This window comes from Sporosarcina limicola (assembly GCF_014873855.1).
Classification (GTDB): Bacteria; Bacillota; Bacilli; order Bacillales_A; family Planococcaceae; genus Sporosarcina; species Sporosarcina limicola.
The window spans coordinates 1-57,671 of record NZ_JADBEL010000009.1; the positions used below are offsets into that span (position 1 = coordinate 1).

Sequence of the window (57,671 nt, forward strand, 5' to 3'; positions counted from 1 at the left end):
GCTTCTTTTATCCAATGCAACTTGATAATAAAACATGCGTAAACCTTTATGAGTCATGGGGTGAGGCTTGTTTTTCATGTCCGAAAGTTGAGTTACTTTGCATAAGCCACCTTGCGGTGCCCCCTCCGTTGTTTCGATATAGATATCTTTATCAAGAATACCTGAGCGAAGAAATTTCCAGACCAGTTTCAGAATAATCTTATCTGCTATGAACTCCTCCAAGTACGCATGTACTCTTTGATGATGTATCGTATCGAAATAACTCTTTAGGTCACAATCCACTGCAACTCGATATCCTTCTTGGTAGTATTGCTCTGCCAACTTTATAGCTTGATGAGCGCTTCTACCTTTTCGGAAGCCGAAACTGTTCTCCGAGAATTCCGGGTCAATGATTGGTTCAATGACCTGTAGAATAGCTTGCTGCACTACTCTGTCCAGCACTGTCGGGATTCCCAAGTTTCTTTTAGAGCCATCAGATTTCGGTATGGCAACCCGTTTGACTGGCTGAGGCTGGTAGGTACCATCCTTTAGCTTCCTTTTGAGTGGTTCGAAGTATTTTTCCATGTGTCCTTTTAATTGGTAGACGGTAATGCCATCAATGCCAGGAGCAACCTTTGTTACTTCTCACTTTTCTGTATGCACTCCAAAGGTTGTCGTCTGCAATAACTTTATCGATTAAGTTGATACCATCTTGTTCTTTCATATCCATGTCGACATCCCTACGCACTCCTATATACCCTTCGGTTTCCAACCTAGCTCTCCATAGGCAGCCATCTTTCGGTCTATACTGCGATGTTTTCTGCGTTTCGGCGAAGATGTCTAAACCTCCCTGTTTTCCAAGATTTAAGATTGTTCAGTCCTTCATTTCCGTAAGGAAACTACTATGACGTCTGCTGACTTCTCACGATAAATCTTTTCCAACCGAGTTTCACTCGTCCGTGAGACCTCCCCGGGTAAGGGCTATAACCTTCCTCCCATGTAACTGCTGTATTTACTGTATGGAACTTGTGCAGTATTGGATTTCGTTATGTTTAGCAAACTCATCCATTCCAATTCAGCCTTATATACAGTTTCTGTCCGTCAGTTCGGGATTTTGCCGCCGGCTTCCTTCAGATTCCACCTCGCGATGGACACTCTTGCCTTAAGCTAACAGTTCCTACTGCCAAGCCTGTAGTGGACTTTCACCACCAAGTTATGCCCATGCCGGGCACACTATAAGAGAGCCTATTCCTACTCTGAAGGAGTTGGAATAGGCTCTTTTTGTTATTCTTTTCGCGTTAATTCTTTAAATTCACTTTCTGAAGACGCAATGCATTCAATACAACGGACACCGAACTGAACGCCATCGCTGCACCCGCAACCCATGGGGCTAATAAACCAATTGCCGCAATAGGAATTCCGATTGTGTTGTAGAAGAATGCGAAGAATAGGTTTTGCTTAATATTGCGCATCGTTTTGCGACTCATAATAATCGCATCAGCTACACTATTTAGGTTCCCACGCATCAGCGTAATATCTGCTGCCTCAATCGCAATATCTGAACCTGTTCCGACAGCCATTCCGATATTCGCCATCGCAAGTGCTGGCGCATCATTGATACCGTCCCCAACCATTGCCACTTTCTTACCTTGGTCTTGCAATTTTTTAATCTCTTCACTTTTTTGTTCAGGCAACACTTCTGCAATGACAGTAGATAGCCCAACTTGACGAGCAATTGCTTCCGCAGTTCGTTGGTTATCGCCTGTCAGCATAATGACTTCCAGACCCAATGCCTGCATTCTTGCAATGGCTTCTTTCGACGTTTCCTTCACTGTATCGGCGACTGCCACGACACCTGCAAGATTATGATCTACAGCAATCAACATCGCTGTTTTCCCTTCACTTTCAAGCTTTTCCATAGCAGCATTCGAGTCTAAAATAGCAATCTTATAGTCGTTCATCAATTTTCTTGTACCGACTAGCACTTCCCTACCACTAACAATAGCCCGGATACCATAGCCCGGTAGCGCTTCAAAATCAGTCACTTCAAGTAATGTTAACGCTTTTTCTTTGGCGCCCAAAACAATGGCTTGTGCCAAAGGATGTTCGGATTGATTTTCAGCTGTTGCAACTAATTGCAGCACTTCATCTTCTGTAAAGCCTGCTGTCACTGTAATATCTGTCAACGCGGGTTGACCTTTTGTCACTGTTCCTGTTTTATCCAACACGACAGTGTCAATTGACCGGGTATTTTCCAAATGTTCTCCGCCTTTAAATAGTAAGCCCATTTCAGCTGCCCTACCTGACCCCGCCATAATCGATGTCGGCGTTGCAAGCCCTAGCGCACACGGACAAGCAATTACTAGAATCGAGATTGTCGGAATCAATGCCGAACGGAAATCGCCTGGTGTTACAATGAAAAACCAAATTAGGAACGTTGTAACCGCAATAACGACAACAACCGGTACAAAGATACCTGAAATTCTGTCTGCTAAACGTTGGATTTCAGCTTTCGATCCTTGTGCTTCCTCCACCACTTTTACAATTTGTGCTAATGCTGTATCTTTCCCAACTTTTGTCGCTTTGATTTGCAATGAACCGTTCTTATTGATTGTCGCACCAATGACTTTATCACCCGCAACTTTATCCACTGGAATACTTTCACCTGTAATCATCGATTCGTCGATGGCCGAACGTCCTTCAATAATTTCGCCATCCACCGGAATCTTTTCACCAGGCTTCACAATAATCGTATCACCTGCAATAACTTGCTCAATCGGCAGTTCCAATTCAACGCCGGCTCTTAACACTCTTGCTGTTTTAGCTTGTAAACCTAATAACTTTTGAATCGCTTGACTCGTTTTTCCCTTTGCTCGAACTTCAAATAATTTCCCAAGTACAATCAATGTAATAATAACAGCGGATGCTTCAAAATATAACTCAGGACTTCCAACGCCGCCTGCATTCATCCATTCAATCGACAAATAGAGGCTGTAGAAGTATGCCGCGCTCGTACCCAGTGCAACTAATACATCCATGTTGGCACTTTTAGTGCGTAATGAGTTAAAAGCACCTCTATAAAACTGTGCGCCAACGATGAATTGAACAGGTGTCGCAAACGCTAACTGCACCCACGGGTTCATCAGAATATGTGGCATATAAATGAATGATAGGAATTCAAAATGTGCAACCATCGTCCAGATCAATGGAATCGTCAAAATTAGTGAGAAGATGAATTTTCTTTTCTGCTTTTTAATTTCTTGTTCTTTATGATCCATCTTGTCTTTGCTATCTTGTTTGGGGATTAATTCATAACCCATTTTCTTAACAACCGTAATCATATCTATTGTTTCGACTTGTTTGCCATCATATTCAACGGCGATTGTTTCAAGTGCAAAGTTGACGCTGGCACTCGAAACGCCGTCCATTTTAGAAATACGTTTTTCGATTTTTGTCGCACATGCCGCACAAGTCATACCTGAAATATCAAAATTGACTTTGTCTTGAATAACGCAATACCCAAGTTTTTCAATTCTTTCTGTAAACTCTTTCACATTTGTTTGCGCTGGGTCGTAGGTAATTGTTGAACGTTCCAATGCAAAGTTGACGTTTGCTTTCTCGACACCTTCGATTTTTGATAGTCCTTTTTCAATACGGTTTGCACAAGCTGAACAAGTCATGCCGTTAATTTGCAAGGTTTTTTCTGTTGTTGCCATCTGTCTCTCCCCCTATACTTAGTGGGGGTATATTATTTTAAAAAAGAAAGATTATACCTAATAGGTATAATCACATTCATCGCTTTATACCCCCACATGGTGTAAGCGAAAATGAAGTTCTATCTTAATCAAGCAAGATCATAGCCTTGATCTTCAATCGTTTCTTTAATTTGAGCCAATGTAGCTGCATTGTCGAATTCCACTAAAACTTCATTGTTGCCAAGATCTACTTTAACAGTAGAAACGCCTGTAAGTTCACCGACATTCGTTTCAATTGAATTCACACAGTGATTACATGACATGCCTTCTACTTTTAGGATTTCTTTCAAATTAAACGCCTCCTGTTTTGTTATTATCACCAACTTAGCATACCCCCTATCGGTATGTCAATTGAAAAAGTGATTTCTATATTTTTTATTTTGTCATTGTTTTCATGACACTCATTAACTCTTTAATCGCAGCTTCACCATCTTGCCCTTTAATTGCGTTCACTACACAATGATGTGTGTGATCCTCTAGTAAAGCTAAAGAAACTTTATTTATCGCAGATTGGATTGCGCTAATTTGATGTAAAATATTTACACAATAACGGTCATTCTCAACCATTTGATGAACGCCTCTTACTTGCCCTTCAACACGTTTTAATCGATTAAGAAGCTGCTGCTTATTTGGTTGCACTGTTGTCTTTGTAGTTTCCGACATATTTGTCACTCCTTAAATTCAATAAATACCCTATACCCCTATATTAACACTTTGATTTAAGAAGTACAATTCATACGTTTTGCAAATTTTCTTGCCGACGACAACCACTTATCACTAGATTTCCAACAAATTTTTAATCTCACCGAAATTTTGTTCAAAACCAATGAGGACTTTCGGTTTATTCACTATGGAGTTCAGCGAATGAGAAAAAGCAAGGTGCAAAAAACCGCCACCAATTCCTCTTCACGTCGAATTGGCGGCGGTTTATCTTTTTTATCTAATCAACTTTAAAACAGTTGCATTGCCAATAAACGATAAACATCCAAGCGTTTATTCTGCGAGTGAGGAATACTGAAAGTCGGAAATTCTTTTTATTGCATCTACTACTTCTTTGATCATACCGCCTGTAAAAAACGATGCAAACGCGCTGTTACCGCTTGAACCAAACAACCAGGCTTCTGGTAAAACGTTTATGCCTGAAACGGTGTTCAGAACTTGTCCACGAATTTCCCGTAAGTAGCCTTGCTGCAATACTATTTGTTCAATATGTTCCGCTAACTATCATTTCACTTTTATAGCATCTCCTAGTAAAATTCGCTCAAAAAAGTCGAGCTGACCATTTAAAGAGATTGGATCACTGAAATAAAATGTTGGCTCATGAATAAAATGTACACGCTTCTGTTGGACTACAGGTAAAGATTCATACATCGGTTGATCTAAGATGGATTTTTTCTTTTTCTCCATTCCAGCTACAAATACGTAATCTCCTATAAAATCTGGTAATAACTCTTCTGAGAATGCATGGTAATTCACATCTACTTTACTTAACGCATCCTTTAATGTTTGTGGATAATCCAATCCAAGGGCTGCATACAACACTTCTGTTCCTCGTCCGTGGTTTGGACCGTAAACATATAATTGCTTATCATATTCACCAATTACGCTAATTTTTTGTGTCATATCAAACTTCTCAGCAAACTTTTGCTTGCTCGTGGCAACTCGCTCCTCCCATTGAGCCATTTGCTTCTTCGCTTCGCCTTCTTTTCCAACAACCTCTCCAATTTTCAAGAACGTTTCAAGACGGGTATCCTTCCCAAGCTCGAATACAACTGTAGGCGCAATTTCCTTCAGCTTATCAAGATTTTCATGATTCGAATTTGCGATGATTAAATCGGGATTTAGCGCTAAGATTTTCTCCATACTTCCGTCTGAAATAACTTCAACATCCTTCAATTGATCCCCCAAGAACTCACTGTCCTTTGCCATTTCATACACCGCAATTGGTGTAATTCCAAGGCTCAATAGATGTCCCGGATAGTGCCAGCTCGCCATAACAACCCGTTGAGGATTTGCCGGAACAACTACATCCCCAAAATCCGAAGCGTACGTTCTTGTCCCTTCTTCGGACTCAATCTCTTTATCATTTTCTGCTTTGTCCTTCTCTGCATTATCTGAATTACTGCAAGCACCTATTATTAATACGGCGGAAAATAGTAAACAAGCCATCACTTTCTTCAATTGTAAGCCCACCTTTTTCTTTTTTATAAGTAATTCAAGAACGTTTTTAAAAACTTAGTACTTAAACTAATTCGTTTTCTCAATCACTTAAAATTCCCATTATATTTTCCCTTAGCGATGTGGAAGTTTTACTATTCCAAACATAGAATTTAACTTTTGTTTAATAGTCACTCCTCCTCTAATTGATAATGAGAACCATTATCAATTATAACTACTTTCGTTTATGTTGTCAAAATTTATATGAATAACGCGCACGCAACCTTAGTAAATAGGCTAACTAAGCTTCTGAGACCATCTAATTTAAGTTTTGCACCTTGATAAATCAATAAAAAAAGCCTCTTTGAAAGATGCCCTATTTCACTCAAAAGACAGTGGTGTTTGGCGTAACCGTTCCGGAACAATTCATTCATCATAAAATAAAGCGTTATAAACGATTGTATAGTACTACGTTAACTGTTATCGCAGTTTTACTTGGCGCAGTTAACGTCTTGTTGCCAATGTTGTTTACGATGAGCGAAGATTTGTTTGTACTGATTTCACTCGTAATTTTACATGTTTTAATAAGTAGTAGCTTTATGCTTTACTTTACTTTTCATTTAAAGATGCGTGCTTTACGCAACAAGGAGGACTGGTACGATAAACTTCGTCAAGTCCATGTAATGGATTTATCGCTTCGGAAACAAGACAATAGTTTACCTTCTATTTTCTTGGGCATTCCAATCATCATTACGCTCGCACTAATTACTTATACTTATATGAATTACGACACGATTCCTGATGTATTTCCCACACATTGGGGAATAACCGGTGAACCTGATGCGTGGTCTGAAAAAAGTATTTTATCCGTTATTATGCTGCCAATCGTTTTACTTGGCATTCAAGTCATGATGCTGTGTATGTCTGTAGCAATGAAGGGTTCTAGAATGAAGTTAAATGTAAATAAGAAAGCCCAATCCGCTAAACGTGTACTAGATATGCGCAAGTATTCTAGTTGGTACTTCGCACTTATTTCGTATTCAGTAACAATCTTATTTGTCTTTCTACATCATATGACCATGCTACGGCAAGACATGGATATCACCTACTTTTGGATTATGCTTGTCTGTTCTATAGGCGTTACACTTGGTGGAGCAATTTTATTCATGATGAAAACAAGAAACATACAAGAAAATTTTACCGAACAAGTTCAATCTAATGTAACTGATATTGATGAAGATCAATACTGGAAAGCAGGCATCTTTTATTTCAATGAAAATGATCCTTCTATTCTCGTTGAAAAACGTTCTGGCGTTGGGTGGACATTGAACTTCGGAAATAAATGGAGTTATCTTATTGTCTTTATTCCGCTTGCGCCCATTATTTTTATATTCTTCATTTGAGTAAAAGAAGATATAAAAATGAGAAACGATGTGGATGAAGAAAAGAAAGCTTCAATGAATGGAAAGGTATAGATGAAAAAGACAATGATAGTTGTCAGTTTACTAGCAAGTACTTTTTTAGTATTCGCGGGTTGTAGTAAGAAAAAAGAAGAAAATCCAGAAGCCAAGGTGGAACAATCAGATTCACTAGAAAGTATTGAAGGCGTTTGGGAGGGATCCATTCAGATTCCAAATCAGCCCCTGCTGATTATCCTTACATTTGAAGAAAAGAGCGGAAGAATCAACATTCCAGTCCAAGGATTAAACGATTTTCCGCTAACTAGCGTGACATTAAATGATCTAGACCTCTATTTTGATATGAATATACAGGGGCAGCAGATAACCTTTGACGGTGAAATTGAACAAGAAAAAATAACAGGAACCTTTACACAATCGGGACAATCCTTTCCTTTCGAATTGGTTAAAGGCAAGGAAGATGTAGCAGAAAAAGGAGACCTTATGCAGGTTAAGGCGAAAGATGGTACGATGTACGGCCAATTGGAAATGCCTCAAGGAGAAGGTCCCTTTCCGCTTATGATTATCATTGCAGGATCCGGCCCGACAGATCAGGACGGAAACTCACTTGGATTACCTGGTAAAAACAATAGTTTGAAAATGATCGCTGCAAATCTAGCCACAGAAGGTGTGGCCAGTATCCGATACGACAAGCGAGGCATCGGAAAAAATATGCCCTTAGGTGGTAAAGAAGAGGATTTATACTTTGACCACTATATTGAAGATGCCGCTGCATGGGTTCAACTTGCCAAAAAGGATGAGCGATTTTCGAAGATTGGGATCATTGGTCATAGTGAGGGTTCATTAATTGGTATGATCGCTGCAAAAAAATCAGATGCCGATGTCTTCGTTTCCATTGCAGGCGCCGGTAGACCGATTGACCAAGTGCTACTTGAACAGCTTGAAGCACAACTACCCGTTAACTTACTCGATGAATCGAAAACGATTCTCGGTAAATTAAAACAAGGTGAAGCAGTACAAACAATAAGTCCAGAGTTACAGAGTATATTTCGCCCATCTGTTCAACCCTATCTAATTTCTTGGTTGCACTATGACCCAGTGGAACAACTGCAAAAGCTTGATTTACCGGTTCTGATTGTACAGGGTAGCCGAGATGTTCAAGTGCCAGCCAGTGACGCAAAATTAGTGCATCGTGCGAAAAAAGATACTGAACTTCTTATTATTGAGAATATGAATCACATTTTAAAAGATGCACCTGAAGACCGGGAAGGAAATATAGCTACCTATACAAATCCAGACCTTCCATTAGCGAAAGGTTTAATGGACGGAATTATCAGTTTCTTTAACGGAAATATTTAATTGTCATTCAAAGGTGCCAATTTGCTTCTTCCCATTCCAAGTGAGCTTCCCACTCACGTATAACTTTTGCTATCTTTTCTGTTTCCAACTGCTGTCTTGTTTTGAAAGTTATTATCTTTGCCATAGCTACCACCCCGTTGCTTGGTACATTCTATTTTAGTGGTTTCAAATATAATAATCAAAAAAATGCCTCAGAAGTCGAAATTGACTTCTGAGGCATTACTGCTTAATTCAACTTTTATGCTTTGACTTCTCGCGTTGTTCAAATCGTTAAAGCTCACTCATCAACACAAAGCTGGATCATAGCCTCTGCAAATGACTATCTAACTGCTAGTCTGATATCCCCTTAGCCACACCAACGACAGTCTCTTATATTAGTACACAATATGTACAAGTTTATTTTTCACTTCATCATAGAATACTTCGTTTGTAAAAATTTTATTGACCAGATGAAGAGATAGTATACCATTTAAGTATTCACGATAGATGATTTTTCGATTTGCCATATGAGTATCACGGTAGGCAGAAATCAAGCGGTGTATATGATCTTCATCAATTTTAGAAGCGAGTATCGTTTCCGTGCTTGATATCCACGCTTTAATAAAGGGCTTACCGCTATTGTGTACTTTAAGTTCCTCTTTTAGATAACAATCCAAATACAATCCGAACAAGTCATTATCAGCACCTATAAAGTTACACAATGTCTTCGGAAAAACCTCATGAATGACAAATGCTGTCCATATTAGTGAATATTCCTTGTAGTTTTGTCCATCATTAAAATTTTCATGTATATGATCAATAATATCTTGTTCTGTTTTCGTCATTTCCACGTCACTAAGGACGGTAACAAGTTCTACGCGTGACCTAAAAGCCATTTTAACCATTTTTCGCATATTTGGAACAATACCTTGGCTATATTTATAGCCAATAAGGTTGAATAAACATGCTTCATCAACGTAAATAACCGTTTTGAATTGCGAAAGATAATCAACGTATCTCTGCGAAAGCCCTGTTTCAGATTTATTAGCGGCTAACATCTCTTTGTAAACCGCTTCTATTATAATGACTACGTCAGCTCCGATAAAATCACGAACCATTAATTCTCCCGTTTTGAAATAGGTCTGTTCGTTATGAGAGATTAAGACCGTATCATACAAGTATACTTTTTCCGAGTTCATAATAATCTTTTTTATTTCGTCGAATTCAGTGAAGAAAAAGTCTTCAGGCATGGACATTAGTCCCTCCTTGCTTTCGTCAGCTTATCGACTAGTAGATTGTATAACTCACGATTTTTCTCATTTGTACTTTCAGGCATGAACTGGTTCTTAATGTATTTACTAAATACCTTGTCAAATTTCGGAATATTCTTAACCATTGAACGTTGTACAGATGAAGCATCTAAGCCGTTTTCGCTAAATTCAGCTTCTAAATCAAATCGTCGGTTGAAGTACTCTGTGAATTTTTCCGTTTCTTGAATAATATTCAATTCTAACATACGAATCAAAATGGCTTTATAAGGTGCTTTAAACTGATTCATTGCTTTGAATATTTTCATATGAAATCCGGAGTCATCGCCTAGTTCCTGAAAGAAACTTTTCATCTTTTGTTCAGGCATTAAAATTAATGACGCAAAATAATCTGCTTTGCGGTCGTCAATTATTGGTTCTTGTTCTATTTCTACACTAACAAAGTGCGCATAATTCGGTTTAATTCCTTTAGCTATATGATAAATTTCGTGAAACATAATGAAGTTCTGATTTACACGTGGCTGATAGGTATTAATATAACAACACTTTATTGACCCGTAATCAATAATAAATCCGCCTAATGACTCGTCAGTAGACGGAATTTGAAGAAATATGGAGTTTTTACTTAAATATTGAATGCCGCCGTTTACAACATCGTGTCCACTAGGCTGTTTATATTGCAAATAAAAATCTGCTTCTTTTACTACATCATCATGGATTTCTTGATTGATCTTCACAAGCTGTATGGCTGATTTCGCAGTTAGTTTTGACATATTTTATCTCCCGAGCTATATAGAGATAAAATATTACAAAGCTGAATAATATCCTTAACATCTTCCATGCCCTCAAGGCTTAAATCACCTTTTGAAAATGCGATAGTGCCTAAAGAATAACTAGTACTTTCTTGCATTGGTAAGTAAAATTCATCCTTCAAAAAAAAGTTTGTTGGTAGATTAAGTAGTTCAGCTATTTGCATAGAGAAGGCTGCGATGTTTTGGTTTTGCTCACTTAAAGAACGATAAATAGTACTGGGTGATTTATCTAAAAGGTCGGCAATATAATCTTTAGAAATTTTCTCATGCTCAATATAATCGTTTAAGCGTTGTGCAATAACAGCAATATTAATACTCATACTTAAACACATCCTTCGCTATTCATTATTTTAATTTATCATATCACACATTCCTAAAAAGTGCGAAATCGATGTTTATACTTAATGCTTAAACTGAAATTACGATAATATTAAAAGACTAACCCATTGATGTTTCGCACTTTTCGCGAATACTAACTATTAAAAAGATGTTTTCTATGCCATCTATAATAATGGTTTCAATCGAAGGAATCAAACATAAAAAAGGCTGCCCATAGTCGTAAACAACCAATGAAACAGCCCATCTTCAACTCTCCATTTCCAGCACAACAATTGATAATATAAGCGACTTCCCCGTCTCTATTCAGATTTCAAACGGAGTAAAACTTCCTTATAAATTTAAGCCTTGAATGCCAAACTCAAAAAACTTATTTTCTTTTACCGAATTATGTGTTGATATGTGCGGTTCTGGTTTCAAATCAACACATCTACCAATCAATACTATAATGACCCTGATTGAATCCATTGCTGATAATAGAGGATATAAAGAGGGATGTCATTCGTTGTCTGCCTCTTCTATTATTTCAATACGGCCATCCGCAAATTCTTTTACAACCCGCTCCATGGCATCCATGTATACTATATAGGAGTCAAAAAGATTTGCTTCCAAACGTGCATGCTCTCCCGTTAAACTAGCCCACTTATTTAAATACTCCACATTAACTTCGATCTGCGAGACCCTCTTTATACTAAAAACATCTGAACATGAGATATTTTGTTATCCTACCCAACTGAACCTTTTGGATTCATTATACATGACTTATCATTTTGAATGGTATAGAAAACGAGGATTCAATCCCTTAAATGATATTGTAAAATTGCTTACGGAAACGAGTATTTGGGAGGTGTATCAGTGCATCCAACTACAAGAAATGATACTATGTATGATGAATAAAGGATCTTGCAATAGGAGGATAAAAATGAATAACGAACATAATTTTTGGCTTAATTTACCCAAGCCATTTTTTATATTAGCACCAATGGAGGATGTCACAGACGTTGTGTTTCGCCACGTCATTAGTGAAGCAGCAAAACCCGACGTATTTTTCACGGAATTCACAAATACAGAAAGTTATTGTCACCCTGAAGGAAGAGACAGTGTACGTGGTCGGTTAACGTTCACAGAAGATGAGCAACCGATTGTCGCTCATATTTGGGGCAATAAACCAGCATTTTTTGAACAGATGAGTATTGATATGAAAAAACTCGGATTTAGTGGAATCGATTTAAACATGGGATGCCCAGTACAAAACGTCGCAGCCAATGGAAAAGGTTCTGGATTAATACGACATCCTGAAGTTGCAGCAGAAATTATTCAAGCAGCAAAAGCAGGTGGCTTACCAGTTAGTGTTAAAACAAGATTGGGTTACACAAATGTTGACGAGTGGCGCGATTGGTTAGGACATGTATTGAAACAAGATATTGCGAATCTTTCCATTCACCTTCGTACCAAAAAAGAGATGAGTAAAGTAGATGCACACTGGGAACTAATCCCCGAAATAAAAAAACTTAGAGATGAAATTGCTCCAAATACGTTAATAACCATTAACGGAGATATTCCTGATCGAGCAACAGGTTTAAAATTAGTAGAACAATACGGCATTGATGGCGTAATGATTGGCCGCGGCGTTTTCACGAATCCATTTGCTTTTGAAATAGAACCTAAGGAACATAGTGTGAAAGAGTTTCTCACTTTATTACTTTTACATTTAGATCTTCACGATAAATATTCAACAGAAATCGAACCTCGTCCATTTAAGCAGCTTCATCGCTTTTTCAAAATCTATATTAGGGGATTTAGTGGCGCAGGCGAATTAAGAAACCAATTAATGGAGACAAAGTCAACGGATGATGTGCGGCGTTTAGTACAACCATTTTTGGAATTAGAATTAGACTGAGTCAAACATAGGACACGGAGATAGGTTCCGCGTCCCAAATAAAACTAAATAAATACAGTGGAAGATTGACTGGAGGCGACGACGATGCAAAAGCTCTATTTTGAACCTGCATGGGACAAAGCAATTGCTCCTATTGATCGTGAAAAAATAACTCATCATTTCCACCAACAAACAAAACAGCTACAAGTCGGCGTCCATTTATCATTTTTATGGAACGCTCGTAATCATAAAGACGAACAGCTGATCACCGTACTCATTCACAATTTCGAGGAAACAATTTTCCACTTGGACAATACAGTCATTTCCTATTATGAACAAGGAGAAAAAACGGCCAATGCAACGTTCAGTCTACCTTGTGAAGTTACTGGAAATACTTCTATGCCATGGACCTTTATATTTTCAGAAACGAATGGAACAAATGCAGATTCTCGGTATACGATTTGGAATTAATGTAAAATAAAATGCCGAAATCGTTATGGAGAACATGATACGCAAGATTGAAACGATGTTTCTTGGTAACTACTTAGGTACCTATATAGTGGTAATCGTGAAAAATAAGTGATTTTAACACTACCTATTGATATCTTGTGAAAGGTCATCATGAAAAACGATAAAAGGCTTCTTGGAAAATGACTATAAAACACAATATATAGTAGGTTGTTAATTACAAAAAACAAGATGTCGTACCTAAGTAGTTACGTTTCTTGCAGGAAGTGAATTGGCCATGACGTTATGTTACGGGGAGTACAGGGGCGTTATCTGAGACCCCAATACAGTTGCTGATCTAAACGTTTGGAAGAGTACCCCAAAATATGAAAGAAGGCATTGCAAAAACCGATTCAGCGGCTTTGAAACTTTTGTTGATGAACAGTTTTAAATTCCATGAAATTGACGATGCACGGAAGTATATTCTATAAAATCATTGAAGGTTACATGCATTGACAGCTGCTGTAGCGATGATTGCATGATACATCAATAGAAAAAAGTAACCACTCCGCTTCCGACCAAGAAGCGGAGTGGTTACTTTCTGTGACATCTTTTGACTAACCGCACTTCCTTCATGCGAATGTCAGCCACATTATATAAAAGTGCCCGTCACCCCAATAAGCAAAACCTTCTTTACCGAACTGGCACTTTTTCCTGTTTAACTTGGCGTGCAATTTTCTCTGTTAAGCGTGTTGTCACTTTCGGCAACACCATTTTAATAACAGGTGTCAACACAGCGCCTGTTAAGCCACCGGCATTTACTTCAATTGTTCCTGTCATCGCTGTTTGCCCTGCCGTTTCTTCAGCAGTAAACTTGCCACTACCTGTAAAGTTGTCCGTTAACCCTTTTAACTCGAACCGAATGATCGATGGCTCATGAAATTCAGTGACGTTTAACTCCATTTTCATAGTCTTTTTAAACCCTTTAAAATTCCCTTCGAATGTCCAAACTGACTTTTGTTCATCAATTTGTTCATGCTCCTTATAGGCAGGGACCATTGTTGCCCATTTTTCAATTTGACTAACGTATTCCCATACGTTCTCTACAGATGCTGGAATGATTACAGAATGCGATGCGATTGCCATACATTTCACTACTTTCTTCTTTATGTATTTATAATGTAAATCTACCACTAACATTTTAGCATTTTAATTGTGCGGAATCACATTTAACACCTTTTCGAAGGAAGTCACCACTTCCAAACGTTACAGGTGCAACACAGTGAAAGCAAAAAAATGAGGTGCCCACTTCACGCTAGCAGTTAAGCATTTAGCCGATTTAATCAAACCTCAGCTATATTTCTCTTCTCAACTTATGTATTGGCGTTCTTGGAATGAATAACAGCTTATTCTTATTTAAATAATAGATAAGTAGTCATATCTATGCAGCTGACAAGGTCTATCCTATCCATTTATACCACTTCAGTGAATGAGTATTTATATCCACAAACATCCATATTTCCGTGAATTATTGTGAATAAAAAATCCTCTTAAGTCTTGTAGACCTCAAGAGGATTTCCCTATTGTTAACGTTGGCGAATATATGGTGAAGCAATATAGCCTGATATGGTCTTGCCTTTCTGAACTGTTCGAACCGGATACCAAACAAACAGGTTGGTCGAAGTTTTTTGTTCATCGTATACAGGAGCCCCGATAATTGTCATTTTATCCACCGAAGTCGTTGGAATAAGTGTAGCTTTGGTATTTGGGTTTGAGCGCATGCCCGAAGCAGTGTAGGTAACTACATCGCCAGCTTTCAATAACTCTCTAGACGCTGTTGCTTCTTTTGACAAGCTCAGCGATTTCTTTTTGAATTTTATTGTATTATTTGCATCATAATAGAAGTCGTCTTTCGTCATTGCAAGCGATTGAATATTTGTCGTGACTAATCCATTTTTGCTTAACTCTTGATACACTTTTTCCTGGTAAGCTGCGCCGTTTCTTTCACCCGTTGCTTGATAAAACGGGCTATTCACTGCCTTTGTACCGTTATAAGCCATGATCGCAAAATACCAGCTTTCAAGACTTTGAGGATTATGATTGCCGACTTTAGGTAAATCACTTCGCTTGAAATTTTTCACTAGAAAATCAATGCCTGCTTGAATATTATAAGATAAATCATATTTCAAACGTTCCACATCATATCCCGCTGTATTTGTTATTTGCATCAACCCAATCCCACCGTCGGCAGTAATAATAGGTTCTCCGCTAGCATCAAAATGCTTCCAGTTATTACTTTCTACAGATACAACCGCTTTGATGATTTCTGGCGGAATTACCGAAGCTGATTGCTGAGCAGTTTTCGTGATTAAACAGTTCATCGTCTGACGATCCGGGTTCACGCGACTTTCTAGATTATATCCACACACATTAACAGCTAAGCGGAATTCATCATTCTTTGCTCTTGCTAAGAATCCTGAGAAATCCGCTCGTGACACTAGTTTGTCCGGTCGGAAGGTTCCATCAGAATGACCTTGTATTACACCCGCTGCAATCACTTTTCGAATCGATGAAAAGGCATCTGAACTTACCTTTATATCGTTAAAAGGGACCAGCTCTTCATCAACCATCGAGAATGCACCCGCAAGAAAAATGGCCATATCAGAACGTTTGACAGGCTCATTCGGATAGAACTTTCCTTCTTTATTACTCGGGATAATGCCTTGTTCATAAGCAGATTGAATGGCACCCGAAGCTACGCTTGAACTGGCTACATCTAAAAAAACAGTTTTGCGTTTCGCCGTATTTAAACCTAGCGTTGTAGCAATCATTAATATAGCTTCTCCACGCGTAACATTTTTATCGGGCACAAAACGGTTATTGTCATCGCCTTGTATAATACCTTCATCATATAAATACATTATATGTTGATAAAAGGGATGAGTAGTTTTAACATCAGAAAACCCTGCAGCTTTAGCTGCTCCCCCACTCCCCATAAAGACCAACATCATAGTCATTAATAAAACTATTGTTTTCTTCAAAATAATCTCCTCCTCACAACTAGACTACCATAATTTACCTTTGATTTCGAGTACCAGGTTCTAAAACAATTCAGAATTCGAAAAGAACCTGGTACCCTTCACTAATAAAAAAGCTTTCGGAAAAGGAAATCTCAGAGAAAGACAAGCAAGAGCTTTTTGTTTTGAATAAGATAAATAGAGCTGCGAGGATAAAAGCTTAGTATGTAAAATCGTACTATACACATCTAATTATTTATTTTTATAACTAATAACCCGAGAGGACGGAAAAAAGGAGATGTAGTCGCATCCCCTTTTTTCGACTAATCATTTAACTCGCCATCATGCACGATATATTATTACGCCCATTTCCGATATAAACCGAAAAGACTACATAGATAATCTCAATCATGATGACATTCCCGTTTTAATTTCATCCGAGTTCAATACTGTCTTTAAATGCTCCTTGAACTCTTCTTCATTTTCAGCTTTTAAATAACCACTGCTAGAACCTGATATTTCCTTTTTCAAGTCTTATCAGTTTATATATAAACAGGGGTTATGATACCCAACTGAACCTGTTAGATTCATTATACATAACTTATCATTTTGAATATGTATGATAATCGCAGGAAGTTTGTGTACTTGGGAATTATGAGAGTGACTACCACACACTTAATTGCAGTGCATGCACACCTAAAACTTCATAGAAATATAGGAAATTAAAAGGCGATCTTTCATTTGATATCAAACGAAAGATCGCCTTTTTTAGGATAAGCATTATCGTGTGTTTCATCAGTACCTGAAATCCAAGATATTTATGTCCTTGTGGTTTCCCCTTGGAACTCACAAAACATTTACAAGATATGGATATTTTCATCTCCAAGGTAAGAGTTTATTTTCAAGCCACTGGAGGAGTCGGTTAAAAGTTAAGCCAAGCAGAGACAAGACTAACACACCTACCATAAGTTTCGTTGTAATCATTAAGTTCCCATAGTGTAAAACCATTGAACCAATCCCATTTTGAGCTGCAATCATTTCTGCGGCTACTAGCAATAGGAGGGACGTTCCTGCCGCAAGCTTTAAGCCAGCAAAAATCATTGGTAATGCACCTGGCAAAATAACTTTTCGGATGACATTAAAATGATTGGATCCAAAGGTAACCGCGGCTTTTATCAATATTTGATCAACACTTTTAACACCCGAAAATGTGTTGATGACTACTGGAAAAAAGACACCTAATGCAATAATTGTTACTTTTGATAATTCACCAATCCCCAACCAAAGGACGAAAAGTGGTAACAGGGCAATCTTCGGAATCGGATAGATTGCATAGACAACGGGCGTTCCGATAGCATCCGCCCATTTGGAAAACCCTAGAATAAGCCCAACCAAAATGCCAACAACCGATCCAATCGTATAGCCAAGCCCTATCCGGTAAAGACTTGGGCCAAGGTTTCTAGTGATTTCACCACTTATGAGCATATCCCATCCTGTCACTACAATAGCAGAAGGAGCAGGTAGGAAAAGTGGAGAAACAATTTTAGTGCTACAAATAATTTCCCATAGAACAAGCAAGCCGATTAACCCTAGTGCCGAAGCATATAACGGGACTTTTTTCTCAAGAAATGCAACACGGTTCGTTATGATTTGTTTGTGTACGGTCATCCGTTATCACTCCTTTAGTGCTTCGACAGCATCGTTACGAATGAGTTGCCAGATTTCATCAGCATACCGTTCAAATTTATCCCGATATTGCTCTTCACCTCTACCCATTTTCGGTAAATCAATATCGATAATACTTTTGATTTGGCCGGGATGTCTGGACAAAACAATGACCCGATCTGCCAAATACACAGCTTCTTGAATGTTGTGCGTAACGTAAAGTGTACTAAGTTGCGTGCGGTTCCAAATTGTTAACAGCTCTTCTTGCATCAATGTTCTTGTTTGGGCATCTAAAGCAGAAAATGGCTCATCCATCAGCAATAAATCTGGCTCGACTGCAAGTGCCCTGCCGATACCGACTCGTTGTTTCATGCCTCCAGACAATTGTTTTGGGTAAGCATCTTTGAATTCAGTTAAACCAACCATATCGATATAAAAATCAGCCTTCTCTTTTAGCTCCTGTTTGCTTACCTTTTTCTCCTCTAAACCGTAAATCACATTTTGGTACACAGTGCGCCAAGGGAACAGGGCAATCTCCTGAAAAACAATTGCCAAATTCGGCTCCTTATCCATCATGCCTTCAAAATATACAGACCCACTTGAAGGTGACAATAGTCCACCAACAATATTCAATAATGTTGATTTACCGCAGCCACTAGGCCCTACTAGAACGACAAATTCTTTTTCATCAATTGAGAAGTTAATATCTTCAAGTGCCGTTACTTGTTCTTTTTTCGCAGACGTGAATGTTTTACCTACATTTTCAATAACAATCTTCATCTACTTCACTTCCCTAATTGTTTCAATGCTTCGTCAAGTAATTCTTCATTAACAATCTCCGCTGAGTCAATTGAGCCATCAATTAGCTTGTGCTTAGTATACCAGTCGATTTGCGTTTGGATGTCTGACGCAAGTAATTTCCCATCACGATCCATGTAAGGAAGTCCTTTTTTAATAAGTTCCTCTTCTTGGTCTGTGTATTTTGCAATGATTTTTACAACTTCTTCATAGTTCTCGCCTGGAACAATTTCACCATCTACTTTGTTGAGTACAGCGTCATAATAGTAGCGAGTCGCTTTTGCATAAGCTTTCAAGAACTTTGTCGCTGCGTCAGTATTAGCTGCAAAATCTTTCGAGAAAAAGATTCCCGACGTTTGGTATTCGATCTCTTCCCCTACATGAGAAATCACTTTTCCATAGCCTTCACTTACAACTCTAGAAACATTTGGTTCATTTAATAAAATAGCATCAACTTGCTTGCTCTCTAATGTTTCCATAAGACCTGGAATACTATTTAGCGGAACTAGCTCTACATCATCAGTCGTTAAGCCATGGACTTCCAAAAGTCTACCAACCATATAATGATAAGTTGACCCGGTTTGTGTAATACCAATCTTTTTCCCCTTTAAGTCTTTGATCGTTGCTACAGTGGAGTCGTTAGGTACTAATAAAGCTGAAGAAGAATAACCTTCCTGTTCTCTTCCTTTATCCGCAACAATGACTAACTTTTCTCCGCTGGCAACCATATTGTATAAGCTCGCAGTAATACCAGTAGCACCCACCTGGACGTCTCCACCTGCAGTTGCAACTGAAATCGGTTGCGCCGCTTCAAACCATTTTGCTTTAGCATCTAGGCCTTCATCTTCAAAGAACCCCTTTTCAAGTGCGATAAATAAAGGTGCAGAACTCGTCAATTTCAACAGTCCAATTTCTACTGCTGTTTTTTCAGCAGACTTATCGTCTATATCTTTCCCGCAACCAGCTAGTCCAAATGCTAGTAAAAGGACGGAAATAAGTGTAATGATCATTCTCTTTTTCATATCATGTTCCCCCTAAGGTGTATGTAGTGAGCGTGTCAAGTGGTTATGAAGAAAAAAGGTATGTACACATCTTTTCAAACCCTGAACCCTCACCCATTTAGAATACTAACGTTCGTTTTGGATACGATTGCCACTACTAATGCGGCTGGAGCTAGACAAAATGGGTACAGAAAAAGCCCCTACCATCCCTTGGAAAGGGACGAAGGAGCTCTCCGCGTTACCACCCTAAATTGATGAACCGGTTTTAGACCGGTCATCCACTTCATTAGAAATTGAGAAAATCGGATGGCGTACTTCATACATATTGTTGCCTGAATTCACATCTACCATTCAGTCTCTGGTTGCTGCTCACAATATGATTACTGGACCATCTCTCAAATATATTAAATTTTTTTAGTGTTTTTATTAACTTTTGCGCAAAAGTAATTGATATGAATACTACTGATGTTCGAAATGGAAGTCAAGACTTTTATTTTAATGTGACAGTCACTCAAACATTCTCACTGAGGCGCTAGCTAACATAAATGCAATTCTACAGTAGTATTTAAAAAGCTTACCGATTATTTTCACCTGAAATTTCATCATCTTATTTTACATAAACAATCTGATATTTGGTGAAGTAATGCAACATCTTTTCAAACATGTTCCTTAATTCCGATGAAACACATAGCTCCCGAATTGAATTGAATTATTGTTCCCCTTGGAAAGAAAACACACGGTGACTGCGCACCATACTCCCGTCGTCAAATTATTAATCAATAACACCAAAAACTAACTTCTCTGCTTTAATTCAACAACAACACCTGAACGTTTTTTTCTATATTTCGCTAAAGTTCCTTGTTCTAATCCCACTAGATCTTCTAACATATTTTCACGGATTGGAAACTGATATATATTCGACAATTCCTCTAAAATGCTATAGCCATCAAAAACATCGTGTTCTAACAATGTTTTAATCGACTTAGGTAGTAAAACAGGACTTGTTGGCTCCGATTTATCATCTAAAGGCTCTGCCTTTCTCCATCCATATCTCCCCATAGTTCTCTGTAACTTTGTATAATCATCACTATCAATTATCATTAAGTTGTAAGCACGTCTAACCATAGCTCCCACTGAAACATGCCATTTTTTTTTCAAGAAAAGATAGTGATCCAAATTCGTCGGCATCATACTAACATCCCTTGTAAATGCTTCTTTCGGCAATAAAAAGGCACTCGCAAAGTCATTTGCCTGATTTTCAATCTCTCGCTCTTCCTCTTTTGATAAAGTCGAGACATCCAAATATGCCTCATGAATTAAAATATGTGCTAATTCATGAGCTGCATCAAACTGCCGACGATACCTACTCCCCTTATCATTACCTAATACAATAAAATACGTATCTTTTCCGTTAATTTCCCTTGTCTGCGTATAAGCATCTATAACTTCCAAATTCATTTTTGATGTTGACACAATAAAACCATTAACCTCAAGTAATTCAACCATATTTTTTATTGGTTTCTCACCTAATCCCCAATATTCTCTGGCTTCCTGAGCTAGTTCTTCCATAGTCATCCCATCAACGTCTAACTCCGGTATTTTTTGCATTGGAAGCTCGATATACTCCTCAACCAGTCTGTATAATATTGACAAAAAATCAACGCGAATCTTTTGGGCCTCAATATCTTTTTTAGTGGCTTTTGATAATGCTCTAAAATAGGTATTTCCTACTTTGTCATAAACAAAATCTTCCTCAAAATAAAACCTTCTTGGAAACCCCAACACTTCTTCAATTCGAAACATCATTTCACCAGTAGGTTGACTTAGATTCTTCTCGTATTTAGACACCATTTGTTTAGAAACACGGAGTTGTTCTGCCAATTCCAACAAAGTGAATTTATTAAACCTTCTGGCTAACTTCAATCGTTCGCCATTAAATATAGATGTAATCATTATATTATTTCCTCTCTGCAGGAAATCGTGTTTTATTCCTGTTGTTTCTTACGCTTATGCTTTAACGGTGTCTTCACGTCATGTTGCTGTGCTTCTTGTTCACGTCGTCCCAAATCATTTTCATCCATCGAAGAAACTTTAATAAGCGAACTCCAATCCTCGCTGTATAAAACATCAAAGTTCTCATTCAATATATTTGCTTCAATTCCAATAAGTTCATAACGAACAAAATCAAGAGTCAATACACAGAACTGTTCAATTTCACAAGTTACTTCTCCAAGCATTTCCTCATAAATCTGTTTAGCTTTTTTATTATCAATTTCTAGATCCAACATTAATTGAATTTCTCTTTTTTGATCCTCACTCAGCTTATCCTCAAAGTTTTCATTAACTACGGCAGAAATTGCCGATACATAATGCATAATTTTCGTTTTTTTCTTTTGTTTAATCTCCAAGTTTTGCTTAGATAATAAACAATATAACGTTTTATCCAAGGGTGCGATCATAAAGGGTAATTTCCAGCTCTGTCTTTTAGTAATGAATAATAGCAATTCCTCGATTTCACTTTCACTAAAACTCTGATAGAGATATCCCCATTTACGAATTCCATGCCCATTATCAAAAGGTTCCGTTTCTTCTTTTTTTGCTTTTGCAATTTCTATTCCATCTTGAATACTCCGAATAATACTAATTTTACTTTCAGTATCCTGGCTTAACTTAAATCCCAAATCACACACCCCAATTCCATTTGTTATATACAATATTGCATAAAATCAATTATTAGTCAACCAATTTGTCGTATGTATAGAATAAGAACAATCTTTTTGACAATAAAAATATACCTACTTCACCTAAGTGAGTGAGTATATTGAGTTCCAATAATTTATTGAAAGGTCTTAAAGTAAAGTATAAAAAAATATTATCTAAGAAAGACACATCTCACTATTGAATAATCCTACTTACCTCTGTAAGTCCTATTCTCCCTTGTCCACCCATTACCATCAAAATTTCCAAAGTAGTCATATTCGGAAGCTTATCGTTAAAATGCTTCGTAAACAAATAATCTCTAAACCGAAATAATTCTACTAACGGCGCCTGACATTGACACAATTCACGCCCTTCGAATGGCGGCAGTGCCTACGCACCACACACTCGATGTCACATTCACTTCAACTTCTCCTGCAATATCTCTTTCAACAACTCAATCGCATGTTCATCAGCTGGATCATTTGTACCCAGTTCACCCTTGAAGGCTTTTGATAGAATTGACTGTTTTAGATCATCTAAATGATTCGTGGTTTTCACCAAAAATTCTGCAGCCTGGTTTTCTTTTCCCAATAAATCATCTATTTTCTCTACGATAACCCTTTGCTCCGGAATTGGGGCTAAATTAATCGGTAAGCTATTAGCATTACTTTTATTTAGATAGGATATCGTTGTAGAAGTAGCAATTGAATTCATATAATTCGTTAAGATCCTAATATGATACATAAGATATTCGGGTAGAATAACTTCACTCTCTAAAAATGCATGTAACTGTTGATTTATAACTATTGGCTTTCCTACAACCGCCGAAATGCCAAATCTCCCTATACAACTCATTATCACACTATTGGCTGGGATTATTTTAGCGTTAACCTCCTGAATTTCTTCCCCGGTAAGCCCTTCTCCTGTTAAACTACTAACAATCAAATCGGTTTTCACATCAGGTATTTTTACCCATGGTATATCACCGGTAAACGATTTAGGTTTATCTCGTCCTGGTACAATACATTCACATAATAAACCGACAGGGGCTACCACCCAGTTACTAGGTAATTCCTCATCGATTTTTACATCTCTTTCAATAGAATAGTTAAATAAACTTGATTTCCAGTTTTTTTTCTTCTTGAGATTATCTTCTTCATCATCTCTTCTCTCTTTAACACTTTGTAATTCTTTCAATACTGACTTATTTTTTTGAGACTTTCGCCAGTTTTCTGTCAACTCTCCCCGAAAAGCCTTATCCAAAATAGCCGCTTGACGAAGTTCAAACGTTTCCTTCGCAGCTTCAATCAATTGCTTTGCCTCGTCTATTTTTGATAAAAGACGCTCTACTCTATCAATAATTCGTTTTTGCTCTTCGACTGGCGGCAAAGAAAAAGGTAGTTTTTTCAACTTTTCTACTTGAATCCCCTTAACAGTAGTACCTGTAGACATTGATTCAATTAGAGGCTTGTTATTGGAGAAGTATAACCAAAGGAAATAGGGTAGAATTTCAACTTTTGGTCTTACAATTTTCAAGTCCTGATTTATGGAGGTTCTGATATTTGTTATTGTACATTTACCTGGAGATATTCTTGTGATTAACAACAAATCATTGGGTTCTGCAATGGAAGCTGAACTATTATTGAATCCCTCTTCTGTAATAAAATCTATTGTTTGATTTAAAAATCTTAATTTTATATCTTTGACAGTCGCCCAAGGAATATTACCACGCCAATAGCCTGGAACGCTTTTTGATGGTGTTCCTCCACCAATAAATTTTAAAACACTATCGCTAGTTACCCAAATCCAATTTCCAGGCACTTCATAAGGCCACTCTTCCTCTGGCACCAATGCCTCTTCAAGTAATTCCTCCAACGTCTGCTGTTTTTTCTTACTCATTTTCTTCTACCTCAACAGCACGTAATTCTTCAACAACTTCACTCAATAAATCCATTGCTTGTTGCAGTTTAGCAATCGCATCTTCTGCGGATTCAATCGGGTCTGGTAAGTTGTCATACGCTACCAATGAATCATCTGCGATTAAGCCAATGTCCAGGCTATCATCTTTTTCTGCGATTGCTTCACGTGTGAAGACACTCAGTCGTTCATCTTCAATGACAGAGCGATTTTCAGCGCTATAAGCCGTGACAAAATCATCAAAGTGCTTTTCGGTTAACGGTGTACGCACGCCAAACTTCGGCATGTTGGTACGTAAATCATAGACCCACACATCTTTTGTATTGTTTTCATCTTTTGTCCCACGCGTGAAGAACAGTACGTTTGTTTTTACGCCTGGTGCGTAGAAAATACCCGTTGGTAGACGTAGAATTGTATGCAAGTTGCATTTATTCATTAAGTCACGACGAATTTGTGCACCAATGCCACTTTCAAATAGCACGTTATCCGGTAGAATCACTGCGGCACGTGCACTGCCATCGTCTTTTAATGATTTATAAATGAGTTGTAAGAAGTTCAACTGTTTATTGGACGTTTCGTACGTTAAGTCATCACGCGTTGCACGTTCGCCGCCTTTTTTTGTACCGAATGGCGGATTAGTTAAGACTACGTCATAGTTTTTCATCCATTTTCCGTTCGCTGAAAGTGTATCGCCTTGATCAATACGTCCTTCAATATCATGTAACAATGCATTCATTAGTGCTAAACGATGTGTATCTTTAACAAGCTCCATCCCCGTAAACGCTTCTTTCTTTTGGAAATCGGCTTGCAGTGGATCAAGGTCAAAATAATCATCGGTTTTATTTTTCAAATAGTGGTCTGCGGCAATCATGAAACCGAATGTCCCAGCAGCCGGGTCATTACAACGTTCACCAACTTTTGGATCAACTAACTTCACCATTACGTCGATTAAGACACGCGGTGTAAAGTATTGCCCTGCACCTGATTTTTTCTCGCTCGCATTTTTCTCTAGAAGTCCCTCATATAGATTGCCTAGCCCTTCTTCTTTGGCATTGTACCAATCTAATGCATCAATCGATTTAATAAGCTTTTCTAGATTCTTCGGCTCATCAATGCTTGTTGCTGCATCACTATAAATAAGACGTAGTCTTTCATTCTTTGCTCTTCCTAATTCAAGCAACAAGCCTTGATAGAACATTTTCAACTCAATGCCTTCTTTAACAACTAAATCATCCCAGCGTAAACCTTCTGGAATAACGGTTTCTGTCTCTTGTTCCTTCATCATCTTTAGGAAAAGTATGTATGTTAATTCCGTTACATATTGTTGGTAGGTAATGCCATCATCCCGTAATACATTTGCTAAGCCCCATAGTTTTGAAACGATTTCTTGGTTGTTCATTTTTTTCCTCCTTGGTATATAAGAACGGGCTAAAGATGCCCACTATTACTCATTTTTCAGTAAATAATGAAAAATGCACTTCTACTTCATAATTTCTTCCATACGAATCATTTGATCCATGATATGGTCTAAAAAATATAATTTCTCTTTTGTTTGTTCATTCTTCGTTTCAGCAATCATAAAAGCATTGGATTTGCAGTCTTCTCAAGCTCTTGCACTGTCCCTACAAGCTCTTCCATTGTGATTGCTAGTTCATCTGCAATACGCTGCATTTCAACTACATTTATCGCTTTTTTTCCTTGAATGATTTTACTCATCACTTCGGCCGACACACCGACTTTTCTCGCAAAATCTATTTTCGAAGTGTTATTCTGTTCTAAGGATTGCTGAACACGTTCACCAATTTCCTCGTATAATGAACTCATCTCACGTCAGCCTTTCATCTTCATTTATTCCCTTATTTCCTCTGGAATAACTTCACTATTAATAATATCTCTTAAACTTAAAATCACATTTTCATATTGCACTTCTTTTTCATTAAAAAATAATTTCATTGTTACTTCAAGATAATCATCTTTAAATACATCCATATCTACTATCTTTTCTACCGCATCTTTTAATTTATATCCAGCTTCTGAAGATAAATGATTCTTTAGCTCTCTTCTTTCCAAAGAAACTTCTTGAAATAATCCCCTTAGACTATTCTTGTTCAAAGCATCGCATGTCCATATTTGGTTAATATCATACAAATGCCTAGAATTCCGATCTAACATTTGGCGTTCATAGTAATCACAAACCGCAAATATTTTATCGACAAATGTTCTTTCTAAGGACTGCGTATTTATTTAAAACGAAGCAATCTCGTATGCATCAATCAAATCGGGTCGCTCAATATCCGTTAAGTACTCCGTGATGTAACTTGTAAATTCCTTCTCTTCATAGGGAAATGGTTCTAAAAACAAATATGTTTCAATTAGTAAGTGATCCCTGAGTATAAAATCCTCAACAGACTCAGAAATAGTGTATTCAATTTCATATTCGTTAAAGTTTTTTCGGGAGGATATGGCAGCCTCATTAATCAAATCAAACTGCAATTCTTCAACAATATCTACTATTATTTTTTTCAGTTGTTTCTTTTGTGCATTGGTTAGTTTATTATTTTCATTGCTATATCCCAGGTCAATATCTTCTGAAAATCGATTAATCACTTTAAAACATTTCGAAAGCGATGTTCCACCTTTGAAAATAATATAAGGGAATCTTGCTTGGATTCCCTTTAAAAACAATGAGATATAATAATCTTTTTCCACGAATTGATCGGGTATTTGAAAATGCGCCGCGGTATTTTGTATGAGCGTTGTAAAAGTTTCTCTATCATTGTGTAATATCATCGTATAACTCACCTTCAATCAAATTAAGGGCCACTTTTTTCGGATAAATATTCAAGTACTGATTTAATTCTTGTTTCTGGATTTTCGAATCAGCCATATATGCCGCAATTACACTCTTGGCTTCTATCAATGATTTTTCCGATACCTTCTCAAAAGAATTTAACAAATCGAGAACTTGAAGCGTTTTATAATTCGAATTACTGATTTTCACTTTCGGCTTCTTTAACGTCACTACTACTTTCTTTAAATCCACGTCATGTTTTACACTACTCGTATTTGACGATACCACTTCAATATTCACTGGATTTTGTGTAGTTAAGCGAATACTGTTTGCAAAAGATAATCCTGTAAGATAACCAATGCGTTCGTTCTCCTTGACGATATACCTTTTACTAATAATCTTATTTATGCTAAGTGAATTTGATTTAATAACTACGTTCGGTTTTGAGATGAAATAAATACCCGTTTGAAATCTATTGATTTGCTCATGTTTAACTAATCTAGCCATGTTTTGCCTAATTGTATTAGGCTTCATAAAACTCAAGCTTTTTGTCAGTTCATCTAAAAAGATTGGCTCGTCATATCCATAACTTTCAACAAGGTAATTATACAAGTTCATACTAACACCTCCTTTCCTCATTGTAACATAATTATATTCAGTATATCCATTTGTGTGACACATAATTCAGCTATCCTTACTTTTTTTTAGCACTTACTGAGGCAATAGAAAAAAGAGCCCTATAATGGACTCTTTCACCGCTAGCTAATATACAAATGATCATTAATCGCATAAACAATCGTATCAATATCATCGCCAAATTCACGTTTCAACATCGTGTACCCACCACTACTAACAAACGGTTCTTCCGAAAACGCATTTTCTGGTTTCGGCGCTAATACAGGCACTTGCAATAATTGCTTTTCAATACGCTCTAACCATTTCTTTTGTCTTGGCGTCCAATCACTGAGTGAATACACTTTTCGCATGGCATTTTTCACACGTGTTTCATGGTCAATTAGCGCCTCTCCCAATGCGGCCTGACGGATAAAGCTAATAATATCTGCAGCAATATCTTCATTCTTTATATGCTTCCAAGCCGTTTGTAGATGGGATTGTTTATACCCCTTCGTTTCTAAAATCGTCACGAGCTCACGCAAGCCCTGACGTGTTAAATCCTTCGGACGATTGCAAATAACATGTAAGGCAGGGATTAAGTTAATATTTTCTTTAATGAAGCTGACAAAGCCATCCAAATAATCCTCTGGACGTTTGTTCCCTTCGCCATATCCACGCTCTACCTTCAATGCTCTGTCTTCTTTATTGGAGATATATTGTTTTTCACGGGCTGTGCGATAATCCGCTACGTACTCAAATAGAATACTATTCGATTGGGCTTGCTGCGGTGTGTAGTGTTGAATATCTTGTACCCACCCATCCACCGTTTGTCCACTCGCTAACTCTTCAAATTTACGTTTACCTTCATCATCTAACTTTTGCTTGCGGCGCTGAATTTTTGCAACAAGCTGATCTCGATAAAATTCTGCCTCTTCCTCCGTGTCTGCTTGTGTAAATGATTCGTGCAATTCACCAATTGAATACTTTTGCTGTTTGACGACTGGTTTCATTTCTGTATAGCTTTGCAACTTATCGTAAATACCAACAGCATCGTAAATACGGAAATGAGACTTGCCGATATCAGGGCATAGACGTGTAGCACGGCCTAGCATTTGATCGTATAAAATACGTGATTGGACACGACGTAAAAATACGATATTGGTAATCGCCGGTACATCAATCCCTGTCGTTAGTAGATCAACTGTGACAACAATATTGGGCAGACGCTCATTTTTAAAACGTTTAATCATTTCACCTGGCTTATAAATCGCCCCAGTAATTTTCACGATTGCATCATCTAATACATCGTCACCACGCTCTTGGAATGCTTCTTTCAACAAACGTACAACTAAATCTGCGTGCTGATTAGTAGCCGCAAAGATCAGTGTTTTCTCCTTACTTTCAGGATCAATATAATCTGCAAGCTTTGTTAAAATGGCTCGGTTATATGGTTCTGTGATGACACGCTTATTAAACTGCTCTACTTCAAAATGAACTGTATCTTCCAACCGTTCCAACACAACTTCCCCTTGCTCGGCATCATACACTTCAACTTCTTCATCTTTTTCAAATGTGATGCCTGCCTGCGAAAGCTCGGTTTTGAATAAATATGGCGGATCATGATCTACTAAATAACCCTCTAACACCGCTTCCGTGTATGAGTATTTATAGATTGGCAGTCCAAATATATCTGTCGTATGCAATGCGGGCGTAGCTGTCAGTCCTAAGACCGCAGCATCAAAATAATCAATCACCCGTCGATATTGACTAACATAATCATTTTGGTCCTGAAATAGTAACTGCTCTTCCGTCATTTCACGATCACTTGTATAACCTCGGTGCGCCTCATCAACAATGATAAAATCATATTGACCTACTGTTGGTAGCTTTTCGCCATTGTTATAGAAAAGTCGATGGACCATTCCTTGTACAGTTGCAATATGCACTTTCGTTTCAACATCTGGTGTCATATCTTCTAGTGACCTAACGTCATAAATATCTGCAAAAGAATAGCCATCGATTTTAGTATCCTTCAATGAATCTTCCGTTTGTTGCCCGAGCGAGTTGCGGTCTACTAAAAACAAAATGCGACGACATTTCTTAGCTGTTATCAAACGGTACATTAAAGAAATCGCTGTACGTGTTTTCCCTGTTCCTGTCGCCATAGCAATCAACATTTTCCGTTGCCCATCAATAAGTGCTTGTTCAGTCGCTAGGACTGCTTTTTGCTGATAAGGACGCAAGCCAAACTTTGTAATATCTTCTGCCACCAAACGCTCATTAGCTTCTGTATCAATAGTCCCTAGCAATAACTGCAAATCTTCCGGCGAATGCCAGCCTTCTAAAGGACGGGCAAATTTATTTGGATTTCTTGAATCCCAAAACCAAATTCCGGACTCCTCCTGTAGTTGCTTTAAAAACGGACGACCATTTGTCGCATATAAGAATGGCACTTGATAATCCCCAGTAGTCGGCGTAATGACTTCTTCATCTATTTGCACAACATTACGTGCATAGGATTTTGTTTGGCTTTCAAGTGCTGCTGGAATCGTACGATGCTGCGCTTTTGCTTCAATCATTCCGACTAGTTCCATGCCAATGAATAGTGCGTAATCGACCCATCGTCCATTTACAGACCACTCTGCAATTGCTTTATTTTTATTTTTCTCAGGCAATGAACGATTCTTTTTATAATTTAAGCAGGGTGTATCTGCTTCCCAGCCTGCTGCTCTTAGTTTCTCATCAATAATGGCACGCGTTTCAGCTTCCGTTAAACGGTGCTTTTGCATATGCAGCTTCGATTTCTTTTTCCGTTCAACCTTTGTTTCTTTAGAGATAACATTGTCAGCTAGTACATCTAATTGTTGAACCAGCTGCTGCTCTTTCTCTAGTATTTCATGTTCAAGCTCCTTAATCTTCTGCTCTAACTCATTTTGCAGTTCCGGCTCACTCTCACGATAAGGTGACGGTGTGAAACTCCAGTCAATATAGACTTCCATAAACCAAGTAGAAAGGCGATAGGCTAACTGTAATAATGTCATAGCTTCTTGCGTCGTGCCATAATCCGCTTCATGCGAAGCCCGATTCCCTTTACGACGCAGCATATCAAATATTTCAAGAAATTCTGGCTCAGCCAGTCCTTCCCGACGAATTGTATTAACTCGATCAACCTGTTTTGCACCGTAGGCCTCCCGAATATTATCAGAAGCCAAAATAGACTTGGCAATTGTTTCACCAAGTAAACGTAATTTAATAATCGATGTATGTGGATCCTGATAAACATTCCGCTCAGCACTCTCACCTAGCTTCGCAAGAACTTCCCATTGATCTCGAAAAAACGAAAAATTGCTAGTCATTCACACCACCACATTTCCCCATGATTGGTCATAATGTAATTGTACTATATATTGTTGGAGTTTTGGGAATTCAGTAAGTGTAATAAGTTTTTACCTATTTTGTACGAATACTATGTTTATCTTTCTGTTTTTACTTTTGATCACGCATAGCAACTACTCAGAGCTTTATCATTAATCTGAAACAATAGTTGGAAAAATTATATTTCCACCATATATCTTATAATCAGGATACAGATTTTCATTTTGTTCCTTCCACAAATTCTTTTTCACATCATTTGAATCAGAACATTTTTTTTTATATTCCTCATAGATCTTCTCTGTCATTAAAATAGGTGGAATTTGATGCTTTGAAAGAGTTTGGGCAGTTTTTGTCGAAGGAAATGCCGAAAAATTTTCTGAATAAAACCAATAGAACTCACCATTACCTTCCATTTGTTTCATATTATATTTCCCTATATATCCTTCCCCAAAAAACTCTTCAAAATTTAGATAATAGCTCTCCTTTTCAGAAGTCCTTTTATCAATTATAGAAAAATACCCCATTTTAACTTCTTCATTTATTTCAATTTCTTTATTTGCAAGATCCGTCAATTTACTTGCCACGTTTGCAGGTCTTCCCAGCCAGACAAGAGACTTGTAAGAGGTATTCTCCTGACCATTTTTTATTATTCCGCCTTTAGAAACTAACATCCTTCCATAATCAATGCCTATACCGCAAGTTATTTCATTATGTGTAAAATGTTTATTTAAAATATATTTGGCGACAGAGTTTAATAAAACAGCAGTATTAACAGCATTTTCAAAACAGTCTTCTTCATCAAACACCACCATTACCCGATCCCCAATTATATTTCTCACTCTTCCTTTATAAAATTGAGCAGCTTTAACCATCGAACGCATAAATGCTCCGTAAAGTTTAGTTAAGGTATTTGGTTTATGCTTTAAATTAAGATCTGTTGATTTTCGAATATCAATATATAACACACAAGTTTGTATCTTTTTTGCCTTCATCTCCTTCTTATCCAAATTGGGATACGTAATTGCAGTGTCACTAATTGTCGGGACCTGCTTTGTATCAGTTACCGTTACATTAAAATCATTGCTTAAAATTATTTTTACGTCGTTATCTAATTCTTCCTTTAGTTCTTTTAATCCCAATTCCCTCTACTCCTTCGTGATATAATAGGGTTTAAAAATGGGGCAATCAAATGGATACTGAAAAGCTATTAAAGCAATTGGATAAAAACGATCATTGGATTCAAAATGGAGATACCAAGATATCTATAATCTTAACATTCTTAGGTGTGTTTTGTGGATACATCTTAGCACAAGAGGGTATTGAAGAACTTTTGAACTTCAGAGAGGATATTATTTATTGGATATCAACAGTTTTTTTTTTACTTACAGTATTATTTATTACTCTCGCTATCTATTCTTCACTAAAGGGAATGAGAGCCACTATAAGCAATAGAAGGCGCGGGCTTTGGTTTTTTGGTGATGTAGCTAAGTATCATCATTCATCGCACTTCTCAAGGCAAAAACAGCAACAAACCAATGAACAATTCAATGAAGAATTATTAATTCAGATATTCAATACAGCTAAAATTGCTAATGATAAATTCGTATTCTACAATAGTTCTTTGAAATGGACAAAGTTCGCTGTATTCTCTTATTTATTATTTTATGTATTTAAAGTATTTATTTAAATACCACATTAAGCGGTGTTTTTTTCTTATAGAATAAGTCGAGAGGGTGAGGTAAATGAGTACAATTGGATGGGAAACCTTAAATGAAATTAAAGAGAAAATTGAAGGTATCTTTACAACAGAAATGGAAGTAAATGATTTCACAGGTGATACAGTTCCTTCTATTGATGATCTTCCCGATAAAAATAAAGGTCTTATAATTACAAATTGTTCTATACTATTTGTGGATATACGAAGTTCAACCCAACTCTCTGACAGGTCACAGGCAAAAAGCATGGCGAAAATATATCGGGCGTTTGCAAGAGCCATGAGTATTTGCATTTATTCAAGTGGTGGTAGTGTACGACAGATAGCTGGTGATCGAGTAATGGGGGTATTTGTTGATGATGCAGAACAAGGATCAGTTACTAAAGCATTGAATGCAGCACGTGCAATTATTACCGTGGTGGAACATGTGTTTAACCCATTATGTAAAACGAATATTAATAACAAAACTATTGAATGTGGAGTAGGTATTGATACAGGAAGGGTACTAACAACCTCAATTGGGATTAAGCACGAAGAGGATGATGCAAGAGATTTAGTATGGGCCGGGAAGACAGCTAATGTCGCAAGCAAACTGACCGATTTCGCATTAGTAAGAGAGATTTTTATTACTAATAGAGTTTTCGACAAAATACCTGCTACTTTGAAAACAGATATCTGGGAAAAGCGATTCCGTATCAAAGGAGATTCAATTTATGAAGGATACGGGACTATTGATTACTATTTGGATTGTATTGAAGAGAGAGAAACCACAGGGAAACAAACTGACGATATTCTTAACCCAAATAATGAACGCAAACAAAACGAACAAGTCGTTACAACCATTATAGAAGATGTCCGACAAAAAACTTTGAGTTTGCTAAAGCAATTTGAATCCGTTATACAAAGAGAGAATCGGGTAAGGGAACAGGAGCAGCAAGTAACCGATAAGATTGCTACTCTTGAAAAGAAAGAGCAGGAGTTATTAGAAAAGGAATCAAAAATTTCATCAGCAACCGAGTATGCTAGAAACAAAGCTATCTATGAGGTTAAAGTTTTATTTTTCAAGGAAAACATTGATTCTTTCACAATGGAAACAGCTCTTCAGCTTATGAATGAAGTAGAAACATTGGGGGGCAAAATGGGGCTAAGTACAGCACATTGTCATAATGACTTATATTATTGGAAGTTGGTTAGATTTTTTAATGACAAGGAACCCTTAATTGCATTCACATTGATTATTGAACAGCTAAAAAACCAACTTCCTTATCTAGTATTTCCTGATAAAAATAAAATTGTTACCGTTGTAAAGAAGCTTGGGAAAGAGAGAGATTACTTAGAGGCTGTTTTGTATTGCATCAAATATTATAATATCAATCAAGAAAAACGTCTCGAATTATGGGAGATTTTAAAATCACTTGGATTAGATAATGCAATCATTGGCAATCCTTTCATATTGCTTAAATAAGGACATGCGCAAGTGACATGCGTGCTAAACAGGTAGATGCCAGGCATTACTACCATTCCCAGAAGGATACTCGCGGGTTTCAGTGAACTATTATGTAATATACGCTGGCACCCGCGAGTGTGGGAAAACATATATACGCCTACTATTCACAAAAAATCATAAATAATCCCAAAATAAAAAACCCTTGATTGGGTTTTGGCACTGTTTGAAGTCCTATGATTTTCGTTATAAACGAGCAGATAAAAACCTCTAAACATACTCAACAGCACGTAAAATATGATAGACTAAGAACATCAGTTGCATAAAGCGTGTGGGCGGTTAGCACTCCCTTGACTTTAGCGGAAAGGCAGACTAAGAACGCCGCGTCCTGCGGCAACGTCTACATGACTCACTTCGTGTGAGCCCGTGTTTATATATGATGGTAACTTACGAGGCAATGAATATGCTATTTCAAGCTTTTATAGCATTCGCAGCAATGGCTACGGCTATTATTGCATTGATTGTCTTATTTACCAACAAAAAAAGTAACCGCCCATTACCTTTAGCCGAGGTTTTCAATGGGGGGTTACTTTTTTGGAGTAAACATCTTCACTTGTAATGACTTGGTTAACCGCCCTTAAAGCGGAATGTAACTGAGAGCAGCTGAACGTTTCGTAGACGTTCAGCTTTTCTTATTGTATGTTGATTTTACTACATTCATACAGAATGAACACATTTAGTGAAGAATACCAGGTTCTAAAACAAATAAGAATTGTTTTAGAACCTGGTACCCTACTTGATACGACTGCATTTATACCATATTTACATATGGAGACGGTGGGAGTCGAACCAACCGTCTCATGAAAGGCTATAATACCAGTATTTCCAGGGGTTTATAGCTGCTATTAAAAACGTTTGACTACGCTTTTGACTACGTTTGATAAAAATTATGTTGCGGGGGCAAGTTTTTTTCTTTAATCAACCTAGAGTTTGAACATCTCAAGTTATTTAAAAAAGTTTTATTATAAGGATACATTTCCAACTCCAACTCCAACTAAACCATACACTCCACATGTGGTGAATGCTGACGGTAGATAAAAATAAAACGAGATGTAGGAGTGTTCACCCGACATAAACATCTTATACAAGATCCATTAAGTATTTGAAATTTAATAAGGGGATTTAGGAAACCCTTCCCCCTTTACTTTATCGTGGCCCCAGAAACCTATCATCGTACACAATACTGACCTACAAGCATCACAAAAATTAGCCTCTAATAATCAGTTCATTGATATTGGTATAATCCTCTAAGTTAATATTCTGCTTGGTACAGAACTTTTGAATTCTATCACTACTGTTAGATATTATTTTGTTGTAAGTACCTATTCTTCTCATACCATTATATTTTGAATCAGGATTTCTTCTGCTTTTAACATTTTTTTTTAGATAACCAAACCAAGAATCAATCATGCCAAGCAATTCTAAATCCCATTGTACATAATCAAAATATTTCACCACATAGGAGTCATTCTTTATATTACCCCAAGCATAATAACTCCAATGATCGGAAGAATCATTCTTAAATAAGTCTCTACCAGCACCAATAATAAAAGATTTAAAAACATTATGTTCATTCAATAAGGCCTTTTGATACCCATCCACTTCAATATGTTCAATCAATATAAAATTATCGTAGTCAGATGTAATTGATTTGATATCAATACTTTGAGCTTGTAAACCTAATGAATTAATGAGTATCCTCCAAAAATATTCTTTATATGTATTTATGTAACTAATTTCACTACACAATAACAAATTAATATAATCCTTGATAAATCTCGAATCAAGATTCACTATTAAATTTAAAACTATAGGATAATATTTATAAAAATCGAGAAATATTTCTTTCTTTTCACAAATACTTGATATAAAAGCATCTTTAATAGCATCTTCATTGCAGTGTATAATCGCTTCCCAAAATTCATAATTTACATCATTTATCAAATTTTTCTTTCCAGCCATTAATTGATTTAAAAAATCAAGAAAAAACTGTTTTATTTCTTGCTTATATACTATCTCTATATCCATTAATAAACGAGATATGTCTTTCTTTTTATCAGATATATAGTAGTTATAGGAATCAATTAATTCACTCATCAAATATGCTTTGCCGCCAAGAACATAAAATTCACTTAAATTATCTCTCAAATAGTTCCAAAATTGCTCGACCGTGGCTGAGGTTATATGCTCATCTTTTGCATGAGCACAACTATTCCTAATGTCTTTCCAATAATTATATTTATTTATACTTTTTTCTCTGTTTATATACATGAAAATATCATTTAGTTTAACCCCTACTTTATTAATTTCGACAATTTCATTAATAAAATTTTCCCACTTGTCATCATCTCTCAATACCTTCAGAACGTTCCTATCCCATTCGTTTCTATTTTCGTAACATTCCGGGTATGCCGGTGATTTTTGAATTCGTTCTCTTAATGTTTGCTTGAAAGCAAGATATGACATAAGGTAAGCTGAACGATATGCACCTATTTTATAGCAAGCTACTGATTCTTCCATTAAACTTAGGGCATCTTCTCCCAAACTTTTTCGCGCCCAAACTTCTATTTCCAGTTTCATTTAATAGAACATCCTTTCTTTTGGAATTTGGCTTCTTAATGACTAAATCGATTTGATACATGCTCAACTCTTGTTCTATTGGTAACACGTCACCAGCACCCTTAAAGGAGCTTTCATTGATTATTCCTATCTTCGTTTTTTGAACCCTCATTATTGGACGAGCGGGCTCTTGATCTCCTGTGTTATAATTCTATTAATTCCCTTTATTAACTTGCAAATCATAATTTCAAAATATGAACTCAACTTTCCTATATAGAATATCGTCACAGGAGGAAACCCATTGAAAGATAATAGAATGTTGAATTGCTTGAATCCAGATCTCATGAAAAAGTCTCTTTCCACAATTTTAAACACAAATACAGATAACATTAATAAATTTATATTCAGTCAACGCTTCCGAGTTAGACAAGAAGATATTCGTTGGGATTACGATACCTTGGATTTGAATAGTATTCTCTCCTTCTTTAATGTGACAATTGAAGAGATTGCCTTCGATTCGATAACCGTAAGCCATATCTCCGCCATATTAGATAAGGAGAGTTTCTTTAAACACGGCATGTTAAGTCTGAAAGCTCTGTTTGCAACGGAAAATACATTCAAATCATTTTTGGCAGAGCACGGGGTGACACTTGAGGTCAAGAAGGAAAATAATTTATCGATTTATGTACGTGAGAAAAAAATGTCTACTGACTACCTTGATTACCGAGTAGAAAAAGACCAATGCATCAATGGTTTCATGTTTGGTGATGATCCAGAATACAATCGAAATATATCGAACATTAAGCGTTGTCCTGAAATTGTTAGTCATATAGGACGAGAGCTTTTACGAGATTCCAAGCTGGAGGATGAATGGATTAAGCGTTCAACGCCTTCTATCATTACCTTAAAAGTCAAAATCAATGAAATCGCCCCTACAACATTCCCTGGGGCGGTTGTGGATGATACAGGGGGGAGATCGCATTTGATACTGAAAGCATTTGAACGACTATTGTTTCTTAATACGAACTATCCATCTGAAAATCCAATGATTTACCTAAAAGAGACAGCAGACATAAATGCTGAATGCATTTTTGATATTAGAAAAATAAAGGAATAAGTTTGATAAAAGAGAATCTCTTCATTCATTACAACTTCCAAAACCCACTAAAACAAGGGGCGTAGCCTAAACAGGATCGCCCTTCCATATCTCAATTATTACTAGTTCCTTCTTTAAAAAATCTTTGTTCATTTAATTTGCCATTAATGGCTGTAATAGTATAAATAAATTCCAACCATTTTGTAACATTACCTTTGGAATTGTAAATTTGTTTCTCTCCACCTATAAACCATATTAGTTGCAAATCATTTTTTAATAACCAATTATCTAAGATTGTTGCATTTAATAAAGCAAATGATGGGCCTTTTTCTTGCTCACTCGGATCTAAAAATACCATATCATTTGCGGAATTTTTCCACGCACTGAAATTTCCGGAAGTTGGCACTAATTCTAAGTCTTTAATCAATAAGGAATTAGGTAAATAAATCGAAATAGATTGATCTATTGATTTATCCCTTTCTCCAGTTTCCCATTCATATTCATTAGTTGGTACCAAATGTTCGATATCTAAAATTCGATTATCTTCATCATTACGCCATTCATCTAGAAATTCATAATAAGGATGCCACGGATACTCTCTAAGAAAACCTTGATGAGAAGAACTTAAAGGTGAAAAAATAGAAGGATCAAATAATGCTTGGTTCTTCATCTTTTCCAGTACGTTAGGTACGTTTTCCTTTTTCACAATACAAGCATTAACTCTATACCAGAGTTCCTCTTTGTATTCATTACTCTCACTTTTATTAGTCCACTTTCTGAATCCTCTTAATACATACCACTTTTTATTTTCAGCAAGATTTGTTATTTTTAATAATTCTTTGAAATCTGGTAGTCTTGTTTCATCGAAAACCCATTTCTCAGAGTCATCAGAACTAAAAACCGGAATATAAGTTGACCACCATACTCCTCCAAACTCATCCCATCCAGAATCTTTTGTAGCTCTTAACCAGATAGTTGGATCAATATCTCGTTTCCTTAGTTGCCAGGGTCCTTCATATGCATCTTCTTCTCCAAAATCACCGGCCCAATATAAATTATCTGACATTCTTGCCAGCAGTTCGTAAAATGCTATCCACTGATATTTCTTTCCTATTCTTTCAATGGTCGATGTACCTCGTCCATAGTTACTACTATGCGTCTGTTCGAAATCTTCAAATAGATCTTTTTTCCACCCCAATTCATAAGCCCTCTTACACACCCATCTTTGCGCCCATTTTCGGCTGAATTTTGCTAGTCGATTTGTTACCCCTAATCCGGTTATCCATCTAAACGTTTCTTTATCTTCTTCAGACAGCACATTATTAATTTTCTCTTTTAATGTTTCCCAATTATTACTTGGAGTATCTATATTTCTTGTCGAAAAAGAAAATTCCCATGGCTCTTCCGCTTCAAATTCTTCTTGTATATCATCTATAATAGTTACAATTCTTTCTTTACTATAGGACTCAATTCTCGCATTAATTTCTGCTAGGTATTCTGCTTTTAAATCATCTGGAAGTTTTTCTACGAACTTTAAATGCAACTGATACGCTTTCTCTGGCTGCTCTTCTGTAAGTTTTGTAGGTGACCAATCATGTATACAAGACATCGTATAATTTCCGAAATCCCCAGAAAGCCCCATGAGTGAACTCATAATCGAAGAATATTTCTCCCCCACTAAATTTTCTAATTCTGATTTTACAGGGTTCTCAATTGGCCATTCACTTTTATATGGTGGTCTAAATTTCGAAATTTTATCTTCTTCAATTAAATTTCTATACAAAGCATTTTCCATTACCCCTCTTGCATAATCCCTTAAAAGTAAATGGGGATATGGAGAACCATTTACAAATTGTAATTCATATACCGTTTCAGCTATTTGCTTTACAACCGCTATATCTTCATTATTGCAAACTACACCATAAGTCACTGCATACAATCTTTCTTTCAAATAAATATCATCAATTGGATCAAACTCCGTTAAAAGATCTACTACAATTGATGGTTCAGTACATAGTATCCTAACCAATGATTTCGTAACCTGATCTCTAACTTTTCTATTCGAGGTTGTTGTCATCCACAGAAGAGCATAACTTAACAATCTTATGCGCTCTTTTTCTACTTCAGCTAAATTTGCATCTAATGACCAATTTATTAGTGTTCTCGTAATGGTTTCTGGCTGATTTTCTTCCTCTTCATAATCACTAATTGCTATATGTGTTGACCAAAAATGATCTCGTTCTGGCATAGTAAAACGCTTTAAATTTCTGTGCAAAAAATCAGCATTTAACGGATGTCCAGGCTCTGTAGCTAAAGCTAATAGTTTTTCTAATGACTCTTTAAAATATCCATAACCCGTTATCTTATTTAACAACTTAATTGAACGGTCTGTTATAGAGAGTTTATTACGTAATAACAAAACATCAGTAAACGATTTATCAAAAATGTACTTATATTTAGAATCCTCTTTTGAAATAAAATCAATAAATTCTCTATTAAGCTTTTCAGGAAAAGCTACGCCCAGTGCCTCTATCAATCCTGAGTACCTATAGCAATCTTTTATTAATCGTCCAATTATTCCATCCTCTTCAAATTCAGATTCTACATTTTCAATATCCAAATTGTTCATTAAACTTTCTACTATAAAGTAGTCACTGAACCTCTCATAAGTGAACCTAACTACTTCTTTTGAAACACCATTGTTATCAGTAATAATATCCAAAGCCAGTAGTCCTTCTGATGTCAATAATGTTATTAAATCATCATTGAAATAAGGCTTAGGATCAATACTTTTCATCATTTCCCAGGCTTCATTAATTTCTATACCAAACATATTATTCGGATACATTTGCTTTACAATCGCTTCCACTACTTTAGATACTACCTTTTGCCCACTAAAGTAACCCTTTTTCACTCTAATTATTTCTTCAATACTTTCTAAATAAAAATCGAAGATAGCTGTCTGCCCTTCTAAACCTTTCGGAAAAGAAGAAAGGTTTTTAGTTTTTATAGCCTTGCAACATGTTTTTAAAAATAGTGGATTACTAAACTCTGGAGAAAAAATCGGCATTGAAGGCTTATCTATTCCCTGCTGTGCTAAATATTTCATAGCAGCACGATGTTCGTAACCTCTAAATCCTTCATGTGGAATTTTAATTATATGTTCAGATATTGAATTAGGTAATATTGCTTCCTCATAAGTTTCTCTACAACTTAATAATAATGATATATGCGGATATTTTTTTAATTCCATTGCAAATGTTGTTAAATGATTTATCCAATCGAGTCTATAATTCCCTTCGTTTAAGGCATCCACTATTATTAATGTTCGAGTACCTTTTGCTTCCCCAGCTGCGTCTAAAGCACCCAACAATTGTTTGTAAGATACTGTCTTCAAGTCTAGTTCTTCTGCTAAAAAGTTTAATGGATTTCCTCCTGAATACTTCTGACCTAATAAAAATACAGTAGGTAAATTTTCATCTAAGCGTTTTAAAGCTATATCACATAATAAATGAGATTTCCCTATACCTGCCTCCCCTAAAATAACTGCACTCTTTGATTCATATGCTTGTACATTTATGCTAAAAACAAACGAATTAATATCGGTTATTTCATCTAATATTTTTCTAAACTTACTTCTAATTTCTTTCCATTCATCATTACTTGCAATATTATCCCAACAAAAATCGTTAAATTCTGTTGCTACTTGTTCAAGAAGTTCTATTTCAATTCTAGCTATTTCAAATTGATTAGAAACATATTGTTCATCTAAAGCTACAGAATATATTTTTCTGAAACTCATGAATCTCCCTTTAAATTCGTTCCACTTTACCCCTTTATCTATAACTGTCCTTTTATATCGATCTAATTCATTGATTTGGTTTAATAAACTATTCAAAGTCTTCGTTTGCTTATTAATGTCTGAGTGCCATTGCTGAGAGAGTCCTAATCCATCAATCTTTTTTGATATAGGCAAATCTACATGATATTCATCCGAAAATCTTTCCCCTATAGCAACCCTAGATTTATTGGTAATATTTTCAAAAACTTCTTCACTCAGCATAGGCTCATTAAACCAATAAAATGCTTTTCCGATATAATTCGTTTCTTCTGTTTGTAGCATCATGTTCAACTCGTGGCGTCCCCAATAAATAAACTCCACATTCATATTTTTCGACTGAGCTAATTCAGTCCACTCTTTAACGTACTGCTGCCATTTATCCAGTGAGGAAGTAACAGGCTTTCCATTAGGACCATTTTTTCTACTGTCGTTAAAATCTCTAGGTACACAAATATAATACTTCGTTAAATTAGGGTGTTTTGTTAATGCGGTTATAACGGAACCATTTATTTGGTTCCATTCATTGTTCTCAAGTCTCTCTGTGAAATACTTAGCCTGCCAAGCATGCTCTGTATCATCTTTTAATTTCCAAAAACATTCAACCCCAGCATCTCCACCGGCCCCATCTTTTCTTATAAAACCATGACCATTCTGAGGTTTGTTCAGATGTGCCAATTGACAAATTAATTCTTCAAAACCACCGTCTTTACTACCATCAAAAGTTCTAATTCTCAAAAAATCAAAATCTATCATTTCAATCAACCTCACCATCATCTTTAGATAAGAAATACAACGAACCGTCTTTTTCTAATTATAACTTGAAACAATGATTTTATCTTTATATTCTTAAAATTCAACAGCTCACCGCTATCATATGTATATAAATATTTATCTTTTTATTTTTATATCTCATCCGTTTACTATTCATTCAATCCTTACTTCTCATTATACTACCTACCAACAAATCCCCTAACTATTCATATCAGAAAGAAAGACAAAGAACAGGGCAGTTACTATCCACTCTGTTCTTTGTCTTTTGGATTATCACTGAATCCAGAAGACCCATATTTGCATTGACTTTTTCTAGGACATACTGAACCTTAGACAAATCGCATTTATCGCTAACCTTTTGTGCATCGGAAATCACATTCTCCCTTCAATGGGCGCTTATAAAATTGAAAAGATCCATGTAGATATATGTCAGAAGCATGTAGATGAATAGGCTACTAAGTTAAAGAGGTTCCGCATGGTAAAGGCGTATGCAGCGAAGGTGTTAGACTTTGCGATTAAACGTGGCTATATACAAACAAATCCTTTTGCACATGTAGATATGCCCACCGCTTCTTTTAGAAAGACTAATGCAACGGATGAAGATGAAGCGGAGAATTTCTATACTCGTGAGCAGCTTATTGAGTTCCTAACATGCTTAGAACAAGAAAGTAACTACAAAGCATATGCCCTATTTCGATTACTAGCTTTCAGTGGTATGCGCAAAGGTGAAGCACTAGCCCTTACATGGAATGACTTAAACTTCACCACAAAAGAGCTACGCATTAATAAAGCACTTTCACGTGGCAAGGATAACAAGCTATATATAAAATCTACGAAAACGGGTACTGCTCGTACAATCAACATGGATGACAAAACAATGGCTATTTTAAAAGTATGGAAGAAAAAGCAGAAGCAAGATTATTTCAAACTCGGCTTTAATACGTTGCAGCCGAAACAACTTATTTTTAGCAATGAGCACAACGAATACATGCAGCCTACCAAAACTCGTAAGTGGATTGTGCATATCCAGGACAAATAACGAGCTAGGCACAATTACAACACATGGTTTACGCCATACACATTGTTCATTGTTATTTGAAGCAGGTGCTAGTTTAAAGCAAGTGCAAGATCGATTAGGACATACCGATGCACAAACAACGCTGAATATCTACACACATGTCACACAGAAGGCAAAAGAGGAAGCAATACTGAAGTTCGCTAACTATATTGAGATGTAGATTTAGTGACTACGTTTTGACTACGCTTTTGACTACGTTCGATTGATATTCAATGACATCGTATGAAACAAGGCAAAAGAAAAAACCCTTGATATACAAGGGTTCTGACGTTGTTTGAAACCATATGATTTCTCGATATGGAAGCGGTGGGAGTCGAACCCACGTCCAAAGGCCCTAACACTTAAGCGTCTACGCGTGTAGATTGTCTATTGGGTTTCGCGCATCAGTATGCCGGCAATCAGGGCGTCCTGCGCGCTATTCTGTGAATCTCTTCCGGCTGCCTCAGAAGGCAACATATATCACAGTTGATATTTAAATAAAAAGCCGTAGCTTTAGAAGCCACAGCTTAGACTGTTTTTAAGATTTGTTCTGCAACCCAAGATAATCCTTTGTGGGCTAGAAATGGGTTATCTAAGTTTAAAGTTTCTAAATTAGTTATAGCTAGTGATTCAGCTACCTCTTGATCGATTTCATAATTCGATAAGCGAAGTAATGACGTAGTTAATTCTTCAACCAAAATAGCGTTAACACTACTGTTGTCCATGACTAATGTACTCGACATGTTTAACCACTCCTTCTTTTACGTAATGTACAGCCTTCATAACAAGCTTATCACAAATGGTTTGATTGTGCACAGATACTTGACGAGTTGATGTTGTATTTTTTGTGATTTCGTTTATAAAAAACTCTTCTGTTATAGCTTTCCTTTTAATTTGAGGAACAAGAATATTAGGATTACTATCACTCATTACACCGTATATCAAATCATAATCATGCATTTTCGTTTGTGGATTTAGACGATTTTTTAATATGAAGCGAGCGAAATCTTCTGAATAACTTAACAGGCGGGAGCCAGTCACTGCTACAATTCACGGAAGGACGCGAATGGTTTCAGTGAACTGGCACCCGCGAGTGTGGGAACACAGAGATACTGCTACTGAAATTCGCCAACAATATCAAGATATAGATAAATGACTACGTTCGTTTGATATTCAATGAAATCCAATAAAAAAAACCCTTGATATCAAGGGTTTTTTCGTTGTTTGAAACCATACGATTTCTCGATATGGAAGCGGTGGGAGTCGAACCCACGTCCAAAGGCCCTAACACTTAAGCGTCTACGCGTGTAGATTGTCTATTGGGTTTCGCGCATCAGTATGCCGGCAATCAGGGCGTCCTGCGCGCTATTCTGCGAATCTCTTCCGTCTGCCTCAGAAGGCAACAGCCGTCGTATCCCACTAAAGGTTGAGCCTTGTAATCACCACATGGGCGATGGAACTACAAGGCAGATTCAACAGCTTACGCTGCGAATGCTAGGTTGTTGTTTGTTTTGCCTGTTATTATAGGTGTCGTTTCTGACGGAGCCGAACCCTCCGACGCGCAACTCAAGCTCAGACTACCCCTGTCGAATCCGTAACGCCCCCGTTATGAGGAGGTCAGGATGGCCTGAACAATGATGTTAAAAAAAGTCCGGGAAAAATAGCTGTCGGATTACGTTGTCAGCTTGCTTCTCCGGTCCTCACGTATTAAAATACGCTCCGGTCCTCAAAGGCTTCGCTTCCTAGTACTCCTCGGCTCTTTTTGTCCTCCTTTTTCAACTTTGAACAAAGGCTTCTGAACTATCTTACTGTACTTATCATAGCGCATTTTCACAAAAAAATCAATCCCGTTGCCTATCCTTCAAGGCACGAGCCATTTCACGTTTGGCATCCTTCTTCTTGAGATCCTCACGCTTGTCGTAATCTTTCTTCCCTTTACCAACGCCAATCAACACTTTTGCGAAGCCGTCTTTCAAATACATCTTCAATGGTACGATGGCAACGCCTTGCTGTTTTGTTTCGACAAATAGTTTGGCAATTTGTTTTTTATGCAGCAATAGTTTCCGCGAACGAGTTGGGTCATGGTTGAACTGGTTTCCGTGATCATATGGACTAATATGCATATTGGAAATCCATGCTTCGTTGTCACGGATACGCACAAAGGCGTCTCGTAACTGCACTTTACTGTTACGGATTGATTTGATTTCCGTTCCTTGTAGCACGATACCTGCTTCAATCGTTTCTTCAATCGCAAAATCATGATTCGCTTTTTTATTGACAGCTACAACTTTCCCTTGGCCTTTCGCCATGTTTTTCACCCCTTATCAAATACGCCTCGGCGTATTTGCGCCTGGATTTTGAATTGAGCTTGCTCAATTGATTCCTTTCAAAATCCGTGGCATCCGCCGGAGGCTTTAACTTTATTCAGCAAAGGTTTGAACTCCTGATGAATAAAGTTGAAAACCGTGGGCGGTACTCGCCGCCCTCAATTTATTTTTTCTTTTTAGGTTTAGGCTTCTGATTCTTCGCTACACTTTCATAGAACTTCTTCTTTTTATTATATGTGCCCGTTTTCTTTTTATCAGCTGATTTGTCACCAGTCTTCTTGTCTCCATCTTTCTTTTTTGCATGGATGACTTTCGGACTTTCTTTCCGGGTACGGTGGAATGATTGTTTCATGCCGACAATTTCAAAATCGATTGCCGATTCTTCTGGTTTAACGGCTACAACTTTCACTGTCACTTCATCGCCCAATCGGAACTGCTTGCCAGTATGTTCGCCAATCATTATCATTTGACGATCATCGAAACGATAATAATCATCATTCATGTAACTGACGTGAACTAGGCCTTCAATCGTATTTTCCAATTCGATGAACAGTCCGAAATTCGTAACGGATGAAATAACACCTTCGAATTCTTCACCGATTTTATCAAGCATGAATTGTGCTTTTTTCAGCGACTCCGTATCACGTTCAGCTTCAACTGCGCGTCGTTCCCGTTCTGAAGTATGTTCTGCGATTTCGGATAAGCGTGCACTCCAGTGCGCAATCGTCTGTGCAGAAACGTCTTTTTCGAGTAGATACGTACGTATCAAACGATGAACAATCAAGTCGGGATAACGGCGAATTGGTGAGGTGAAATGTGTATAGAACTCAGTTGATAAACCAAAATGACCTAGACTCTCGTCGAAATACTTCGCCTGTTGCATCGAACGCAGAAGCATTGTTGAAATAACGGTCTCTTCTGGTAACCCCGCGATGGATTCGACGATTTCTTGCAATGCACGTGGATGGACTTTATTGCCTGTCCCTTTCACGATAACACCGAAATTAGTCAAGAATTCAAAGAAGCGTTGTAATTTTTCAGCTTTCGGATCTTCATGGATTCGGTAGATGAACGGTACTTGTAGCCAATGGAAGTGTTCCGCAATCGTTTCGTTCGCTGCAAGCATGAACTCCTCGATGAGACGTTCCGCAACAGTACGCTCTCTGATGACGATATCTGTCGGCCATCCTTCTTCATTTACAAGAATTTTTGATTCCTTGAAATCGAAATCGATTGCTCCGCGGTCGATCCTTTTCTGTTTCAATATCGCCGCAAGTTCTCCCATCTCGTTGATCATCGGAACGATAGCTGCGTACTTTTCAATTAGCTCTTCATCTTTTTCTTCGATGATTTTATAGACATCCGTGTATGTCATACGTTCGTTCGTGCGAATGACACTTTCAAAAATTTCATGATTAATTACTTTTCCGCTTTCATTGATTGTCATTTGACATGACAATGTCAACCTATCCACGCCAGGGTTCAATGAACAAATCCCGTTCGATAGTTTATGTGGCAACATCGGGATAACACGATCCGTCAAATAAACGCTTGTCCCTCGATCATAGGCTTCCGCATCCAATGGCGTATTTTCCTGAACATAATAACTGACGTCGGAAATGTGAACAGACAGTGTATACGTGCCATTGTCATTTTTAACAACCGACACTGCATCATCTAAGTCTTTCGCATCTGCACCGTCAATCGTAAAGGTTATCTCTTCACGTAAATCACGTCGTTTGAATAGATCTTTCTCCTGTACTTCATCAGGAATATTATTTGCCTGATCCAGTACTTCTTTCGGGAATTCGACTTCGATTCCGTGCTTATGGATGATGGAAAGAATATCTACGCCTGGATCATTTTTATGACCAAGTATTTGAGACACCATGCCTGTTGCGGATTTTAAATCACTCGGCCATTCCGTTATTTCAACGACGACTTTATGGCCGTCCACCGCATTAAGTGAATCGCCTTTTCCAATGAAAATATCCATCGGAAGTTTTTTATCATCAGGAATAACGAACCCGAATCCTTTGTTGTCTTGATAGGAACCAACAACTTTTGTCGTTTTCCGTTCAACAACGCGAGTAACTGTACCTTCACGTCTATCACCTGATGAGGTGCCCGTAACACGCACAAGGACAATATCGCCGTTCATCGTACCATTCACTTCATGCGGTGGGATGAATATGTCGTCCATGCCTTCCATTTCTGGAGCAACGAAACCGAATCCTTTTGCATGGCCTATGAATTTCCCACGAACAAGGTTCATGCGCTCAGGTACGCCGTAACGATTCGTTCTTGACCGGATAATTTGGCCTTTTTGCTCAAGCTGAACGAGCATTTTCACAAGTTCCTTGAATTCTGCAGCTTGCTCCATGCCCATCATTTCCTGAATTTCCTGCACGGTTTGTGGTTTGTAAGATTCCTCTTTCATAAGAGACAGCAATTTCTGCTGCATCTCTTTCTCGAAATTATCCAATTGCATCTCTCCTTTATAGTTAGCATGTTCATTTGTTCTATTTTTCACACGTTCCAATCAAGCGATTCTAGAAATTCAAAAATATCCTCATGAAGTTTCTCTTTTTCTGGCCCGAGTGTGATGACATGTCCCGACTTTTCATACCATTTCATTTGTTTGTCTGCTGATTCAATCGTGTCATAAATAATGTTTGCAGAATCAGGATCGATGACATCATCTAGTGATCCCTGCACAACAAATAGCGGTGCATAGATATGATCGATGTGATCACGTACATCATAGATGAATGTTCTAAGGTCTTTTAGGGAAGGCATGGTTTGCTGTTTTAGTGCCTGTACTTCCTGTTCAATTTCTTCATTGCTTTTTCCTTCATATTTCTTATATTCGCCAGCGTATTTTAGTACTCCTTCAAACATTTGGTCCGTCGTTCTCATGGACATTGGTGCACACATCGTAACAATACCCTTCACAGGTTTGTTATACCCTATTTTCAGTGAAAATACGCCTCCAAGTGATAATCCCGCCACTGCGATTTCATCGTACCCAGCGTCTTTTAGTCGATTATATCCATCAAGTACATCTTCCCACCACTCTTCGGGGCCAGTATGTATCAATTCTTCCGCCGGAACGCCATGACCTCTATAATGAGGTGCAAGCGATGTATAACCCTTCTTTTCAAGAAAGCGCCCGAGCATGCGGACGTCTGCCGAAGTTCCAGTGAATCCATGAAGAAGCAAGACTGCACGCCTCCCTTTTTCAAAAAAGAATGGTTTTGGTTGAGCAACTCTCATTCTTTTCATCCTCCTACAAAAAACGCCCGACCATGCGGTGGTCAGGCGTTTGTTAGTTATTAAGTTATACTTTCATGATGGCTACTGCCAATATGAAAAACAAAACGGAAAGTACGACTGTAACTCGTTGAAGTACGAGATCAAGTCCACGCGCTTTTTGTTTACCAAAAAGTTGTTCAGCTCCACCAGAGATGGCTCCTGAAAGACCTGCACTTTTCCCAGATTGCAATAAAACAACAACGATCAATGATAGTGCTACGATAACTAGCAGTGTCATCAGTAAAGCGTGCATTTTGTTCCACCTCCTGAATACGAACTTCACAACAGTTCTATTTTACCAAAGTCAAGCTACTGTTACAACCTATTATTCTGAATTTAGACCAGTTGACATCAATTCTCTATTTCAAATGAATGAAAATAAAGAAGAAACCCTTAAATGACAAGGTTTCTTCTTTATTAGAACAATTATTTTTTCAAGTTATAAAATGTTTTGATACCAAAATACTCAGACGTGTCATCTAGCTGATCTTCGATACGGAGCAACTGATTGTATTTTGCAACACGGTCGGTGCGTGAAGGTGCACCTGTTTTAATTTGACCTGCATTTGTTGCAACCGCGATATCGGCGATTGTTGTATCTTCTGATTCACCTGAACGGTGGGAGATAACGGCCGTATAACCCGCACGTTTTGCCATTTCAATCGCATCGAACGTTTCCGTCAATGTACCGATTTGGTTTACCTTGATCAAGATCGAGTTGCCGACACCTTCTTCTATTCCCCGTGCCAATTTCTCTGTGTTTGTTACAAATAAGTCGTCACCGACAAGTTGAATTTTTTTACCTAAGCGTTCCGTCAATAATTTATGACCCGCCCAGTCGTTTTCGTCCAAACCGTCTTCGATTGAGATAATTGGATATTTGTTGCAAAGCTCTTCATACCAATTAACCATTTCTTCGGATGTCTTGACGATGCCTTCGCCTGTAAGATGATATTTGCCATCTTCTTTATTGAAAATCTCAGATGCGGCAACATCCATCGCAAGGAGTACTTCTTCGCCTGGCTTATAGCCTGCTTTTTCGATTGCTTCGATGATTGTAGACAATGCTTCTTCATTCGATGAAAGGTTTGGAGCGAATCCGCCTTCATCTCCAACAGATGTGTTCAAACCTTTTGAGTGGAGCACCGCTTTCAAGCTATGAAAGATTTCGGTTCCCATACGAAGACCGTGGCGGAACGATTCAGCACCTACCGGCATGACCATGAATTCTTGAATATCTACGTTATTATCCGCGTGCTCGCCGCCATTTAAAATATTCATCATCGGGACAGGCAATTGCTTCGCATTTACGCCGCCAAGGTACTGGTAAAGCGGAATGTCCAGATAATCAGCAGCAGCATGTGCAACGGCAATCGAAACGCCAAGAATTGCATTGGCACCTAGTTTCCCTTTATTGGCAGTACCATCAAGTTCAATGAGTGCTTTGTCGATCGCTAGTTGATCGAGGACAGAATAGACTTCTTCTAATTCATCGGCAATGACATCGTTGACGTGTTCTACCGCTTTCAATACTCCTTTACCTAAATAACGATTTTCATCGCCATCTCGTAGTTCTACGGCTTCATATTCACCTGTGGAAGCTCCAGATGGAACGATAGCACGACCAAACGCACCACTTTCAGTAAATACTTCAACCTCAACTGTCGGATTCCCACGTGAATCAAGTACTTCTCTTGCTTGGATAAGTGTAATGATTGGCATGTTTTTCTCCCCTTTATCAAATATGCCTCGGCGTATTTGCGCCCGGATTTTTATCGAGCTTGCTCGATAAATTCCTTTGAAAAATCTGTGGCATCCGCCGGAGGCTTTAACTTTATTCAGCAGGGATTTGAATCCCCACTGAATTGTCCACACACTTTGCATTCATCTCACCACTTATTCCAATAGGAGACTTCTGCTGAATGAAGTTAAAATAGTGATGTTCCAGTCATAGCATCTGGTTGTTCAAGTTCTAGCAATTTCAACATTGTCGGTGCAAGATCAGCGAGTTTGCCTCCGTCCCGCAGCACGACGCCCGGTTTCGTCACAATGACGGGAACAGGGTTTGTTGTATGCGCCGTCATCGGAGAACCTTCCACCGTCGTCACTTCATCAGCATTACCATGGTCTGCTGTGACAATCGCTGAACCGCCTTTCGCATGAATGGCGTCGATGATTTTTCCAAGACAGAAATCGACCGTTTCAATCGCCTTGATGGTCGGCTCCAGCATCCCGCTATGCCCAACCATATCCGGATTCGCAAAATTGAGGATGATTGCATCATAGCGTTCCGCTTCGATGCCTTCTACAAGCGCTTCGGTCACTTCGTATGCACTCATCTCGGGTTTCAAATCGTATGTTGCCACTTTTGGAGAGGCTATCAAGATTCGCTCTTCACCTTCAAACTTCTCTTCCCTACCGCCACTCATGAAAAAAGTGACATGTGGATACTTCTCAGTTTCCGCAATTCGGAGTTGTTTTAATCCGTTATCTGAAATGACTTCACCGAGCGTATTTTTAAGGTTTTCATTTGCATAGACAACGTCTGCAACGACTTCGTCACTATAATGTGTGAACGTTACAAATTTCAAATCTGTGAACTTTTTCGTATCAAAGTCTTTAAATGTATTATCAGTGAACGTGCGTGATAGCTGAATTGCCCTATCTGGTCGGAAATTAAAAAACACAACGGCATCCTCATCTTCAACTGTTGCGACGGGTTTTCCTAGTTCCTCAATGATGAAAGGTAAAACGAATTCATCATGTACACCTTGCTCGTATGATGCAAGAATGCCGGCTGTTGGAGTTACTGCGGTAAGGGCAGTGCCGTCCACAATCGCACGGTACGCTTTTTCCACACGATCCCAACGCTTGTCCCGGTCCATCGCATAATAGCGCCCTGAAATACTTGCAAATTTACCGACACCAATTTCCTGCATAACCGCTTCGGTCTTTTCAATATAATCAAGGGCAGATTGAGGTCGAACATCTCGTCCGTCAAGAAATGCATGAACGTATACTTTGTCAACCCCGTTCATTTTCGCAAGACGAAGAAGCGCAAACAAATGCTCATAATGGCTATGTACCCCGCCATCAGAAAATAATCCCATCAGATGAAGTGCAGAGCCGTGTTCTTTGGCATGTGCAACTGCATTGAGTAATGTTTCATTGTCAAAAAAATCGGCTTCTCTGATGGATTTATTGATGCGTGTCAGGCTTTGATAGACAATCCGACCTGCTCCGATATTCAAATGACCTACTTCCGAATTGCCCATTTGTCCCTCTGGAAGACCGACAGCTTCTCCACAAGCGGTTAAAGTAGAATGCGGGAAGTTGTTCCACAGAATATCGTAATTCGGCTTGTTCGACTGTGCGACTGCATTTCCGAAATTCTCATCTCGAAGACCGAAACCATCCAAAATAATTAATGCCACGGGTCCTTTACTCATGTGCACAAGCCTCGACCAATTTCAAAAATGATTTAGGTTCTAAGCTTGCCCCTCCGACAAGTGCGCCATCGATATGTTGCATCGATAAGAGTTCTTCAATATTGTCCGGTTTGACGCTGCCGCCATACTGGATACGGATTTCACCGGCAATTTTTTCGTCATATAAGTCACCGATTGTTGTACGGATTGCACCGCATACTTCATTCGCATCTTCCGCAGTAGCAGTTTTCCCAGTTCCAATTGCCCAAATCGGTTCATACGCAATGACCGCTTTTGGTGCAAGGTCTTGACTGATTCCTTCGAATGCTTTCTTCACTTGACCGGCCACTTTATCCCCCGTTTTACCATTTTCCCGTTCTTCGAGGGATTCCCCCACACAAACGATGGGTGTTAAATCGTATTCGAATGCGGCATGGACTTTACGGTTGACGGATTCGTCGCTTTCATTGAAATATTGCCTGCGCTCGGAATGGCCAAGGATTACATAATTTACACCGCTATTCGACAGCATCGCTGAACTGATTTCACCTGTGAAGGCTCCCTCTTTAACATCATGCATCGTTTGCGCGCCAATGCCAACAGAGGAATCCTTTGTAAGCTGTGCAAGTTCAGAAAGGTACAAAGAAGGTGGGCAAATGACCACTTCCACATTTTCTGAAACCGGCACTTTGCTTAACACTTCTTCCATAAAGCTTTTCGCTTCTTCCGCTGTCTTATACATTTTCCAGTTCCCTGCAAGGATACGTTTACGCAAATCTTTTCCCTCCACTCATTTATCTTTCAACGCTGTGACGCCTGGCAGGTCTTTTCCTTCCATGAATTCAAGGGAAGCTCCTCCGCCAGTAGAGATATGATCCATTTTGTCTCCGACACCAAATTTTTCAACGGCCGCAGCAGAATCCCCGCCTCCGATGACTGTATAAGCTTGTGTTTCCGCCATTGCCTCCGCAACACGTTTCGTACCAGCGGCGAATGACTCCATCTCGAACACACCCATCGGTCCGTTCCAGATGATTAGTTTAGAATTTTTAATCACATTGGCATACAGTTCAGCCGTTTCCGGACCAATATCAAGACCCATCCATCCTTTAGGAATTGAATTGATTGACACAGTTTTCGTCTTTGCATCTTTGGAGAATTCATCCGCTACGATCGCATCAACTGGCAGGTATAAGTTAACGCCTTTTTCTTTTGCTTTCGTAATGAATGATTTTGCTAACTCAATTTTATCTTCTTCTACTAGCGAATTACCAGTTTCGTAGCCTTGCGCTTTCGAAAATGTATAAGAAAGCCCGCCTCCGATAAGTAAGTTATCGACTTTATCTAATAGATGGTCGATCACTCCGATTTTATCTTTTACTTTCGCACCACCGATAATGGCAGTGAATGGACGTTCAGGTTCTGTTAGCGCTTTTCCAAGAACATCAAGTTCTTTTTCAAGCAGTAGGCCTGAGACTGCCGGAATATATGCTGCGATGCCAGCAGTAGAAGCATGTGCACGGTGTGCCGCGCCAAAAGCATCATTGATGAATAGGTCCGCCAAAGCTGCAAATTCCTTTGCCAATTCCGGATCGTTTTTTTCTTCTCCGGCATGGAATCTGACATTTTCAAGCAGCACGATATCGCCATTCTCCATCGTCGAAATAGCTTGCTTCACTTCATCACCAATCGACGTATCAAGTTTCGTTACGGATTTACCAATGAGTTCCGCAAGTTTTTCCCCCGTAGCAGTGAGCCGCATATCTTCGTTCACTTCGCCTTTCGGACGGCCAAGATGGCTTGCAAGAATGACTTTCGCACCGTGGTTCGTTAAGTAGTCGATTGTCGGAATTGCCGCCCGGATTCTCGTATCATCCGTCACTTTCCCGTCTTCCATCGGCACATTGAAATCCACCCGGCAAAATACACGTTTCCCCTCAAGCTGCATATCTTTCATCGTCTTTTTTGACATCATGAAACATGCCCACCTCCAAGTAAAATTAAAAAGGAGGAACGGGGTTTCCCCGTCCCTCACACCCATCTACATTATAAGGGGTATTTTTGTTTGTGGCTAGATTTAACTGTTTATAACGATTTAAGATTTAGTTTATAGTCCTTTATGGTACATATACAACGCCAAATCGATACAACGTGCCGAGTAAGCCGATTCATTGTCGTACCATGAAATAACTTTCACCATATTATCCCCTATCACCATTGTTGATAAGCCGTCCACTGTGGACGAGGAAATATTGCCGTTGTAATCTTTTGAGACGAGCGGTAATTCAGTGTATACCAAGATGTCTTTCAATTCATTTTCAGAAGCTTTTTTGAGTGCTGCGTTTACTTGTTCAACTGTCACATCTTTCTCCAGTTCAGCGACGAAATCGACGAGTGAAACGTTTGGTGTCGGAACACGGACTGCCATACCATCCAATTTCCCTTTCAACTCAGGAATAACTTTTGTCACTGCCGATGCAGCGCCTGTCGTTGTCGGAATCATGGATTCTGCAGCTGCACGTGCACGTCTGTAATCTTCATGTGGTAAGTCCAAGATACGTTGATCATTCGTGTAAGAATGAATTGTTGTCATCAGACCACGTTTTACGCCGAATTGTTCATGAAGTACTTTCACAACTGGTGCAAGGCAGTTTGTCGTACAAGATGCATTTGAAATGATGTCATCTTCCTCAGGATTGTATTGTTCATGATTCACACCCATTACGAGTGTTGTCAACTCACCTTTAGCAGGCGCTGACAAGATTACTTTTTTCGCTCCGGCTTCAAGATGCTTGCTCAACTGCTCTTTATCGCGGAATACGCCTGTCGAATCGATGACAACATCAACTTCGAGTTCTCTCCATGGTAGAACTACAGGATCTTTCTCTGCATACACCTTTACTTTTTTCCCGTTGACAACAAGATATTCTCCATCTGAAGTTACTTCAGCATCAAATATGCCGTGTACTGAATCGTACTTCAGTAGATGTGCGAGCATTGCTGCGTCAGTCAAATCATTGACTGCCACGATTTCGATTTCGTCTGATTTCATTGCCTCGCGGAATACGATTCGTCCTATTCGTCCAAATCCGTTAATCGCCATTTTCAATGTCATTTGTTTTCCCTCCGAAGATAAATTAGTATGTAGATTTTTTTATCAAACACGCCTCGACGTTTTTGCGCCCGAATTTTGAATTGAGCTTGCCCAATTGACTTCTTTCAAAATCTATGGCATCCGCCGGAGGCTATAACTTTATTCAGCAAGGGGTTGAACTTGTGCTGAATAAAGTTAATTAATACCCTCAATTGCTTGTTGCTAAGGGCGGTTGTTATCATCGGTAGCACTTCTATATATTTAGAAATCTATTCAGCATTTCAATTGCAGCGCCTTCATCTGTTACTAGAATGGTCTGTTTCGGTGCGCTTGCCATATAAGAGAGGATTGCTTCAGTTTTACTGCTTCCTCCTGCAACTGCGATGATTAGTGGAATTCGTTCAAGTTGATTCGTCTGAATTCCAATCGTTCGAATACGGTGAACAGCATTTCCATTCTTATCGAAGTAGTAACCGAACGCTTCCCCTTGCGCTCCACACTCTTGAAGCATAAGCTGTTTCTTTTCTGTTGAGCTACGTATTAGGGCCATCGTCTGGGCATCCCCGATTCCATGTAGGACACAGTCAGTTTTATCGTATAGTTCAAGCATTTTCAGGACTGAAGGTTCTTTTCTAAAAGCTTCATGAGCTTCCAATCTCAACGATTCTGGGTAATAAAATGTATTATATGTTCCGCTACAAGCATCTGCGAAGGAGGCTGCAATAACATTCGCTTGCAATCCAATTTCATCTCCGACTCCACCCCTTGCAGCGATAAATAGCAGCTCCCGCATGTCGTCATTCTTTACAATATAGGGCGGGATTGATGCAATTGTGCTTCCTCCGGTGACGGCAACTATTTTCCCCTTGCCAATTTCAGCTATGAATTGATTTGCCGCCTCCAAGCCAAGTAAACTTTTTGCCGTAGAATCCATATCACAATTCCCGGTAACCACTTTGACTGCGCGAATGCCAAGGAATTGAGTTAATTTCTTGGCAATAGCCGCACGACCTGACCAGTCTTCCATAGCTGATTCAAGAGTGCTTAGGACCACATCTCCCTCAGTCGTAATCGAAGTTCCTTCTTTCGCAACCCGGATAAGATTCTGACTTCGGAGGGCATCCATCATCGTACGAGTTTCTCGCTCCGATAAACCTGCCGTCTGACCGAGTGGGCGTCTTCCAATTGGTCCTGCCATTTTTACGATATTCAGTACGCGATACCTTTGCTCCATGAGTTCCATCATTTCAGGTACGAGCTTCCTTTGTGCTTCTATCATTGGGTCCAATGGTTGCCCCCTTTCGTTCGTTGGGTCTACAAACGTCCCTCTATATCAATCAACGTCCCACCTAATGCAAAAAAATATATCTGATTCCTACTACCATTATATACTCTCTTCTTTAATTTTACAAATAAAGTCCATTGGTTTTTCAGAATAGTTCCAGAACATCGACATAACCGATAGATCCATGAAGCAATACTTCGCCATCTTTTTCGATAACTGGAATCATTAGCATGTATTTCTCATGGCTGTCATCATCATCTTCAATATTGATTTCGGTCCAAGTAAGTGCGACATCCTCCTGTGCGAGTTGCAACATCAATTTAGCTTCGTCACAAAGATGACAGCCTGACTTCGTATAAAATAACACATGCATTCACAAACACCTCTTGATTATTTTTATTACTTCAGTATA

At 38.2% G+C, this 57,671-nt stretch carries 45 protein-coding genes, 1 other RNA gene and 2 pseudogenes; 8 read left to right on the top strand and 40 right to left on the bottom strand.

Features of this window, described 5'->3' with window-relative positions:
- The 6 genes from H4683_RS09310 to H4683_RS09330 all read right to left on the bottom strand — a co-directional run.
- Positions 1-441 (bottom strand): reverse transcriptase domain-containing protein (locus H4683_RS09310; RefSeq protein ID WP_338062440.1); only part of this gene is annotated, 441 nt, incomplete at its 3' end.
- A 154-nt stretch (positions 442-595) separates the two neighbouring features.
- Positions 596-751, bottom strand: coding sequence for a hypothetical protein (locus H4683_RS21360; RefSeq protein WP_225942010.1), 156 nt, complete (start codon positions 749-751; stop codon positions 596-598).
- A 526-nt stretch (positions 752-1,277) separates the two neighbouring features.
- A complete protein-coding gene (locus tag H4683_RS09315; RefSeq protein WP_192598584.1) occupies positions 1,278-3,695 on the bottom strand; it encodes a heavy metal translocating P-type ATPase in 2,418 nt (805 codons plus the stop codon).
- A 128-nt stretch (positions 3,696-3,823) separates the two neighbouring features.
- Positions 3,824-4,024, bottom strand: a complete 201-nt coding sequence (copZ, locus tag H4683_RS09320) for a copper chaperone CopZ (protein WP_192598692.1) — start codon at positions 4,022-4,024, stop codon at positions 3,824-3,826.
- An 85-nt stretch (positions 4,025-4,109) separates the two neighbouring features.
- Positions 4,110-4,397 carry a metal-sensitive transcriptional regulator gene (locus H4683_RS09325; protein ID WP_192598585.1) on the bottom strand — a complete coding sequence of 96 codons (288 nt, stop codon included), beginning with the start codon at positions 4,395-4,397 and terminating at the stop codon, positions 4,110-4,112.
- Positions 4,398-4,958: 561 nt separating this feature from the next.
- Complete coding sequence (locus tag H4683_RS09330; protein ID WP_338062443.1) at positions 4,959-5,906, bottom strand: ABC transporter substrate-binding protein; 948 nt, start codon at positions 5,904-5,906, stop codon at positions 4,959-4,961.
- A 443-nt stretch (positions 5,907-6,349) separates the two neighbouring features.
- On the opposite strand from H4683_RS09330, the gene H4683_RS09335 reads away from it, so the two are divergent.
- Positions 6,350-7,294 carry a DUF1648 domain-containing protein gene (locus H4683_RS09335; RefSeq protein ID WP_192598587.1) on the top strand — a complete coding sequence of 315 codons (945 nt, stop codon included), beginning with the start codon at positions 6,350-6,352 and terminating at the stop codon, positions 7,292-7,294.
- 72 nt (positions 7,295-7,366) lie between these two features.
- Entirely contained in the window at positions 7,367-8,668 is a 1,302-nt protein-coding gene (locus H4683_RS09340; protein ID WP_225942011.1) for an alpha/beta hydrolase, read from the top strand.
- Positions 8,669-9,042: 374 nt separating this feature from the next.
- Here H4683_RS09340 and H4683_RS09345 read toward each other — a convergent pair whose 3' ends face one another.
- The 4 genes from H4683_RS09345 to H4683_RS09360 all read right to left on the bottom strand — a co-directional run bounded on the left by H4683_RS09345 (position 9,043) and on the right by H4683_RS09360 (position 11,723).
- Positions 9,043-9,903 carry a hypothetical protein gene (locus H4683_RS09345; RefSeq protein WP_192598588.1) on the bottom strand — a complete coding sequence of 287 codons (861 nt, stop codon included), beginning with the start codon at positions 9,901-9,903 and terminating at the stop codon, positions 9,043-9,045.
- Positions 9,903-10,688 carry an ImmA/IrrE family metallo-endopeptidase gene (locus H4683_RS09350; protein ID WP_192598589.1) on the bottom strand — a complete coding sequence of 262 codons (786 nt, stop codon included), beginning with the start codon at positions 10,686-10,688 and terminating at the stop codon, positions 9,903-9,905. The genes H4683_RS09345 and H4683_RS09350 overlap by 1 nt, the downstream gene beginning before the upstream one ends.
- On the bottom strand, positions 10,676-11,047 hold the full coding sequence (locus H4683_RS09355) for a helix-turn-helix domain-containing protein (protein WP_192598590.1): 372 nt from the start codon (positions 11,045-11,047) through the stop codon (positions 10,676-10,678). Before H4683_RS09355 ends, H4683_RS09350 begins: the two co-directional genes overlap by 13 nt.
- 514 nt (positions 11,048-11,561) lie before the next feature.
- Positions 11,562-11,723, bottom strand: a complete 162-nt coding sequence (locus H4683_RS09360) for a hypothetical protein (protein ID WP_192598591.1) — start codon at positions 11,721-11,723, stop codon at positions 11,562-11,564.
- 262 nt (positions 11,724-11,985) lie between these two features.
- Here H4683_RS09360 and H4683_RS09365 point away from each other — a divergent pair, with 262 nt between their 5' ends.
- Positions 11,986-12,963: a tRNA dihydrouridine synthase gene (locus H4683_RS09365; RefSeq protein WP_192598592.1), complete on the top strand. Its 978-nt coding sequence runs from the start codon at positions 11,986-11,988 to the stop codon at positions 12,961-12,963.
- Between the two features lie 84 nt (positions 12,964-13,047).
- Entirely contained in the window at positions 13,048-13,413 is a 366-nt protein-coding gene (locus tag H4683_RS09370; protein WP_192598593.1) for an SLAP domain-containing protein, read from the top strand.
- A 669-nt stretch (positions 13,414-14,082) separates the two neighbouring features.
- On the opposite strand, the gene H4683_RS09375 is transcribed toward H4683_RS09370, so the two are convergent.
- The 14 genes and pseudogenes from H4683_RS09375 to H4683_RS09445 form a co-directional block, all read right to left on the bottom strand.
- Positions 14,083-14,535 carry an SRPBCC family protein gene (locus H4683_RS09375; protein WP_192598594.1) on the bottom strand — a complete coding sequence of 151 codons (453 nt, stop codon included), beginning with the start codon at positions 14,533-14,535 and terminating at the stop codon, positions 14,083-14,085.
- A gap of 440 nt (positions 14,536-14,975) precedes the next feature.
- Positions 14,976-16,430 (bottom strand): S-layer homology domain-containing protein, encoded by a 1,455-nt coding sequence (locus tag H4683_RS09380; protein WP_192598595.1) that lies wholly within the window; start codon positions 16,428-16,430, stop codon positions 14,976-14,978.
- A gap of 852 nt (positions 16,431-17,282) precedes the next feature.
- Positions 17,283-18,074 carry an ABC transporter permease gene (locus H4683_RS09385; protein ID WP_192598596.1) on the bottom strand — a complete coding sequence of 264 codons (792 nt, stop codon included), beginning with the start codon at positions 18,072-18,074 and terminating at the stop codon, positions 17,283-17,285.
- A 6-nt stretch (positions 18,075-18,080) separates the two neighbouring features.
- A complete protein-coding gene (locus H4683_RS09390; protein WP_192598597.1) occupies positions 18,081-18,851 on the bottom strand; it encodes an ABC transporter ATP-binding protein in 771 nt (256 codons plus the stop codon).
- A gap of 5 nt (positions 18,852-18,856) precedes the next feature.
- Entirely contained in the window at positions 18,857-19,891 is a 1,035-nt protein-coding gene (locus H4683_RS09395; protein WP_192598598.1) for an ABC transporter substrate-binding protein, read from the bottom strand.
- 771 nt (positions 19,892-20,662) lie between these two features.
- On the bottom strand, positions 20,663-21,823 hold the full coding sequence (locus H4683_RS09400; RefSeq protein ID WP_192598599.1) for a helix-turn-helix domain-containing protein: 1,161 nt from the start codon (positions 21,821-21,823) through the stop codon (positions 20,663-20,665).
- Between the two features lie 32 nt (positions 21,824-21,855).
- Positions 21,856-22,551 (bottom strand): DUF5986 family protein, encoded by a 696-nt coding sequence (locus H4683_RS09405; protein ID WP_192598600.1) that lies wholly within the window; start codon positions 22,549-22,551, stop codon positions 21,856-21,858.
- Between the two features lie 436 nt (positions 22,552-22,987).
- A complete protein-coding gene (locus tag H4683_RS09410) occupies positions 22,988-24,469 on the bottom strand; it encodes a restriction endonuclease subunit S (protein WP_192598601.1) in 1,482 nt (493 codons plus the stop codon).
- Positions 24,462-25,886, bottom strand: a complete 1,425-nt coding sequence (locus H4683_RS09415; RefSeq protein ID WP_192598602.1) for a class I SAM-dependent DNA methyltransferase — start codon at positions 25,884-25,886, stop codon at positions 24,462-24,464. Before H4683_RS09415 ends, H4683_RS09410 begins: the two co-directional genes overlap by 8 nt.
- Positions 25,887-26,062: 176 nt before the next feature.
- Positions 26,063-26,311: a helix-turn-helix domain-containing protein gene (locus H4683_RS09420; RefSeq protein WP_192598603.1), complete on the bottom strand. Its 249-nt coding sequence runs from the start codon at positions 26,309-26,311 to the stop codon at positions 26,063-26,065.
- A 24-nt stretch (positions 26,312-26,335) separates the two neighbouring features.
- Positions 26,336-27,277: pseudogene (locus H4683_RS21365) on the bottom strand (nucleotidyl transferase AbiEii/AbiGii toxin family protein).
- Entirely contained in the window at positions 27,261-27,896 is a 636-nt protein-coding gene (locus tag H4683_RS09435; protein WP_192598605.1) for a DUF6088 family protein, read from the bottom strand. The pseudogene H4683_RS21365 and the gene H4683_RS09435 overlap by 17 nt, the downstream one beginning before the upstream one ends.
- A gap of 140 nt (positions 27,897-28,036) precedes the next feature.
- A complete protein-coding gene (gene hsdR / locus H4683_RS09440) occupies positions 28,037-31,249 on the bottom strand; it encodes a type I restriction-modification system endonuclease (RefSeq protein WP_192598606.1) in 3,213 nt (1,070 codons plus the stop codon).
- Positions 31,250-31,420: 171 nt separating this feature from the next.
- The gene (locus H4683_RS09445; RefSeq protein ID WP_192598607.1) at positions 31,421-32,407 is read right to left on the bottom strand and encodes an adenylate/guanylate cyclase domain-containing protein; all 987 of its coding nucleotides are present in this window, start codon (positions 32,405-32,407) and stop codon (positions 31,421-31,423) included.
- 50 nt (positions 32,408-32,457) lie between these two features.
- Between H4683_RS09445 and H4683_RS09450 the strand changes: the two genes are divergently transcribed.
- Positions 32,458-32,955: a Pycsar system effector family protein gene (locus H4683_RS09450; RefSeq protein ID WP_192598608.1), complete on the top strand. Its 498-nt coding sequence runs from the start codon at positions 32,458-32,460 to the stop codon at positions 32,953-32,955.
- A 55-nt stretch (positions 32,956-33,010) separates the two neighbouring features.
- Positions 33,011-34,447, top strand: coding sequence for an adenylate/guanylate cyclase domain-containing protein (locus tag H4683_RS09455; RefSeq protein ID WP_192598609.1), 1,437 nt, complete (start codon positions 33,011-33,013; stop codon positions 34,445-34,447).
- A gap of 1,245 nt (positions 34,448-35,692) precedes the next feature.
- Here H4683_RS09455 and H4683_RS09460 read toward each other — a convergent pair.
- Positions 35,693-37,066 carry a hypothetical protein gene (locus tag H4683_RS09460; protein WP_192598610.1) on the bottom strand — a complete coding sequence of 458 codons (1,374 nt, stop codon included), beginning with the start codon at positions 37,064-37,066 and terminating at the stop codon, positions 35,693-35,695.
- A gap of 280 nt (positions 37,067-37,346) precedes the next feature.
- Here H4683_RS09460 and H4683_RS09465 point away from each other — a divergent pair, with 280 nt between their 5' ends.
- Positions 37,347-38,162: a hypothetical protein gene (locus tag H4683_RS09465; RefSeq protein ID WP_192598611.1), complete on the top strand. Its 816-nt coding sequence runs from the start codon at positions 37,347-37,349 to the stop codon at positions 38,160-38,162.
- A 91-nt stretch (positions 38,163-38,253) separates the two neighbouring features.
- Here H4683_RS09465 and H4683_RS09470 read toward each other — a convergent pair whose 3' ends face one another.
- On the bottom strand, positions 38,254-42,735 hold the full coding sequence (locus tag H4683_RS09470; protein ID WP_192598612.1) for an NACHT domain-containing protein: 4,482 nt from the start codon (positions 42,733-42,735) through the stop codon (positions 38,254-38,256).
- 577 nt (positions 42,736-43,312) lie between these two features.
- Between H4683_RS09470 and H4683_RS21920 the strand changes: the two are divergent.
- A pseudogene (locus H4683_RS21920) lies at positions 43,313-43,991 on the top strand (site-specific integrase).
- A gap of 346 nt (positions 43,992-44,337) precedes the next feature.
- On the opposite strand, the gene H4683_RS09480 reads toward H4683_RS21920, so the two are convergent.
- The 14 genes from H4683_RS09480 to H4683_RS09545 form a co-directional block, all read right to left on the bottom strand.
- Positions 44,338-44,553, bottom strand: coding sequence for a hypothetical protein (locus H4683_RS09480; protein WP_192598613.1), 216 nt, complete (start codon positions 44,551-44,553; stop codon positions 44,338-44,340).
- Entirely contained in the window at positions 44,522-44,851 is a 330-nt protein-coding gene (locus tag H4683_RS22605) for a DUF3990 domain-containing protein (RefSeq protein WP_192598614.1), read from the bottom strand. The genes H4683_RS09480 and H4683_RS22605 overlap by 32 nt, the downstream gene beginning before the upstream one ends.
- Positions 44,852-45,055: 204 nt before the next feature.
- Positions 45,056-45,415, bottom strand: a transfer-messenger RNA (tmRNA) gene (ssrA, locus tag H4683_RS09490).
- A 236-nt stretch (positions 45,416-45,651) separates the two neighbouring features.
- Entirely contained in the window at positions 45,652-46,119 is a 468-nt protein-coding gene (gene smpB / locus H4683_RS09495; protein WP_192598615.1) for an SsrA-binding protein SmpB, read from the bottom strand.
- Positions 46,120-46,300: 181 nt separating this feature from the next.
- Positions 46,301-48,628: a ribonuclease R gene (gene rnr / locus H4683_RS09500; protein WP_192598616.1), complete on the bottom strand. Its 2,328-nt coding sequence runs from the start codon at positions 48,626-48,628 to the stop codon at positions 46,301-46,303.
- Positions 48,629-48,666: 38 nt separating this feature from the next.
- Complete coding sequence (locus tag H4683_RS09505) at positions 48,667-49,413, bottom strand: alpha/beta hydrolase (protein ID WP_192598695.1); 747 nt, start codon at positions 49,411-49,413, stop codon at positions 48,667-48,669.
- Positions 49,414-49,477: 64 nt separating this feature from the next.
- Positions 49,478-49,705, bottom strand: a complete 228-nt coding sequence (gene secG, locus H4683_RS09510) for a preprotein translocase subunit SecG (RefSeq protein WP_192598617.1) — start codon at positions 49,703-49,705, stop codon at positions 49,478-49,480.
- A gap of 173 nt (positions 49,706-49,878) precedes the next feature.
- Positions 49,879-51,174 (bottom strand): phosphopyruvate hydratase, encoded by a 1,296-nt coding sequence (gene eno, locus H4683_RS09515; protein ID WP_192598618.1) that lies wholly within the window; start codon positions 51,172-51,174, stop codon positions 49,879-49,881.
- A 206-nt stretch (positions 51,175-51,380) separates the two neighbouring features.
- On the bottom strand, positions 51,381-52,901 hold the full coding sequence (gene gpmI / locus H4683_RS09520) for a 2,3-bisphosphoglycerate-independent phosphoglycerate mutase (RefSeq protein ID WP_192598619.1): 1,521 nt from the start codon (positions 52,899-52,901) through the stop codon (positions 51,381-51,383).
- Entirely contained in the window at positions 52,894-53,655 is a 762-nt protein-coding gene (gene tpiA / locus H4683_RS09525; protein WP_192598620.1) for a triose-phosphate isomerase, read from the bottom strand. The genes gpmI and tpiA overlap by 8 nt, the downstream gene beginning before the upstream one ends.
- Positions 53,656-53,670: 15 nt before the next feature.
- A complete protein-coding gene (locus H4683_RS09530; protein WP_192598696.1) occupies positions 53,671-54,852 on the bottom strand; it encodes a phosphoglycerate kinase in 1,182 nt (393 codons plus the stop codon).
- 135 nt (positions 54,853-54,987) lie between these two features.
- The gene (gene gap / locus H4683_RS09535) at positions 54,988-55,995 is read right to left on the bottom strand and encodes a type I glyceraldehyde-3-phosphate dehydrogenase (RefSeq protein ID WP_192598621.1); all 1,008 of its coding nucleotides are present in this window, start codon (positions 55,993-55,995) and stop codon (positions 54,988-54,990) included.
- A 232-nt stretch (positions 55,996-56,227) separates the two neighbouring features.
- Positions 56,228-57,253, bottom strand: coding sequence for a sugar-binding transcriptional regulator (locus H4683_RS09540; RefSeq protein ID WP_225942015.1), 1,026 nt, complete (start codon positions 57,251-57,253; stop codon positions 56,228-56,230).
- 151 nt (positions 57,254-57,404) lie between these two features.
- Positions 57,405-57,632, bottom strand: a complete 228-nt coding sequence (locus tag H4683_RS09545) for a glutaredoxin family protein (protein WP_192598623.1) — start codon at positions 57,630-57,632, stop codon at positions 57,405-57,407.
- Positions 57,633-57,671: the final 39 nt, after the last annotated feature.

Excerpts from the sequence above, each read along its gene's own strand:
- H4683_RS09315 (WP_192598584.1), bottom strand. The coding sequence starts at position 3,695 with ATGGCAACAACAGAAAAAACCTTGCAAATTAACGGCATGACTTGTTCA.
- H4683_RS09325 (WP_192598585.1), bottom strand. The coding sequence starts at position 4,397 with ATGTCGGAAACTACAAAGACAACAGTGCAACCAAATAAGCAGCAGCTT.
- H4683_RS09340 (WP_225942011.1), top strand. The coding sequence starts at position 7,367 with ATGAAAAAGACAATGATAGTTGTCAGTTTACTAGCAAGTACTTTTTTA.
- H4683_RS09345 (WP_192598588.1), bottom strand. The coding sequence starts at position 9,903 with ATGTCCATGCCTGAAGACTTTTTCTTCACTGAATTCGACGAAATAAAA.
- H4683_RS09350 (WP_192598589.1), bottom strand. The coding sequence starts at position 10,688 with ATGTCAAAACTAACTGCGAAATCAGCCATACAGCTTGTGAAGATCAAT.
- H4683_RS09355 (WP_192598590.1), bottom strand. The coding sequence starts at position 11,047 with ATGAGTATTAATATTGCTGTTATTGCACAACGCTTAAACGATTATATT.
- H4683_RS09365 (WP_192598592.1), top strand. The coding sequence starts at position 11,986 with ATGAATAACGAACATAATTTTTGGCTTAATTTACCCAAGCCATTTTTT.
- H4683_RS09370 (WP_192598593.1), top strand. The coding sequence starts at position 13,048 with ATGCAAAAGCTCTATTTTGAACCTGCATGGGACAAAGCAATTGCTCCT.
- H4683_RS09375 (WP_192598594.1), bottom strand. The coding sequence starts at position 14,535 with ATGGCAATCGCATCGCATTCTGTAATCATTCCAGCATCTGTAGAGAAC.
- H4683_RS09385 (WP_192598596.1), bottom strand. The coding sequence starts at position 18,074 with ATGACCGTACACAAACAAATCATAACGAACCGTGTTGCATTTCTTGAG.
- H4683_RS09390 (WP_192598597.1), bottom strand. The coding sequence starts at position 18,851 with ATGAAGATTGTTATTGAAAATGTAGGTAAAACATTCACGTCTGCGAAA.
- H4683_RS09395 (WP_192598598.1), bottom strand. The coding sequence starts at position 19,891 with ATGAAAAAGAGAATGATCATTACACTTATTTCCGTCCTTTTACTAGCA.
- H4683_RS09400 (WP_192598599.1), bottom strand. The coding sequence starts at position 21,823 with ATGATTACATCTATATTTAATGGCGAACGATTGAAGTTAGCCAGAAGG.
- H4683_RS09410 (WP_192598601.1), bottom strand. The coding sequence starts at position 24,469 with ATGAGTAAGAAAAAACAGCAGACGTTGGAGGAATTACTTGAAGAGGCA.
- H4683_RS09415 (WP_192598602.1), bottom strand. The coding sequence starts at position 25,886 with ATGAACAACCAAGAAATCGTTTCAAAACTATGGGGCTTAGCAAATGTA.
- H4683_RS09420 (WP_192598603.1), bottom strand. The coding sequence starts at position 26,311 with ATGAGTTCATTATACGAGGAAATTGGTGAACGTGTTCAGCAATCCTTA.
- H4683_RS09435 (WP_192598605.1), bottom strand. The coding sequence starts at position 27,896 with ATGAACTTGTATAATTACCTTGTTGAAAGTTATGGATATGACGAGCCA.
- hsdR (WP_192598606.1), bottom strand. The coding sequence starts at position 31,249 with ATGACTAGCAATTTTTCGTTTTTTCGAGATCAATGGGAAGTTCTTGCG.
- H4683_RS09450 (WP_192598608.1), top strand. The coding sequence starts at position 32,458 with ATGGATACTGAAAAGCTATTAAAGCAATTGGATAAAAACGATCATTGG.
- H4683_RS09455 (WP_192598609.1), top strand. The coding sequence starts at position 33,011 with ATGAGTACAATTGGATGGGAAACCTTAAATGAAATTAAAGAGAAAATT.
- H4683_RS09460 (WP_192598610.1), bottom strand. The coding sequence starts at position 37,066 with ATGAAACTGGAAATAGAAGTTTGGGCGCGAAAAAGTTTGGGAGAAGAT.
- H4683_RS09470 (WP_192598612.1), bottom strand. The coding sequence starts at position 42,735 with ATGATAGATTTTGATTTTTTGAGAATTAGAACTTTTGATGGTAGTAAA.
- H4683_RS09480 (WP_192598613.1), bottom strand. The coding sequence starts at position 44,553 with ATGTCGAGTACATTAGTCATGGACAACAGTAGTGTTAACGCTATTTTG.
- smpB (WP_192598615.1), bottom strand. The coding sequence starts at position 46,119 with ATGGCGAAAGGCCAAGGGAAAGTTGTAGCTGTCAATAAAAAAGCGAAT.
- rnr (WP_192598616.1), bottom strand. The coding sequence starts at position 48,628 with ATGCAATTGGATAATTTCGAGAAAGAGATGCAGCAGAAATTGCTGTCT.
- H4683_RS09505 (WP_192598695.1), bottom strand. The coding sequence starts at position 49,413 with ATGAGAGTTGCTCAACCAAAACCATTCTTTTTTGAAAAAGGGAGGCGT.
- secG (WP_192598617.1), bottom strand. The coding sequence starts at position 49,705 with ATGCACGCTTTACTGATGACACTGCTAGTTATCGTAGCACTATCATTG.
- eno (WP_192598618.1), bottom strand. The coding sequence starts at position 51,174 with ATGCCAATCATTACACTTATCCAAGCAAGAGAAGTACTTGATTCACGT.
- gpmI (WP_192598619.1), bottom strand. The coding sequence starts at position 52,901 with ATGAGTAAAGGACCCGTGGCATTAATTATTTTGGATGGTTTCGGTCTT.
- H4683_RS09530 (WP_192598696.1), bottom strand. The coding sequence starts at position 54,852 with ATGTCAAAAAAGACGATGAAAGATATGCAGCTTGAGGGGAAACGTGTA.
- gap (WP_192598621.1), bottom strand. The coding sequence starts at position 55,995 with ATGACATTGAAAATGGCGATTAACGGATTTGGACGAATAGGACGAATC.
- H4683_RS09540 (WP_225942015.1), bottom strand. The coding sequence starts at position 57,253 with ATGATAGAAGCACAAAGGAAGCTCGTACCTGAAATGATGGAACTCATG.
- H4683_RS09545 (WP_192598623.1), bottom strand. The coding sequence starts at position 57,632 with ATGCATGTGTTATTTTATACGAAGTCAGGCTGTCATCTTTGTGACGAA.